Genomic DNA, 51,640 nt, shown 5'->3' on the forward strand with positions numbered 1-51,640 from the left:
AAACGACGAGGTAATAACGAGCGCGAACGCACCCTTCAACGCAATACGAAATGCCATTGTGTCTCCCCCACTTGTGCATCTATGTGTCTGATTGTTGCGACGATCATCCCAATTGGCAATGCACCGCTGACGCCCTGGGAGCTCGCGATATAGTGACTGATTTACGTAAGAAAGTGAGCTACATGCTCCATTACGGTTCGCGTTAGTTATTTTTTTCTTCTTCAAAAACATTTTATGCCCCACATAGATTAATATTCTCTACTGAAACAATTCTGTTACAATCCGACAACAGTTTCGCTTTTCGAGAAAGCTATCAATTTAGGGGTAATTGTTTTCGCCTGCGCGAAGCTGGCGATGGGCGAGATCAGCTGTTTTGATGATTCCATCGAATCGATGGCGCAATAAAAAAGGGCACGCGACCTTTGTCCGCATGCCCTTTTTATTTGGATTATCTGCGACCTCAGCCGGCTTCGCTGACCCTGGCAAGAGCGACCTTCAGGCTGGCGAGCTGCCCCTGGAGTTCGTCCAGACGCTCGCGCTCGGCGGCAACCACATCCGGATTGGCATTGGCGACGAACTTCTCGTTCGACAGCTTGCCGACGATGCGGGCCATTTCCTGCTCGTTCTTGGCGATCCCCTTCTCCAGACGTGCTTTCTCGACGGAAAGGTCGATGAGGCTGCCGAGCGGCAGGCAGGCGGTCGCTTCACCGACGACGATCTGCGCCGCGCCCTTTGGAGCGGTATCCGAAAGTGAAATCGCCTCGACACGCGCCAGCCGCTTGATCGCCGCATCGTGGCGGAAGAGACGTTCGCGGGTCAGGCTGTTGGCACCAACGATTACCAGCGGGGCGGTGGCAGCCGGCGGTACGTTCATTTCCGAGCGTACGGAGCGCAGACCGGAGACAAGATCGATCAGCCAGTTGATCTCGTCGGCCGCGACATCGTCGGCATAGGAGGGAACCGGCCACTCGGCGTGGCAGATCAGGCCGTCACGCTCCTTGCCCTCGCCCGCCGTATGCGCCCAGAGCTCTTCGGTCATGAAGGGCATGAAGGGGTGCAGCAGCTTGTAGGTCTCTTCAAGAACATAGGCCGCGCAGGATTGCGCCTCCGCCTTGGCGTTCTCATCATCGCCGCTGAAGACGGGCTTCAGGAGTTCGAGATACCAGTCGCAGAACTGGTTCCAGATGAAGCGATAAAGCGTGCCGGCGGCATCGTTAAAGCGATAGGCTTCGATCGCCTCGGTGACGTCGCGCTCGGTGCGGGCAAGCTCGGTCAGGATCCAGCGATTGATGGTGAGCTCGGCTGCTTCCGGCACGAAATGCGGGTCGCTCTTGGCGCCGTTCATCTCGGCGAAGCGCGTGGCGTTCCACAGCTTGGTACCGAAATTGCGGTAGCCGGCGATGCGGGACGGATCGAGCTTCACGTCGCGGCCCTGTGCGGCCATGATCGCCAGCGTGAAACGCAGGGAATCGGCGCCGTACTGGTCGATCAGCTCGAGCGGATCGATGACGTTGCCCTTGGACTTCGACATCTTCTGCCCGTTCTTGTCGCGCACTAGAGCGTGAACATAGACCGTGTTGAAGGGCTCGACCGGATCGCCGTTCTTATCCTTCATGAAATGCAGGCCCATCATCATCATGCGGGCAACCCAGAAGAAGATGATGTCGAAGCCGGTGACGAGCACGTTGGTCGGATAGTAGCGCGCCAGTTCCGGCGTCTCATCCGGCCAGCCAAGTGTCGAGAACGGCCAGAGAGCGGACGAGAACCAGGTGTCGAGCACGTCTTCGTCGCGCGTCAGGATTTCGCCCGGCTTGAAGTTTTCCAGCAAGTCCTCGACATAGGCCTTCATCGGCCCTTCATGCGAGAGATAGTGCTGGATCGCCGCCTGCAGCGCTTCTTCCTCGGTCTTTTCGACGAAGACCTGACCGTCCGGGCCATACCAGGCGGGGATCTGATGACCCCACCAGAGCTGACGGGAAACGCACCAGGGTTGGATGTTTTCCATCCAGTCGTAATAGGTCTTGTCCCAGCTCTTCGGAACGAGCTTAGTGCGGCCTTCGCGGACGGAGGCGATCGCCGGTTCGGCGAGCGTCTTGGCGTCTACATACCACTGCTCGGTCAGGCGCGGCTCGATCGGAACGCCGCCACGGTCGCCATGCGGGACCATATGCTTATGCGGCTCGATCTTGTCGAGCAGGCCAGCCTCTTCGAAGATGCGGACGATGATCTTGCGCGCTTCGAAACGGTCCGTGCCTTCCAGCTCATCCCAGGCGCCATGCAAAGCGGCTGGATGATCCAGACCTTCGAGGAAGTCCTCGTTGTCTTTGATGGTGATGGAAGCTTCCGGCGTCAGAATGTTGACGACGCGCAGACCACGGCGCTTGCCGACATCGAAGTCGTTGAAATCATGCGCGGGCGTCATCTTGACGGCACCGGTGCCCGCGGTCGGATCCGGATATTCGTCGGCGACGATCGGGATGCGGCGGCCGACGATCGGCAGGACGACATGCTTGCCGACGATTGCTTTGTAGCGTTCGTCCTCCGGATTGACGGCAATGCCGGTGTCGCCGAGCATGGTTTCCGGACGGGTGGTGGCGACGACGAGATAGTCGCGCGTTTCCCATTCCGTCGCCTTGCCTTCCTCGTCGAAGGCAATCGGATGCTGATAGGTGACGCCTTCTTCCAGCGGGTAGCGCAGGTGCCAGAGATGGCCGTTGATCTCATGCTGCTCGACTTCGATATCCGAAATCGCCGTCAGCATTTTCGGATCCCAGTTGACCAGCCGCTTGTCGCGATAGATCAGGCCTTCCTTGTAGAGCGTGACGAAGACTTCGAGAACGGCCTTCGACAGACCCTCGTCCATGGTGAAGCGTTCGCGCGACCAATCGCAGGATGCGCCGAGGCGCTTAAGCTGATTGAAGATCAGCCCGCCGGACTCTTCTTTCCATTCCCAGACCTTGTCGATAAAGGCTTCGCGACCCATGACATGACGACTAGGCTGCTGTCTTTCGGCAAGACGCCGCTCAACGACCATCTGCGTGGCGATGCCGGCATGGTCCATGCCCGGCTGCCAGAGTACATCCTTGCCGCGCATGCGCTCGAAGCGCACCATGATGTCCTGCAGCGTATTGTTCAGCGCATGGCCCATGTGCAACGAACCGGTGACGTTCGGCGGCGGGATGACGATCGTGAAGGTTTCGGCGCCAGGCTTGGCGTTCACACCGGCGCGAAAGGCGTCGGCCTCTTCCCATTTCTGGGCGATCTTCGGTTCGACGGCGGCGGAATCATAGGTTTTGTCGAGCATTTTGGGACCGGATCTAGAGGGTTCGGTGATGCGGGTTGTAAATAGGATGGTCGCAGGCAAGTCAATAAAAAAGCCGCCCCGGAAGCCGGAGCGGCGGATCGTCTACCCGAAGCTCAGGCTGTCAGCGGCGCGGGCCGCGTGCCACTCGTTCGATTTCTTCACGCACGAGACGCTCGACCAGCGTCGGCAGGTTGTCGTCGAGCCAATCCTGCAGCATCGGCCGCAGCATCTCCTCTGCGATCTGATCCAGCGACCGGCGCTCGCTGCCATCGATCGCAGCGGCGAGTTCTCCGAAGGACCGTGCAACCTGCGCGCCGGCCGCTTCCGACATCAACGAAGACGAGAGTTCGGCCTGTACCTGCGGCAGGAAACGATCGGCGGTGGCCACTGCCGGCTGTTGTGGCGGCGGATTGAAAACGGGGGCTTCGGCCGGTGCGGCTGCGGCCGGACGCTCTTCCACCTGTTTCGGTTCGGCGTCGGCCTGCGCCTCGACCTTGGCCGCATGCAGCGCAGCCTCGGCGAGAAGTGCGGCCGTCGGCGCGGTTGCGGCCGATGCGGGTGCTTCAGTAACGGTATTGCGCAGCGGCACACCAGCGAGCGGCTCGACGCGGGCCTCGGCAAGGCGCGCGACCATGGCTGGCGGCAACTCGCGCAGCTGCGGTGCTTCGCGGGCCGGGTTCAGTTGCGCGGCATTGCGCTCGGAAGCGGCACGAACGCGCGCGGCGACATCGGCAAGCGACAGGGTGCGAGCGGGCGCTTCCGGCTCACGCATCGGCATCTGCGAATTGGCGGCGACGAAACGCGGTTCGGAGTCGGCGGCTGTAACCGACGATGCATTCGCCAGGTCCGCGGCGGCGAATTCCTCATCGACCGTCAGGTGGATATCGTCATCGCGCTCATCGTCGGCGGTGGTGTAGACAGCTGGCAGGGACGGCGAAATGGAATGGGCGGCGCCGGGCTCGTTGCTCTCGATGATCCGGCGGATGGACGCCAGGATCTCCTCCATGGACGGTTCACGCACGACACTTGGCTGAGCCATATTCATCCCCGTTTTCCCAGATACAACGACCGGAATCCCGTCAAAGGAGCGCCCGAATCAGCGCCACCCTAGAATACTACCCTTGGGAAAAAAATCACCGCGAAAGCACTAAGCCCGCTGATGCACAGTTTTGTTACGGTCGGCGCGAATCGCGTGCGATTGCCGATTTCATTACTGGAGAGCCCAACGAAAAACGGGCGCCTGAAGCGCCCGTCTCAAAAGGATCATTCGGCCATACTGCCGATCAGAACACGAATTCCTTGGCCTTGGCAAAGCCCGGCAGTGGCTTGATCGACGCATTGAAGAAGACGTTTTCCGAAAGAGCTCCGCGCTCGCGCATGAAGACGGTGGCGCGGGCGGCATGGCCATAGCCCAGCACCACGATCAAACGACCGCCTTCGCCGAGCTGATCGAGCAGTGCCTGCGGCACTTCCTGAACCGAACCATCGACAAAAATGACATCGTAGGCGCCGCTGGCGGCATAGCCCTTTTCCAGCTCGCCGGTAACGACCGTGACGTTGTCATGGCCGAGCGCTGCGAGATTGGTCTTGGCCGTAGCGGCCAGCGCCTCGTCGGATTCGAGCGCGACGACCTTGCCGGCCAGGATCGACAGGAGCGCCGAGACGTAACCCGTGCCGCAACCGACATCGAGAACCTTGTCTTCCTTGGTGATCGCGCCGAGCTGCAAGAGCTTTGCCAGCGGCGACGCTTCCATCAGGAAGCGCGCCGGCGTGCCTGCAGCCGCCGGACAGACCTCGATATCATTGTCGACATAGGCCAGGAGCTTCGACTTCTCCGGCACGAAATTTTCGCGCGGCACCGTCAGAAACGCATTCAACACGGAATGGGAGGTAACATCCGTCGTGCGGATCTGGTTCTCGACCATCTTCACGCGTGCTGCTTCGAAATCCATCATATCCTCTCGCGCCCGAAGGCTAAGCCGGTTTTGCTTCTATGCTTAGCGTGTCTTAATCGCGTGCGGCTACGCTTTCAAGGCGTTGCTGCGGCAGACGCAGAGATTCATGATGATGCGTCGCGCCGTAACAACAGCGGCCTTGGTGATGCACGGATCAGACCGCTCTCTTTTTATTGATCGCAGCAGGTTCCGACGCAACGGGCTCGCGTCTACCGAGGCTACGGCCGAACTCGTGAAACGGCTTCTCTATATAGAGATAGGAGATCCTCGAGACGATCAGCGATCCGACAAGCGTCACCACCAGCAGGTAACCGGCCTGCGCCCAGGGCGACGAAATCCCGAGCCTTGGCAGCGTGGCAAGTGCCAGAAGCAAAACCAGCATGTGCGAGAGATAGAGCGAATAGGCCATACTGCCCAGCCATTGCAGCGGTCGGCTGCAGGCAATGGCAGACATCCGTTCAAAGACGGCACCCCTGCCCTCACGCGCCGAAATGATAACCAGGATCGCCGTCAGCCAGATGGCGAGCGGCAGATAGTCGACGGAACGCTGGAATATGCACAGGCCGACTCCGATCAGCCAAAGCTGGGGCAACGGCAAGGATTTCACGAAGGGGTCGTCGAGGGCGCGGCGTTTCATGAAATAGAAGCTGGCGATGCCGACACCGAAATCGACCAGCCATTTGCTCAGAAAGCTTTCGGGCAGCGCCGGTGAGACCACGGCAACCGCGAAGGCCAAAACAATGAGAACGGCGATTCGCGACCACGACACCGGTCTCGCGAGCAATCCGATCAAGAGCGGCGCCATCAGATAAAACTGCCATTCGAGCGAGATGCTCCAGGCCTGGCCGAGAAAGGCATAATCGGTGAACGGCAGAAAGCGCGGGGGCACCAGCCCATGCAGGCCCGTGACATGCACCAAAAGGTGCCAGGGCCAATAGGCGAGCGTATCATTGGCAATGCCGACCCGTGCCGCTTTCATCGAGCCGTCGGGTGAAGCCGCCCATATCTGAACCGCAACGCCTGCGACCGCGACGGAGATCGCCAGATAAAACAGATAGGCCGGGAAAATCCTCAGCGCGCGCCGGGCGATATACAGATGATAAGGTTCCGGCCGTTTGTCGATCAACGCGGTTATGGCGAAACCGCTGAGGATGATGAAAACATCCACCGCATGTTCGTTATAGAACCGCTCCTGAAACAATCGTCCATGAATGGCGACGGCGGAAGCGACATGGCCGACAAGAACCCAGATCGCAAGCATGCCCCTAAGGGCCTCGAATTCCCTGACATATTTCATAAACTGCTCCACCAGCTTATCCGAATGTTCGGTCGGAAATAGAGGAGCAATCTATTTTTGCAATGCAGCAACATTTCCGCAAATGCGTTGTCGCGGCGTTCGACCCCTGAAACACACCCGACCGGCGCCAATCGACAAGTTATTTGATCATCGACCGCGATAGGTCTTGCACTCTCCTGAGATTCGTTCTAAACGCCCGCCATCACTCGCCTTTACTAAATCGGATGGCCTCGTGGCGGAGTGGTTACGCAGAGGACTGCAAATCCTTGCATCCCGGTTCGATTCCGGGCGAGGCCTCCATTTATTTTCTTAATGAAATCAGTTAGATACGCGATAATCAGGCTGGAAATTTCTGGCTTCATGTTGTGCGTTGTTCCCCTTGGTTTCCAGGCGTTTCCAACAGGGCACGGCAAAGCACCATACCGACCGGGCTGTGATGTCATCGAAGCGTGTCGGCGCGTCAGTCTGGATGATGGACATTGATTCCGTTTTGTCTTGTCATCCCACCGGCCCCGAAACATTCCAGCGAGCGTCGATCCCAGACGAAACTGCCTCGCCAGGAGAAATGAATCGGCCTATGAGACAGGCTATAAGCATCCACAAATTTGAGAGTTTCCGATGACGGAGAGAAAATGGAGCAAGGCGGTCACGATCGCTCTTGAGAAACCCGAAGAGTGGGTAATCATCGATACGACCCAAGCAGCCTCCTGGGCGCTGATCGAGGATTGGCCTATCGAGGAAGCCCCCGCGTTGGACCGGGCGTTGTCCATCTGTGCCGATGTGATCAGCGGCAAGCGCACTCCCGAGGATGCACGGCAGGCGTTCATCGCCGCAGTGAAAGAGGCCAAGATACCGATGAAGGAGGGGTGAGATCCTCATTCTCCGCAGACCGCTCCCGGCGCTGCCGAGCTTTCTGACTGTCGGCGGATTGTAGCGTCAACCTTATCTAGCGGATGTGGTGTGGCAACCAAATTCGGAACAATCAAGCTGACGACGACGTTGGGATACTGCCCATATGAAGAGGAGTATTTCTTATGCGTCACGTTATTGGTTTTACGAAAAAGGTCACGGAACAACCGTTCCACCTCGTTGAGACTGACAGTCAGGCACCGCAGTTCACCATTGGCCAGGCCGTGAAAATCGAACCCTCCGCTAACTGGCTTCAGATTTACCAGATCGGAACACGGGTCTATCCAGACCAGCTGTGCACGACGGTCATCGTCGGCGACTTGTCGCCCGCCGGAGCTCTCAGTGATGGAGAAAATTGGTCCGGTGCTCCTGACTGGGATAAAGAGCAGTAACCTTCTACCGCCATCAACCTCATGCGGCGTCCATCTTAAGCTTTACCCGCGCTGGCAGGCCTCACTTTTGCGATGGATGTCGCTCACAACGAAAGCCATGGACAGTCAAAGTCCTGCGTTCGCCCATCCGGCCGAGGTCTCCAAAATCTTCCCAATCGTTTCTCGATCGCAGCTAGTTTCGCCGATACGGCGGGTTACGATTGCGCGATTCCATGGCATTCCCCTTCCCTTACCCTCCCTCAGGTTACAGACGCACCCTGTTCGCAACCCCTGGAAAGCCTGCAATATAAGGCGAACCAGCGATTTGCGTCATTTTTGCAACAAAGATTTTTTTCGAGTAGCGTACATATAGTTCGCCAATCTTAGTAACTTGCCAAATCAGCGAAGCGGGTTCACCAAATAGTTCGTGAAGCTTACTACTTCGCACCTACTGATAGGGAACATGAACGGGATGGGTTGGGCACGTCATTATTTGGCGCGATATCTCATGCCCAATCGGGAACAGATTGGAGTTATTATGAACATCAAGAGCCTTCTTCTTGGCTCCGCTGCCGCGCTCGCAGCAGCAACCGGTGCTCACGCGGCTGACGCTATCGTCGCCGCCGAGCCGGAGCCGCTCGAATACGTTCGCATCTGCGACGCCTACGGTCCTGGGTATTTCTTCATCCCGGGCACGGAAACCTGCCTCAAAGTCGGCGGCAAGCTTCGTACCGAAGGTGAATGGTACAACGCATATAATCGCGCCAGCAGCCAAGGCACTCTCTGGCATACCCGCGCCGAGTTGAACGTCGACACCGCGACCGACACCGAATACGGCCCGCTGAAGACCGAAACCATCGTTCGCTGGGACTGGAACGACGGCGGCTCGACCAGCACGAACCTGCTGTGGTCGTATATCAGCCTCGGCGGCTTCACCGTTGGTAAGAAAGACTCGGCCTATAACCTTTATATCGGTTACGCCGGCGACGTCATCAACGACGACGTGATCTATGACGGCCCGTACGAACTCAACCAGTTGACCTACAACTACGACGCCGGCAACGGCTTCACGGCTGTGATCTCGCTCGAAGACAGCAACTCCGGCGGCTCGAGCAACTCCTATGGCGCAAGCTGGTGGGTTGATCAGAGCACGGACCACTACGCTCCTGACGTTGTTGCCGGTGCAGGCTACAAGGCTGGCGCATGGTCCTTCAAGGTTGTCGGCGGTTATGACTCCATCGTCGAAGAAGGCGCTATCAAGGCTCGCGTCGATGCCGACTTCGGCGGCTTCACGGCCTTCTTGATGGGCGGCTACAATACGGATGGCGACAAGCTCAACAAGTATGCTGGCACCAACCAGGATATTTCCGCTTGCACGGCGCCGAACGGCACCGTCAACGAATCCAAGTGCGGCTGGGGTGACTGGGCCGTTTGGGGTGGCGTTGGCGTTCCGGTCAACGAAAAGCTGAAGTGGAACCTGCAGCTCGCCTACACCGACTCGAAGATCTTCGAAGCTACGTCGAACCTGAAGTTCAACCCGGTCAAGGACCTGCTCATCGAGCCGGAACTGACCTACGTTCACTACGACTATGCCAAGGACGACACCGTTTCCGGTATCCTCCGCTTCGAACGCAACTTCTGACCTGATCTGACTTGACCTCCGATCAGAGAAGAGAGGGGCCTGGCTTTCCCTGCCAGGCCCCTTTTTATGCTGATCCGGCCCCCGCAAGCCGCTGCGGCCGATTGCATCACCCTCCGCCTCCGCAAATCAGCGCATCGCAATCGTATTGCGTGTTGCCGGCGAAACCATATCAACCTTAAAGTGGAACATTACCGCGCTCGCGGCGTTTACTCACCGAAAAGGGATATGGTTCAAATAAAGGAGTCGGTGCTTTGAGAAAATTTGCTGCGATTGCCCTGGCAGCTTCGCTGACCATGGGAACAATGCTGGCCGCCGCAGTTCCGGCAAGGGCGGTGCCGGTGACCAATTCACCCTCGACCAGCGTTTCCGACATCGTTCTGGTTCAGGAACGCGGATCTCGCCGTAACCAGGATTTCGATCGTGGACGGCGGGATTGGCGCGAGCGTCACCATGATCGCCGCCATTGGCGCGAGAGCCGCGACCGTCGCTGGGATCGCCGTTCGGACCGTCGCCGCTATTGGGGTGACGACCGGCGCTATTATGACCGGCGCGACTACCGTCCGCGCCGCGGCGGCATCATCTTTGAAATCCGTCCGTGATCCAGGATGGTAGGCGCGATGAATTTCGCTAGCGATTGATCGATCAAACAACGATCATCGATCCGGCCTGCTTGCATACCCCACAAAACATTCCGGCCGCTGTCGAAAGAACTCGACAGCGGCCGGTCTAGTTTGCCGCCGGCAAGCGCCACCGGCGTAAACACTGACGCCGAATTAACGGCAGACGCGTTCCTTGCGAATGACCCAGTGGCCATGAACCTTGTGCTTCACGGTCTTCACGAAGCAATCATGATGATGGCGATGGAACGGAGCAGCCTGCGACGGCGCGCTAACGGCGACGACGGATACCAGGGCAACGGCGGAAGCGAGAATCAGGTTTTTCATGTCGAACCTCTAAAGCATTGGGGGATTATGCTGCGCGATTGCGCCCGCTGTTGATGCGCTGATTCACCTTAACGTTACATGAATGCATCCTCACGTTTTCGAGAGCGGTGATGCCGTGCGATCGAATCTGTTGGAATGATGAAGACCGCGGCCGGCGGCGGAAATGCCGGCAGCTTTCTTTGCGCCCATCTGACCTCCATCTGGAGATCTCTGAAATATGGAAATCTACTTCCGGCGGCGATCCCGTAATGCATCGATCAATCGGTGCACCTTCTCGGTCGCGTAAACAATATCTTCCCTGGGCAGATGCACGGTGATTTCGATCTCCTGCCATCGCCCGCCGTTATCTTTTGCATAGCGGACGGCAGCTTTGAGGGAATTGAATTCAACTGCAGGAGCGTCAGCAATCCAGAACTGTACGGTGCATGTCGCTTCACCATAGTCTGAAAGGGCTTTGAGTGGGTCTAGGGCCATGCCGCGAGCTTTACACTGTTGGCAGTTCGTTGGCTACCGTGGACAAAACCGCTGGCTTCCTCTTGTTATGGTAGGGCGATGGGCCGCCACCGATCTAGCCGAGCGTCAGTTATGCACAGGCTAAAAGGAAGTATAAAAGCGGGGAGAAAAAGAGGAGAAATAAGTGCCTGCTACCGAAAATATCAAGATAACAGGCACCTAAGTCTGAAAATGGCTCCCCGGGCCGGATTCGAACCGGCGACCTGTCGATTAACAGTCGAATGCTCTACCGCTGAGCTACCAGGGAATACCGCTTGGCGCGGTGTGAGTGGGCTAATACAAATGCTTTCCCGATTTGCCAAGCGATTTTTTCAAAAAAGTTCATTTCCCTTGTATTATTTTGTCGCTTTACCATCTCCTGTGGATGACCAATCCAGGCAGAACCACAGAAAATAGCGGTCGCAAAGCGGGCGAAAAGGCCCGTCGTTTCGGCATAGACCCCAGCACGCGCGAGCTTGTCATAGGCTCCATCCGCATTCCACTCCCGAGATCGCGGCTCGCTCGCGTCGGCCTCGGCGTCGCGTTGATTTTCGGCGGCCTGCTCGGCTTCCTGCCCATCCTCGGCTTCTGGATGCTGCCGCTCGGCTTCGTCGTGCTGTCGCATGACCTGCCGCTGGTGCGGCGCTGGCGCCGTCGTTTTGCCGTGTGGTGGACAAAACGGCGTCGCCCGGCGAACTGATTCCTCGCTTCTTTACTTTGAAGGCAGAGCCCTGGCCGGGTTTCCAACCACGGCCACGCCCGCTTGCACGCTTTTCGTGACCACTGCCCCGGCTCCGACGATCGCGCCGTCGCCGATCGTCACACCGCCGAGGATGATGGCACCGCCGCCGATCCAGACAGCCTTGCCGATCTCGACCGGCCGCGCGATTTCCTGCCCAGCGCAACGTAGTACCGGATCTCTGTGATGTTCCGGGCAATAGATCTGGACGCCCGGTCCTAGCATGCTGCCTTCGCCGATCCGCACAGGGGCGCTATCGAGAATGGTGCAGCCGGCATTCAAATAGACCTTGGGACCAAGCCAGATATTGATGCCGTAGGAGCAGTGAAATGGTGCCTCGATGAACACACCCTCGCCGGCGCCGGCAAAAAGCGTCGACAGCGCCGGGCCGAAATTGCCGCGCTGGAGGGGCGGCATAATGTTGTGCTGATGCACGGCATTGCGGGCCGCCACACGCAGGGCATCCAACTCGGGATCGAGGCAGCAATACCATTCGCCCGCCGCCATCTTCTGCCGTTCGCTCTGCGCCATGGATTCGCTCCTCAATGCTTCCGTCGTTATATCTGCGTGATCATGCATCAAGGCGCAGGCCCACGGCAAGGAAAGCCCGTCGGCGCCATCGACATTCCCCCAGCCATAAACATCAGCGGACCGCGCCTGATCAGGGCAAGTATAATGATGATCAGTGACAGCTCCTTCATCATATAGCGCACCATCCCGACAAGACACGGGATCGACGACGCATGTGCATCCTTCCTGAAATTACCAATATTAGACAAGCATCAAGTTACGCTTGCCGTGGCAACTGCCCTGTCCTTCCGGTTCATCCGCAACAGGTCTTTGAAAGCGCCTGTAGAGACGAAAAACCACCCTTGAACGCGAGATTCGTACCCACAACAAACTGTCACACAGCATCTCTATAACGCCGCTACCGCGGGCTTGCCCAAGACCACCGGTTCCGAGCTTTCAAGAGGGAAATAGGGATTATGTCGACACTTAAAAACTGCATTTCGGCCGCCGCCGCCGGCGTCATGAGCTTAGCGCTGGCCCTGCCTGCTGCTGCCGCTCCGACCAAGTTCGATTTCTGGTTCGGCCTGTCGGGCGATCTGGAGCGCGTCGTTCAGACGATGTGCAAGAATTTCAACGAGTCGCAGAAGGACTATGAAGTCGTCTGCACCAGCCAGGGCAATTACGACGCGACCCTGCAGAACACCATTGCCGCCTTCCGCGCCGGCAAGCAGCCGGCAGTCGTCCAAGTCTACGACGCCGGAACCGCGACCATGATGCTCTCCGGCGCCTATTATCCGGCCGGCAAGCTGATGTCCGAAAATGGCTACAAGATCGACTGGAACGACTATTTCCCCGGCATTGCGCGCTATTACGCAACGTCGAAGGGCGAGCTGCTCTCCTTCCCGTTCAACTCCTCGACCGCCCTGCTCTACTGGAACAAGGACGCCTTCGCGAAGATCGGCAAAACCGCCGCTCCGAAGACCTGGGAAGAAGCCGCCGACGACATGAAGGCGCTCAAGGGTGCCGGCTATGATTGCCCAATGGCCATCAACATCTCCGGCAACGAAAGCTGGCAGCTGATGGAGCAGTTCTCCGCGCTCCACAACCAGCCGATCGCCACCAAGAACAATGGTTATGACGGTCTCGACGCCCGTCTCGAGGTCAACAAGACCAAGTTCGTCAAGTACGTGACCGACCTCAAGAGCTGGTACGATCAGGGCCTCATCAAGATCAAGTCGAAGGAACTCGGCCAGGATATGGTTCAGGCCTTCGCATCGGGCGATTGCCAGATGATCATGACCTCCGTCGGCGACCACGGCACGGTCGGCAAGACGCAGAAAGCCGGCATGAACTGGGATGTTGCCGAGCTTCCGGTATACGCCGGTACCGAGCGCAAGAACTCTCTGGTCGGCGGCGCTTCGCTCTGGGTTCTCTCCGGCAAGTCCGCCGATGAATACAAGGGCGCCGCCGCGTTCCTGAACTTCATCCACGACCCCAAGACCGCTCTCTTCTGGTCGACCAACACCGGCTACATCCCCGTCACGAATTCCGGCTTTGAATTCATGAAGTCCTCCGGCTTCTACGACAAGGCTCCCTACAAGGGCCGCGAAGTCGCCATCGCCAGCCTGACCGCCTCCGAGCCGACCCCGATCACCCGCGGCATCCGTCTCGGCAACTTCACGCAGATCCGCGCTGAATTCGGCAACCAGATGCAGGCGATCTTCGCCAACAAGGTCAGCGTCCAGGAAGGCATCGACAATCTCGCCAAGAACAGCAATGCCGTTCTCGAGCGCTTCGAAGCCACCTACAAGGGCAAGCAGCTCCCGTAAGCTGCAAGCTAAGCCAGACAGCGTCCGCCGGGATTTTCCCGGCGGACGTTTGTCATGACCGAGAATGGCATCAGACCAAAGCCGGAAGAAGCAATGGAAAAGCGTACGACTTTCAGCAAGTGGAGTGTCGGCATCCTGTTCGCAGTGCCGCAGCTCCTCCTCATATTCACCTTCTTCTATTGGCCGGCCGGCCAGGCGATCTACTGGTCGCTGACGCTGCAGCAGCCCTGGGGCGGCGGCAATATCTGGGTCGGGCTCGACAACTTCAAAGCCATTCTCGCCAGTGCCGATTACTGGAATTCGGTGACGATCAGCATCATCTTCGCTGCCATCAGCACTGCCATCTCCATGGGCGTTGCGCTGATCCTCGCAGCCCTGACCGACCGGCAGCTTCGCGGTTCGAAATTCTACAGCGTCGTGCTGATCTGGCCCTACGGCGTCGCAGCCCCCGCATCGGCGATGGCCTTTCGTTTCATCCTGGCGCCGGAAGCCGGTTTCATGTCGGTCGTCAATCACTATTGGCCGGGGTTTTGGGACCCGGGCCTCAACGGCAATGCCGCGATGGCTTCCATCATTGCCGCCTACTCGTGGAAGTATATCGGCTACAGCTTCATCTTCTTCCTTGCCGCCTTCCAGGCCATTCCGCGCTCGCTGATCGAAGCTGCCGCGATGGACGGCTCCAGCGTGCTCCGGCGCCTCTGGGATATCCAGTTCCCGCTGATCACGCCGACGATCTTCTTCCTGCTGGTGATCAACATCACCGAGAGCTTTCAGGATTCCTACGGCATCGTCGACATCATGACATCAGGAGGACCGCACAACGCGACCAACCTCATGGTCTACAAGATCGTTTTCGACGGCTTCAGAGGTCTCGATTATTCCGGCGCGGCGGCGCAGAGCATCATCCTTATGCTACTGATCATCGTGCTCACCATCTTCCAGTTCCGCTTCATCGAGCGGCGCGTGCATTACCGTTGAGGCTGACATGGTCGAGCGCACCCCAATTCTGAATTTCTTCACGCATGTAATCCTGTTCCTCGGCTTCGTCGCGGCGATGGCGCCGCTGGCCATCGTTGCCATCGCCGCATCCCACAATATGACTGATGTCAATCAGGTACCGATGTCGTTGATCCCCGGCACCGATTTCTGGGTCAACATAAAGACGGCCTGGACGACCGCCGATCTTGGTCCGAAGCTGCTGAACAGCCTGATCTTCGCCGGCGGTGTGGCAGCCGGCAAGGTGATCCTTTCGGCCCTCACCGCCTTTTCGCTGGTGTATTTCCGCTATCCGGGCCGCCACTTTATCTTCTGGCTGATCTTCATAACACTGATGCTACCGCTCGAAGTGCGTGTCGTGCCGACCTATGCGGTTGTCGCCAATGTGCTGTCGCCCTACCAGGCGATCCTCGATGTCACCGGCATCAGCTGGCTCATCGAAAAGGTTTCGGGCATTCACGTCGAGCTGAACCTGGGACTGCTTAATTCCTATCCCGGCCTGATCCTGCCGCTCGTCGCCACGGCGACCGGTACGTTCCTCTACCGTCAGTTCTTCCTGACAATACCGGACGAGCTGACCGAGGCAGCGCGCATGGACGGCGCCGGATCGCTGCGCTTCTTCATCGATATCCTGATGCCGCTGTCACGCACCAATATGGCAGCGCTCGGCACCATCATGTTCCTCTGGGCCTGGAACCAGTATCTGTGGCCGCTGCTGATCACCACCGATCCGTCGCACGCAACCGCGGTAACCGAACTCAAGCAGCTCATCCCGAACGTCGGCGGCCTGCCCGAGTGGCATATCGCCATGGCCGGCACGCTGATCGTCATGCTGCCGCCGCTCCTCGTCGTGGCGCTGATGCAGCGCTGGTTCGTTCGCGGCCTCATCTCCACCGAGAAGTGATCGAAGCCTGTCGCGCCTCATTGGTAGGCGCGGCAGCTGCCGACGCAGGCGGTGTTGACAGAATCAAATCCACCGCATGATCGACATCAGCGCTTTCGTCGCCAGCTCGCTGCATGTCCCGGCCCTATCCATCGTTTGTGAAGCGCCTCAAATGGAGGCACCGGCTTCAGGGCGATTTCATTTCGCCGGGAAGCTGGTGGCGAGTTCCCCTGCCGATGTTCGATTAATACAATTATTTGCTTGAAAAATGCATTGTGACGTTCCTCCGTTGCCTGCATTTTTCCCTAGCTTAATCGGTTGGAGGGACTGATTACGGGAGTCGTCAAGCGTCCGCCTGCTGCATGTTTTTCGCCGTGATCTCGCCATACCCCATGGGTGCAGCGAGTTTACGCGATGAAACGATGCGGCATGCGCGAAATTTCCGGAGCGAATACCGGAATTCGCCGGGGCGACAAATCCAACAGTGCGAGCCCATCGAAATTGCAAGGAGGAGGATGCAATGAGACTTTGGCAATTGATCACGGCGAATGCAGTGCTTTTCTTGAGCGTAGGTGTCGCTGCTGCCCAGCAAATGCCGACACCTGAAGAAGCGCATTGCATGGCTCTGCGGGGAATGTTGATCTCTCGCGACAAGATCGGCGCGCCGGCTCGTCGCGCCGTCGTCTATTCCGCCGACCTTGTCAAAGGCGACCAAGCTGCCGGCGGCGGCTTCTGCAAGGTGCTCGGCGGGATCGAACCCGTTGATCCCAAGGCGCCGAACATCAATTTCCAAATCAATCTGCCGCTGACCTGGAACGACAGGATTATCCAGTACGGCGGCGGAGGCTATGACGGAACCCTGATCGAAGCGGTCAAGAATGTTTCCTTCGGATCTGACGCGGTTCAAACACCCCTACAGCGCGGCTATGTTACCTTCGGCAGCGACAGCGGCCACCAGTCGCCATCAGTGCTCGACGGCAAATTCCTCTTGAACGATGAGGCCCTGGCCAACTTCGGCGGCCTGCAAATCAAGAAGACCCACGATGTCACAACGGTAGTGGTTGCCGACTATTACGGCAGGAAGCCGCAAAAGACCTATATCCAAGGCAATTCGCAAGGCGGACACGAATCCCTGATTGCGATCCAGCGCTGGCCAGCCGATTACGATGGCGCCATCGTTACCCATCCAGCCAACCCCTTTTCGGCATTACAGCTTTCCGGCAACTATCTCGCAAAGGCTTTCTACCGCAAGGGGGCCTATCTGAACCCCGCGAAAGTCGAGCTGCTCAACGCGGCCGTTGCGAGAGCTTGCGACAAGCTCGACGGTGTCGAAGACGGTCTCATTTCGAATACGGAAGCGTGCGACGCGACCTTCAAGGTCGAAGACCTTCGCTGCGGAAACGGAAAGGATGAAGGCGATACATGCCTTTCAGACACCCAAATCGAGGTTCTGAAGACAATCAATACGCCCTACAAGTCTCCGGTCAGGCTGGAGGACGGTGTCGATGGCTTCGCGCGCTGGCCGATTTTTCAAGGTGGGGATCTCTATGGCCTGTGGGGTTTCGGCTCATCGCCAGACCTGACAGACCCGCCGACCCCTGTTGCCAATTTCGGCCTTGCCGTCCTTGCCGATCCATTGATCCGCTACGCCATCGTGCGCGATCCGAAATTCAACACGATAACGTTCGACCCGGCAAAATATGCCAAGCGGATTGCACAGGTTTCCAGGCTGACCGATGCAAACAATGCCGACTTATCCGCCTTCGAGAAACACGGTGGCAAAATGCTGCAGATGCACGGCACCACCGATTTCGCAATCTCGCCCTACAATACGGTTTCCTATTATGAGCGCGTGGTCAAAACGATGGGGATGGAGAATGTCCATGGCTTCATGCGCTTCTACCTCATACCGGGTTTCGGTCATGGCAGCGGCAAGTTCATCGCCGCCTGGGATCCCCTGACGGCTTTGGAGAACTGGGTCGAAAAGGGAAAAGCGCCGGAGAATCTGACCGTCAGCGATGCCGGCAAGGATGGTGCCGGCCGCACGCGGCCAATGTGCGAATATCCGTCCTATCCGAGATACAAGCCGGGAGCGACGGATATGAACAAGGCGGAGAATTTCGAATGCACGAAATGATCTGCGGGCAGGTTTAGAGTCCGGATCGCGGCCGCAGTCGATGACAGCTCAGCATTATAGAAAAAGCCCGGAAATCGGTGAGGATTTCCGGGCGCACTTGCTGAAAATTGATATCTGAAATCAGTGCGCCATCACCTTGAGAGGCGTGACGGTGGCGATGGCGTCAAGTCTCAGACCAGTGTCCTGGGCGAAGAGATGGATGTTGTCTCGCGGCAGCTCCAGCGCCACGGCCTGACCCGTTTCACCGGATGTATGGTTGGCGACAGCAACGGCGAAGCTGGAGCCGTTGATATCGCAATGGATGACACGGCCGGCGCCAAGCTCCTCGACGAAATCGACTGTTGCCGGAACAGCGCCGGGCGTACCCACCGGCACCAGACGCGCATGTTCAGGGCGGATGCCGAGGGCGACGGGCTGGCCGGCATGGCGCTTGCCGATATTGGCGTCGATGGAGAACGGCAATCCGTCGAAAATGAACTGCTCGCCATTCGCCGAGAAAGAGCCTTCGAGGAAATTCATGGCCGGCGAGCCGATGAAGGAGCCGACGAAACGGGTGCGCGGCGTGTTGTAGACTTCCAGCGGCGTGCCGACCTGCTCGACATTGCCCTTGTACATGACCACCAGCTTGTCGGCGAGCGTCATGGCCTCGACCTGATCGTGGGTGACGAAGACGGACGTGGCCGACAGGCGCTTATGCAGGCGACGGATCTCGACGCGCATCTGCACGCGCAGCTTGGCGTCGAGGTTGGAGAGTGGCTCGTCGAAGAGGAAGACCTTCGGTTCGCGAATGATGGCGCGGCCCATGGCGACGCGTTGGCGCTGGCCGCCGGAAAGCTCGGCCGGCTTGCGGTCGAGGAAATCCTCCAGGCCGACGATGCGAGCGGTTTCCTTGATGCGGCGGTCACGCTCCTCGCGCGGCACGCCCGCCACCTTCAGGGCATAGCCCATATTGGCGGCGACATTCATGTGCGGGTAGAGCGCGTAGTTCTGGAAGACCATGGCGCAGCCGCGTTCACGCGGCTCGAGCTGGTTGACGACCTTGTCGTCGATGACGATCTCGCCCGAAGTGATATCCTCAAGTCCAGCGATCATGCGCAACAGGGTGGACTTGCCGCAGCCGGAAGGGCCGAGAATAACCACGAATTCACCGGAACGGAAATTCAGGTCGACGCCATGCACGACCGGATTGCGTCCATAAGCCTTGCGAACCTGCTCGATCCGGATTTCTGCCATCTTATTTTCCCTGCCTGTCAATTCTGGGCATGCCAGTCGGCTGGACTGCTAGCGAACTTGCATTACAGAACGGTGACAGGATCAGGCGAATTGGCTTGAGCGCAGGCTTTTCAGCGTATCCGGCGCATCAAGGCTACTCCGCGGGGTGTGGAGTCGGATGATGGCCCGAGGCCTGTCGTGGACGACGGTCGCCCGTAATGCGTCTGACGACACGGAAATACAGGCTGTAGGGCAGGAATCTCATGAGTTTCATCTTGTAGGTGAAGCTCTTCGGGAAAGTGATTTCGAATGACGGTGATTTGAGCCCGGCGGCTATCGCCGTGGCCGCGTCGTTCATCGACATCAGCCCCGGCATTGGAAATTTGTTCTTCGCCGTCAGCGGCGTTTCGACGAAACCCGGCGTAACCAGCTGAATGCGGATGCCGACGCGATCCAGGTCGAAATTCAGGCTTTCGGCCATGTTGATGAGTGCCGCCTTGGTGGCGCCGTAAGCAGCGCCTCCCGGCAGGCCGCCATAGCCTGCCGCCGAGGAGACGATCGCGATCTGGCCGTGCCCTCTCGCCCGCATATGACGCACCGCCGGCACCAGACAGTTGACGACGCCGTGTAGATTGACGGCGAAGCTGTGGTCGAACACATCATGGTTCAAATCCTCGGCGCGCGCCGGCAGATAGATCCCGGCATTCAGAACGACCAGGGCCAGCGGGCCATGTTGATATTCGATCGCCGCAACGGTGTGCTCCATGTCCTCGGCACTGGTGACGTCGCCATCGAGCACGACGATGCTGCCGGACAGCTTGCTCGCTTCCGCCTGCAGCTCAAGCAGCTTGTCGTGACGACGTGCGGTGACGGCAACCTTGTAGCCCTCGCCGGCAAGCCTCAGCGCCAGCGCACGGCCGATCCCGGAGCTCGCGCCGGTGATCCAGGCCACTCCATGTTCGGGACGGGCGATGAATGGGCTCATGGCTTTTCTCCTCGGCTGGTGACCTGCCCGGATGCCGCATTCAGGCGGTCTTCCTCAGCATTTTAGGACTAGCGCATCATTGTGGCCTCTTTCGGCCAACATAGGGTACGCATGGGAGAAATCCGTGCCGGCCTGACGGAGGAGCGGACTTTCCGATGGCAACCCGCCAAGTCTTTTGTCGTCCAAGTGGAATTTTGCGGCCCGGACGGGGAGCGTGGAACAGAATTTCTTGCCTAGACTGCCTTGTGAAGGGAAAAGACCGTTCTTACAGTAGTGCTGAACAGAAGGCAGAGATTCCATGACCGTCCATCCCTCCGTCCTAGAAGCAATCGGCAACACGCCATTGATCAAGCTCAAGGGAGCCTCCGAGGCGACGGGCTCGACCATTCTCGGCAAGGCGGAGTTTTTGAACCCCGGCCAGTCGGTCAAGGATCGCGCTGCGCTCTACATCATCCGCGATGCGGAGAAGAAGGGCTTGCTGAAGCCCGGCGGCGTCATCGTCGAGGGTACAGCCGGCAATACCGGTATCGGCCTGACCCTCGTCGCCAAGGCGCTCGGCTACCGCACCGTCATCGTCATTCCGGAAACGCAGAGCCAGGAAAAGAAGGACGCGCTGAAGCTGCTCGGTGCCGAACTCGTCGAAGTGCCGGCGGTTCCCTACAAGAACCCCAACAATTACGTGAAACTCTCCGGCCGGCTTGCCGCGCAATTGGCAAAGACCGAGCCGAACGGTGCGATCTGGGCCAACCAGTTCGACAACGTCGCCAACCGGCAGGCGCATATCGAGACGACCGCCAAGGAAATCTGGGCCGACACCGACGGCAAGATCGACGGCTTCATCTGCTCGGTCGGCTCCGGCGGCACGCTGGCAGGCGTCGCCATGGGCCTGCACGCCTTCAACAAGGACATCAAGATCGGCATCGCCGATCCGGAAGGCGCCGCGCTCTATGAATTCTACAAGAATGGCGAGCTGAAATCCTCCGGCTCCTCGATCACCGAGGGTATCGGTCAGGGCCGCGTGACGGCAAACCTGGAGGGGTTCACGCCCGATTACGTCTATCAGGTCACCGATGCCGAAGCCCTGCCCTATGTCTTCGATCTCGTCGAATATGAAGGTCTTTGCCTCGGCGGTTCGACGGCCATCAACATTGCCGGCGCGGTGCGCCTCGCTAGGGATCTCGGCCCCGGCCACACGATCGTGACGATCCTCTGCGACTACGGCAACCGCTATCAGTCCAAGCTTTTCAACCCGGACTTTTTGAAATCGAAGGGTCTGCCGTTGCCGTCATACCTTGCGAAGAGCTCCGATATTCCGATCCCTTACGAAAACCAAGCGTGACGTCATGCCCGTGAATGCCCTTTATCGTGACGACTTTTATCTTTCGACCGCCGAAGCCGTCGTCACTGCGATTCACGAGGATGGGGGCATTGAGCTCGACCAGACCTGCTTCTACGCCACCTCGGGCGGACAGCCGGGCGACACAGGTTTCCTCGAGCGCGCCGACGGTTCGAAGATCATGCTGGGACAGACGAGGCATGGGCCGATTAAGGACATAATCATCCATGTGCCGCTCGAGAGCGAGGCGCAGCCTATCCTCGGCGAGAAGCTGGTGCTGCATGTCGACTGGCCGCGTCGCTACAAATTGATGCGTATGCACACGGCCTGTCACCTGCTCTCGGTCGTCTGCCAGTTTCCAATTACTGGTGCAGCCGTCGGCGAGGATGAAAGCCGTGTCGATTTTGACATGAGCGAGACGATCGACAAGGACGAGGTGACGGCGAAGATGATGGCGCTCGTCAACGAAAACCATCCCGTCTTCGTCCAATGGATCACGGATGAGGAGCTGGCGGCCAATCCGGGCATCGTCAAATCCAAGAATGTGCGCCCGCCCGTCGGCCTCGGCCGCGTCAGCCTTGTCTGCATCGGCGAGAATTCCGCCGTTGACAGCCAGCCCTGCGGCGGCACACATGTGTCGGAGACACAGGAAGTCGGGGCAATCCATATCGCCAAGATCGAGAAGAAGGGCAAGGAGAACCGTCGCTTCCGCATTCGTTTCGGCACGCCCACGGACGACGCGTAAAGCCGGCCAAGTCCCACATCCTGACACACCCCCCAGAATCAAAAATAGGCAGGGAGAGATCATCATGACAGCGGAGAAAAGCCGTTTCGTCGTATCCGCGGATTGGCTGCAGAACGAATTGGGCGCCAAGGATCTGCGCATCCTCGACGCGTCCTTCTATCTGCCGGCGCAGAAGCGTGACGCCGATGCCGAATATGCCAGCGGCCATATTCCCGGCGCCATCCGCTTCAATCAGGACAAGATAGCCGATCACTCCACTGGTCTGCCGCATACAGTTCCCTCGCCGGAGTTCTTCGCGGCCGAGGTCGGCAAGCTCGGCATCAGCGAAAACGATCGCATCGTCGTCTATGACGGCCCCGGCCTCTTTGCCTCACCCCGCGTCTGGTGGCTGTTCCGCGCCGTGATGGGCGCAAAGAACGTCTTCGTGCTGGACGGCGGCCTGGATGGCTGGAAGGCCGAAGGACGGCCGCTGGAAACCGCCCTGCCCGCATTCGCGCCCGTCACCTTCCAGCCGAACTTCAATGCCGCCCGCGTCGTCTCCTTCGACGAGATGCGCGGCATTGTCGACAGCGGCTCCCTGCAGATCGCCGATGCCCGCAGCGCCGGCCGTTTCGCCGCTGCCGAGCCGGAACCGCGCGAAGGTATGCGTTCCGGCCATATGCCGGGCGCCAAGAACCTGCCATCCGGCGTCTTTGCCGTGAACGGCAAGTTCAAGTCGTTGCCCGAACTGCGTGAGACGATCGAGAAGGCTGGCATCGATCTGGAAAAACCCGTCGTTACCACCTGCGGCTCCGGGATCACCGCCGCCATCATTACGCTGGCGCTGGAATCGCTCGGCCACGACGCCAACCGGCTCTATGACGGCTCCTGGTCGGAATGGGGCAGCCGTCCGGATACGCCCATCGTCACCGGAAAGGATTGAGCGTTGCGGCCCGTGAAGACGCCCTCGTCGCTCAAGGTTCATATCACCCGTCTGGAAATGACCGCGCCACCCAAGGCGAGCTTGGCGGTGCCCGTCAACATCCAGACAGCGATCATGCGTTCGCCTGGCATTCCGCTGCCCTTCTACCGCTATCTCTATCGCCAGGTAGGCGCGCGCTGGCACTGGGTCGACCGGCTTCGCATGTCCGACGAAGAGCTGACGGCTGTCCTGCACAATGAACGCAACGATATCAGCGTCCTCTACGTCAACGGCGCCCCGGCAGGATTCTTCGAATATTTCCGCCAGGATGACGAGACGATCGAGCTCAGCCATTTCGGCCTGATCGAGCACGCGCTCGGCCTCGGCATCGGCAAATGGTTCCTGCTGCAGTCGCTCTACGCCATATGGACGCTGAACCCGCAGCGCGTCACCACGACCACCAACAATCTCGATCATCCGCGCGCACTGCAGCTCTACCAGATGTTCGGCTTCTCGCCGGTCTCGACAGGCGAAGGAATCGTGCGGCCACTGAGCGACAAGGAATTGCTGGAGCTGGCGAAAAAGGCCTGACGGCAGGAATCGGGTGGCTTCCGCCTTCCTTGCAGCGCATCACATGACGAACCTCAACAAGGAGATTTGTCATGTCCACCATCGCTTTTGCCGCCATGCCCACGTCCGATGCAGAAAACCTCTGGAACGGCGGCGCTGATGCTTACGGTCACCGACCGGAGACAATGATCTCCGGCGGCCCCGGCCATCCCTGCCGTCATTGCCTGCGCAATATCGATGCTGGCCAAGAATTTCTTGTCTTCGCCTATCGGCCGTTTCCTGAATTGCAGCCCTATGCCGAAACCGGGCCGGTCTTCCTGCATAAGGTGCCTTGCGAGCGCTATGCAGCCGAGGAAGTGCTGCCGCCGATGCTGACAACCAGCCCCGATTTCATCGTACGCGGCTATGGCGAGAATAACCGCATTGTCTACGGCACCGGCGCCGTGACGCCGATCGGAGATATCCCCAGCTATGCAGCAGAACTGCTGAACCGCGATGGCATCGCCTATGTGCATGTCCGCTCGGCACGCAACAATTGCTATCAATGCCGGATCGATAAAAAAGAAGCTCCGGCATATGAGAATGCCGGCGCCTCCATCTGACGTCGCGCGATGGGCTTTACGCTACGTTCAAGACGCTTTCCGGCGCGAAGGCTTCGTAGCCCAGCGCCTCCGCCACCGGCTTGTTGGTGACGCGGCCCTTGTGGACGTTGAGGCCATTGCGCAGATGCTTGTCCTCGGCGATCGCCCGCAGGCCGCGATCGGCCAGCGCCAGGCCGTGATAGATGGTGGCGTTGTTCAGCGCATGCGCCGAGGTGACGGGAACGGCGCCCGGCATGTTGGCGACGCAGTAATGTACGACGCCGTCGACCTCGTAAGTCGGCTCGGAATGGGTGGTGGCATGCGAGGTTTCGAAGCAGCCGCCCTGGTCGATGGCGACGTCGACGATGACCGAGCCCTTCTTCATACCCGATAGCATTTCCCGCGTGACCAACTTCGGCGCGGCGGCGCCGGGGATCAGCACGGCGCCGATGACGAGATCGGCGGAAAAGACCTCTTCTTCCAGCGCCTGGATGCTGGAATAGCGTGTATGGACACGGCCGTTGAAAATGTCGTCCAACTGGCGCAGGCGCGGCAGCGAGCGATCGAGGATGCTGACATCGGCGCCGAGGCCGGCCGCCATCTTGGCGGCATGCAGGCCGACGACACCGCCGCCGATGATCGCCACCTTGGCCGGCAGCACGCCAGGCACGCCGCCCAGGAGGATGCCGAGGCCACCATTCGCCTTTTGCAAAGCTGTAGCACCCGCCTGGATCGACAGGCGGCCGGCGACCTCCGACATCGGCGCCAGCAGCGGCAAGCCACCGCGCTCGTCGGTGACGGTTTCATAGGCGATGGCGGTGACGCCGGAGGCAATGAGGCCCTTGGTCTGCTCCGGATCGGGTGCCAGATGCAGGTAGGTGTAGAGAAGCTGGCCGTCGCGCAATTGCGCCCATTCGGAAGGCTGCGGCTCCTTGACTTTCACGATCATGTCGCACTTTTCGAAGATGTCCTTAGCGCTGGCGGCGATCTTCGCACCGGCGGCAATATAGGCGTGGTCATCGGCGCCGATGCCGGCACCGGCCTTGGTCTCCACCCAGACCTCGTGGCCGTGGGCCACATATTCGCGGACCGACGCGGGCGTCAGGCCGACGCGGTATTCGTGGTTCTTGATCTCTTTCGGGCAACCGACACGCATATCATTCCTCCCTGAATGCTTGCTCCGAATGAGACCACCTCCGCTTTGAAATGTCCTTGCAAAGAGAATTTGCCCGGCAGTCATTTTTCGTGGATTATTGCGCAGAAGGAAAATTCTTCGAAGGATCTTCGAATGTCAGACCTAGACGCCATGGATCGTTCGATCCTGCGGGTGCTGCAGCAGAACGCCAGGATCACCAATGCCGAGCTTGCCGAAAAGGTCGGCCTGTCGCCGTCCGCCTGTTCGCGCCGGCTCGATATTCTGGAGAAGGACGGCGTCATCGGTGGCTATCATGCGCGGCTGTCGCACAAAGCGCTGGACTACAAGATGATCGCCATGGTGCATATCTCGCTGTCCGGCCAGTTCGCCAAGACACTTTCGGAATTCGAGGCGGCGGTGAAACTTTGCCCGAACGTGCTCGGCTGCTACCTGATGTCCGGCGAATACGACTATATCCTGCGCATTGCGGCACGCGATCTCGAGGACTACGAGCGCATCCACCGCGACTGGCTCTCCGCCCTGCCGCATGTGGTGAAGATCAATTCCAGCTTTGCCCTGCGCGAGGTCATCGACCGGCCGAATGTCGGTCTTTGAGCTGGACTACCGCAGATCCAGAAGCAAGGCGCGATGATCGGAGACTTCCGGCTCGGCGACGGCGTCGAATGCGACCACCTCGACCATGGGCGTCACCAGCATGTAGTCGGCGAAGCGCGGCTCCTTGCGGTAATGGGAGGTGCGCGTGTCGCGATGTCCCCGCGAGGTGATGAGATCGGAAAGTCCCAGAGCTGCCAGAGCCTCGAAGGTCACGCTTCCCGGCAGAACGTTGAAATCGCCGCAAACGACCAGCCGCTCCTCTCCAGGCCACACCTGACGGATCAGATCGACCAGCGCCCTCGCCTGGTGCTGACGCGCCGGCGTATCCCCCTTGCCCTCGGGATCGCGCAGGCCGTGCATCTGGGCGATGGTAATCGGATAGCCGGCTTCATAGTCGAACAGACGAATGCAATGGGCGTTGCGCGACCGGGGATGTGGACCCCAGCCATCTGAAGAGAACGCCCCATGCACGAAGCCCAGGGCCTGGCCGATGACCGGATAGGATTTGCGGACGAAGGTCGCCAGGCCGAATTCGGAGAAGAGCCGACGATCGCCATCGAAAAGCTCGCCCCGCGCCACAGGGCAGAAGAAGGCGTCATGCGACGGGAGAGCCGCCTTGATCTCCTCGAAAAGATTGGCCCGCTGTGGGAGTTCGACGCCATGATCGCGATAGACCAGCCAGTCAGCTTCAGCGTCCGGCGTCCGCACGACTTCCTGCAGGCAGAGAACATCCGCATCGATATCGACCAGATACCGCATCAGCGGTTCATGTAGCCGGCCACCCCATACATTCAAAGAAACGATGCGCAATGCCATTTCCTCTTCTCGCCAAATGCTCATTCAAGGGCGACGAGTTTTGCAATTCGCCCGATCTGCAACTGAATAGCCCGCTTCTATCGCAATGCCACAAGCCTTGCGCCGAAGCGTTGAGACAAACCGCTCCGAATCGATACGGATGACTGCAATTTTACCGATCTCGCTAAACACCTTTCAATGGATACCCGCTATCCGTGAAAGGAGTGAGACGCACGCGTCGAGGTGAGATCATGCAGTCATCTTCAAAACCGCCGGCCCAATATAATCTGAAGATCAAGGCGAGGCGCTCACCGCGCCGCCGTGTCCGGTTGATGGGTCAGGTATGGTATCTCGCAAAGGCGGTGACCGGCCGCGTGGTCGACCTCTCCGCCAGCGGCATCGCGCTCGACTTGCAAGCCCCTATCCATGCAGCCGCCGGCAGCAAGGTTCGCGTCGAGTGCACCGACATCGGCATGCTTGATGGTATCGTGCGCTGGGTTCATAGCGGCCGAATCGGTATCGAATTCGATCCATCCTCCAATGCCTCGGCTCTGGTCGCATCCTATTTCCGCTTTTTCCACAAGGACATACAGCCGGTTCTTCGGCGCTGACGGCCTGTTTGTCCGCTCGGTGCGGGAACCACAATAAGCCTGTCATATTACAGGTGCACACCTTCAAAAATCGTCCTAATCTCCCTCACCCCCAGAGGTGATCGAGAACCATAATAATCGTTGAAGGAGTGTTTCATGTCTTCCATTCTGGAATTGCCCAGCATGTCGCGCCGTTCCCTGCTGCAGGGCCTGAGCGCCACCGCCGCGCTGATCGTGCTGCATCCCTTCGCTGCCCGCGCGGCTGGCAACCAGGCGCATCTGCGCCTCATGGAAACGACGGACATCCACGTCAACGTCTTCCCCTACGACTACTATGCCGACAAGCCGAACGACACGATGGGCCTGTCGCGCACCGCGACGATCATCGACACCATTCGCGCCGAAGCGACCAACTCGCTGCTGATCGACAATGGCGACGTGCTGCAGGGCAATCCGATGGGCGATTACATGGCCTATCAGCATGGCATGAAGGAGGGCGACGTCCATCCAGTGATCAAGGCGATGAACACGCTCGGCTATGAGGTCGGCACGCTCGGGAACCATGAGTTCAACTACGGCCTCGACTTCATGTTCAAGGTCTTGGGCGGCGCGAACTTCCCCTTCGTCTGCGCCAACCTGACCAAGGGCCAGCTCGCTTCCGACCCGAAGAAGGACGACCTGTTCTTCAAGCCCTATCTGATCCTCGAAAAGAAGATCAAGGACGGCGCCGGCAATGAGAGCCCGATCAAGATCGGCTTCATCGGCTTCGTGCCGCCGCAGATCATGCTCTGGGACATCAAGAACCTCGAAGGCAAGGCGCAGACGCGTGATATCGTCGAGGCCGCCAAGGCCTGGGTGCCGGTCATGAAGGAAGAAGGCGCCGATATCATCATCGCCCTTTCGCACTCCGGCATCGACGGTAGCGCCCCCTCCGACAAGATGGAAAATGCCTCGCTCTACGTCGCCGCCGTTCCCGGCATCGATGCCGTCTTCACCGGCCACCAGCATCTTGTTTTCCCCGGCCCGAAGACCTGGGACGGCATTAAGGACGCCGATCCGGTCAAGGGCACGCTGCATGGCAAGCCGACGGTCATGGCCGGCTTCTGGGGCTCGCATCTCGGCCTGATTGACCTGCTCTTGGAAAAGGACGGCAATAGCTGGAAGATCGTCGACTTCACCTCGGAAGCACGGCCGATCTATCACCGCGACGACAAGAAGAAGGTCATCGCCGATGTCGCCGACAAGAAGGAAGTGGTCGAAGTCGCCAAGGCTGAGCACGAAGCGACGCTCGCCTATGTCCGCACGCCCGTGGGCAAGACCTCGGCACCGCTCTACTCCTATTTCGCGCTCGTCGCCGACGATCCCTCAGTGCAGATCGTCAGCCAGGCGCAGATCTGGTACATCAAGGACATGCTGAAGGAGACGCAGTACAAAGATCTGTCGGTGCTTTCGGCAGCCGCGCCCTTCAAATGCGGTGGACGTAACGGCGTCGACTACTATACCGACGTCCCCGCCGGCAATATCGCCATCAAGAACGTCGCCGATCTCTATCTCTATCCGAACACTGTGCAGGCCGTCGTCATCAACGGCGCGCAGGTGAAGAACTGGCTGGAAATGTCGGCGGCGATGTTCAATCAGGTGCAGCCGGGCGCCAAGGATGTCGCTCTGCTCAACGACAGCTTCCCGTCCTACAATTTCGACGTTATCGACGGCGTCACCTATCAGATCGACGTGTCGCAGCCGCGCCGCTTCAGCGATGACGGCAAGCTCCTGAATGCCGATGCAAACCGCATCCAGAACCTGCAATTCGATGGCAAGTCGATCGATCCCACCCAGAAATTCGTCGTGGTGAGCAACAACTACCGCGCCGGCGGCGGCGGCAACTTCCCGGAAATCGCAGCAGACAAGGTCATCTACAAGGCCCCGGACACCAATCGCGACGTCATCGTCCGCTATGTTCACGAACAGGGCACGATCAACCCGACAGCCGACGGCAACTGGACCTTCAAGCCGCTTCCGGGCACCACCGTCCTGTTCCCAAGCTCGCCCAAGGCCAAGGACTTCCTTGCCGAGGTAAAGAGCGTGAAGATCGAGGACGCCGGCGAAGGTACTGATGGCTTCAATAACTTCCGGCTCGTTCTGTAGTCGGCTACACAACTCCAGACATGAAATGGGCGCCCTTCGGGGCGCCCATCTTCATTCCGCCGCCAGCGGGTTCTCGGCGGGATGGTACACTTCCATGGCCGCCTTGAAATCAACCCGGTCCGGGCATTGCGACAGACGATCACGGAAGGCCTCGATCATCCAGGCCGCCGCCGGCCCCGGGGGATTGGAGAGCTTGCGCACGGCATAGATCGGATATTCGCCCTGCTCATAGGCATCGAGATCAAGATGCACGAGCCGGCCCTTTTGCAGGTCTTCATAGATCAGCGAAGCCGGCAGCCCACCCCAGCCGAGGCCGCCGCGGATCAGCTGATGCTTGGTTGCGATATCGCTGAGGTGCCAAATCTTGTAGGACAGGACATTGAAATCCCGGCCCTTGGTGAGGTTTGAAGCGTCGGTGACGACCAGTTGCACCTCTTCGCGCACGTCGGCGAGGGTCAGCGGCCGCTTGATCTGGGCAAGCGGATGGAGTGGTGAGGCGACCGGCATCATGAACGAATGTCCGAGGCGCTCGATCACCATGGAATCGTCCTGCTTTATGACTGCGCCGCCTATTCCGATCGTCGATTTGCCGCTGGCCACCAGCTCCATCATCGTGCCGAGCTCGCCGGCATCAAGCCGCAGCGAGACGGACGGGAAGCGGTCACGGAACTCTCTCAGGACGTCGACCGTGGCATTGGTCGGCACCATGACGCTGATGGCGACGGCGACCTCCGCCTCGAGCCCGGTCTTCAAGCCCTTGACCCTGGCGCGCATCACCTGGAGATCGGAGAGAATGCGGCGCGCATCCTCCAGCATTACCCTGCCCGCATCCGTGAGCTTCGGCTGGCGCGAACCCGAACGCTCGAACAGCGGCATTTCAAGCTGTGCCTCGAGATTGGCGATCGTATAGCTGATCACCGACTGCGCGCGGTTGAGCACGCGCGAAGCCGCAGAGAAACTGCCGGATTCGGCAACGGTCAGAAAAACCTGCAATTGGTCAAGCGTGGGGTTGGGAAGCATGGGCTATCCATTTTATCGATCATTCCAATCCATATTATCACAGTTTTTCTCGATAGCACTGAAGACTTATCTATGGATGCGAAACGTGGCCGAACTCCCATCCGGCTATCGCAACCCATTGATAAGGAACATAGCATGTCCTCCATTCTACTTCTGACATCCAGCCCGCGTGCCGATTCCCTCTCCACCAAGATCGCGACCGAACTCGCCGACAAGATCAAGGCACAGAACCCGGGCAAGACGATCGTTCACCGCGATCTGTCGTCCGCTCCCCTGCCGCATATCGATGAGCTTTTCACCGGCGCCATCCGCACGCCGGCCGACGCCCGCACGGCTGAACAGGCCGAAGCCGTCAAGGTTTCCGATGCGCTGGTCGACGAGCTGCTGGCCGCCGACACGCTGGTCATCGGCACCGGTCTCATCAACTTCAACATCTATTCGTCGCTGAAGACCTGGATCGACAATATCGCCCGCGCCGGCCGCACCTTCACCTACACCGAGACCGGCCCGAAGGGCCTGGCCACCGGCAAGAAGGCCTATATCGTGCTCGCATCCGGCGGCGTCTATTCCGAAGGCCCGGCCGCTCCGCTGAACCACGCCGTTCCCTACCTGAAGTCGGTTCTCGGCTTCATCGGCATCACTGATGTGGAAACGGTCTATATCGAAGGCATCGCCTTCGGTCCGGAAGCCGCTGAAAAGGCAATCGGCGCCGCCCAGGCCCGCGCCGCCGAACTGGCGCTTGCCGCCTAATTTGCAAGTACGACTAAAAGTCATGGCGGCCGGTTTTCACCGGCCGTCTTTTTATGTCCCGTTGCCGTTCGCCAGCTCTTTCATGAAGCTCCGAGCTGCTTCCAGAAGCTCGTCGGAAAGCGCCTCGTCATTCGCAGCGCGCGCAAGGCCAACCGCACCGGCCATCAGGCAGGTGGCGATAAGGGCATTGCGCCGCGCCTCGGCGGCATCCGCTTGCGGCATCCGCGCCGTCATCGTCTCGATATTCTTCCGCATTCCTTCCGTGGCGATCGTCCGGACTGTTTCGCCGCTGCGTGCAATATCGGCGGTTAGAGCCGCATAGGCGCAGCCGTCGCCGCAATGATCGCGATGAAAAGCGCCGAGATAGTTCTCGGCATAATCCGTCAACGAGACATCGGCCGGATCGATCCCCCTCTCCTGCATCTGCCGTCGTTGCCCCTCCACTGCCGCCTGGACGGCCTCGGCCACCAGCTCGTCCCTTGAGGCGAAATGCTTGTAGAAGCCACCGACCGTCAGCCCCGCTTCCTTCATAAGATCGGCAACGCCGATGCCCTCCAGCCCCTCCTCGCGTAGGCGCTTGGCCGCTAGCGTGACGATCCGCTCGTGCGTCTTCTGTTTTTCCAGCTGCGAATGGCCCATCGAAGAATCCTCTTAAGCCGCCTTGACGAATGTGGATTATCATCATAATCCTTATGGAGAACAATCATAATCCAGATCGCGATTGAAGCCAATAGGAGTTACCAACATGCGCCTCAAGAACAAGGTTGCCATCATCACCGGCGGCAACAGCGGCATCGGCCTTGCCACCGCCCGGGTCTTCCTCGCCGAGGGCGCCAAGGTCGCCATCACCGGCCGCAACCCACAGACCCTTGCCGCCGCCGTCGAAGAGCTCGGCGGTGATGTCCTGGCGTTGCAGGTTGATGTCACCGACGTTGCAGCGACTGAGAAAGCCTTTGCGGAAGTGGCTGAAAAGCTTGGCAATATCGATATTCTCTTTGCCAATGCCGGGATTGCCGGCGAAACCGCAGTTGGAAAGACCATGCTCGAACAGTTCGAGACGGTGGTACGCACGAATTTCACCGCCGTCTTCTTCACCGTGCAGGCGGCGCTGCCGCATCTCAATGACGGTGCGTCGGTGATCCTGAACGGTTCCGTGCACGCTGTTCTCGGCATCCCGGGCTACTCTGCCTATGCCGGCACCAAGGGCGCCGTCCGCGCCATGACCCGCAACCTGGCCTCCGAACTCGCGCCGCGCGGCATCCGCGTCAACCAGGTGACGCCAGGCGCCACCAAGACGCCGATCTGGAATACCCGGGCGATGACCGAAGACGCCAAAGATGCTCTGGAAGCACGCTTCGGCAGCCTTAGCCCGCTCGGCCGCATGAGCGAAGCGGAAGAGATCGCCAAGGCGGCCCTCTATTTCGCATCTGACGACTCGAGCAACGTCACCGCCATCGAAATCACCGTCGACGGCGGCGCCACCAGTGCTCCGTCGGGCGCCAAGCTGTTCCGGGGGGCCTGAACGCCGCTTCCCACATGATGACAAAGGTCGCTTGATGCACGATGCTGATGGCGGCCTTTTCCATATCGGGGATATCACCGGCCGGGGCTGCCGGACCTTGACGGTCGAACAAGACCGGACTGTCATTTATCACGAAAGTGGTTTTAGCCTTCGGATGATCCCTTGCGATATATGCATCCCCCGGGCAGAGACATTCCAAATGCAATCGGAGGATTCCAGTGAGCGACAAGAAGCACAGCTATCACGTCAACGTCGTCTGGACCGGCAATGACGGTACGGGAACGTCGAGCTATCGCAGCTACAGACGGGATCATGAGATACGTGCCGAGGGTAAACCGACGATCCCCGGCTCTTCCGATCCGAGCTTTCGCGGCGACCCCACTCGCTGGAACCCCGAGGACCTGCTGGTCGCATCGCTGTCGGCCTGCCACAAGCTTTGGTATCTCGGCCTTTGCGCCCAAGCCGGCGTTATCGTCCTGTCCTATGAGGACGCAGCGGAGGGAACCATGCTGGAAGAGAGTGGCGGCGCCGGGCAATTCACCTCGGTCGTGCTGCGCCCCAGGATTGTCATCGATGCCACATCGGACGCAAGGACGGCGCTTGAGCTGCATCACAAGGCGCATGAGATGTGCTTCATCGCGCGCTCGGTGAATTTTCCTGTTACCAACGAGCCACAGATCTCGACGTCGGCATAGCGATAGCAAGCCATTGAAAGAACATTCAGTTCCTTCAATGGTGATCGCCGTTCACGGCTCATCACCAACCAGCTTTGGAAATCAGACCTGGCGAACCTTTTCGCCATCGCCGAACAGCGACGGACCGTTCTGGTCGATGATCTGCCGCGCCTTGCGGAAAGTCGATTCGAGCGCATCGTCGGCCGAGGTGAAGACATCGGCGCGGATGAAGTTGCGCACCAGCGTTTCGCCGTTCACATCCTTCTCGATCCGGCCCATCAGGCGGAACTGATTGCCCTCGCGCTGCGGCGTTGCATGGATCGTGCAATCCCCATGGGCCTGCGGCTCGGCGCTGAGGGTGGAACCACCGGTCTTCTCGGCGCTCGTCGTCGAAGCGCCGCCGCCGGTGAAGATCGAGAGAATATTGGACAAGATCGAAGCCATGAATCGCCTTTAGCATGAAGGACGTGAGGTCGCAAAGTTAAATGATCAGGTTCGCAAGGATCTCATTCTCGGTGATATCCTCATAGCCCATGCCGGCGCGCTCGAACTTTTCGACCAGCTGCTTGAAATTATCGGAATCCTTGGTCTCGATGCCGATCAGGATGGAGCCGAAATTGCGCGCGCTCTTCTTCAGATATTCGAAGCGGGCGATGTCGTCGTCCGGCCCAAGCAGATTGAGGAAGTCGCGCAGCGCACCTGGACGCTGGGCAAGGCGCAGGATGAAGTATTTCTTCAGCCCCGCGTAGCGCATGGCGCGCTCCTTGACATCAGGCAGGCGCTCGAAATCGAAATTGCCGCCGGAGACGACTGTGACGATCGTCTTGCCGCGGATGGCATCGGGATCCATGGTCTCCAGTGCGGTGATCGCCAGCGCGCCGGCGGGCTCCAGCACGACGCCTTCGACATTCAGCATATCCGCGATCGTCACGCAGATGGCGTTTTCCTCGATCAGCCTGACCTGCTCGGCGGCAAAGCCCTTTAGCGCAGCGAAATTAAGGTCACCGATACGGCCGACCGCAGCACCGTCGACGAAATTGTCGACCTTCGTCAGCGTCACCACCTGCCCCGCCTCGATGCTGCGCCTGAGGCTCGGCGCTCCCGCCGGCTCTGCGAAGACGAATGTCTCCTTGGCAAGGCGATCGGCAAAATAGCCGGTGATGCCGGCCGCCAATCCGCCGCCGCCGACCGGCAGGATGATGTGGTCCGGCAAAACGCCGTCCGGCAATTGCGCGGCGATTTCGTCGGCGACTGTCGCCTGCCCCTCGATGATATCGGCGTGATCGAAAGGCGGCACCATGACGCCGTCGATATGCTGCACATGTTCACGCGCCGCCTGATAGCACTGGTCGAAGAAGTCGCCGAAGAGCTTGATGGTGATGAATTCACCACCGAACATGCGGGTCTTGTCGATCTTCTGCTGCGGCGTCGTTACCGGCATGAAGACCACGCCCGGCACGCCGAAATGGCGGCAGACGAAGGCAAAGCCCTGAGCGTGATTGCCGGCAGACGCGCAGACGAATGTCTTGCCTGTGCCGCCCGCGGCGATCACCTTGCGGAAGAAATTGAAGGCGCCGCGGATCTTGTAGGAGCGCACCGGCGTCAAATCCTCGCGCTTCAGCCAGATATCGGCGCCATAACGAGCCGAAAGATGCTCGTTCAGCTGCAGCGGCGTTGCGGAAAAGAGGCCACGCATGGCCTCGGTGGCGTCGAGAACATCCTGCTTGTCCACGGGCTTCGTCCATCCTTGTTCAATTCGCCTTCGCTATGACACAGGAAAGATGAGTAACGAAAGCCTGTTTATGGCAGTTTCCGACCTGTCCGAGTGAGATTGCCACGCTTGCCGGAGCAAGGCTGCGACCATCAAACGCGCAACTGCCATGATTTTCGCCAGCGGTTCCCTCAGGTCGCAACCCCAAAATCTGCGAATTGACAGGACGAAACCGTCCGTCTCCAATACGGCCAGCCATCATGATGATGGTTAGAGGCCCGCTTCAATCCGGCTTATCCGGTGCCGGCGGGCTTCGCTTTGCGGCGCGTTCAGGCCCACACATCATTCTTAACCTTAAATTGCACGAACTCATTGAGAAGCTCGCCTGCTGCGGATATCTCTATCCTGTTTTCTCAGGAGCCCCCAAAATGAAATTCATTCGCTATATCGGCGCGACCATAGTGCTCGCGATGCTCGCCTCCTGCTCGCCAGCGCTGCCTTCTCAAGAAAAATATGACGTCATGAAGACACTGCTGCAAGGCAGTCCGGCGCTGAAGGCCAAGATGATCGAATTCTGCGCTGCGAATAAGGGCTCGCAGCAGGAAATACTCGGCATGTCGTTGATCGCCAATGTCCCGACCTCGCAAGCCAAGAAAGTCACATGCCAGAGACTTGCAAACGGCATCGCCTCGGGACGAGTGACCTACAACGATTTTCAGACCTCGTTCCGCACCCGCCTACCGACGCCAGCGCTCATTCGTGTGTTGCAGGGCCGCTGAGTTTGGCTATCACAATGTCGGAGCAATTTCGCTTATCCTGTCGGGAGAGCACTGGAAAAATGACACTTGGGTTCTCCGGCAGTTTAAGCATACGTCTTATTTCAATGGTGGTCATCTTGGCCCCTTTGCTGGCAGCATGCGAAACACAAGGTCAAAGATCAACAAGAACGGTCATCGTGACACCGAAACAGGCGAGAGCATTATTGGTGGACGCCGAAAAGACCTGTTCATATCTGGGCAGCGACAAGAACCCTCTCAAGAACTATTGCCTGCAAACGTATCTTAACAATCGCCTGAGGTATTTCCCCACCGAAGGAGCTGTCGCCAAACCCACCCTCTCTAAATCCACGAGCAAGCACATATAAGCGAACAACCGCTTGACTGAATCGCTCAAGTGCTTGAAGGGAAAGGCACGCGGACGTGGCGAAACTGGTAGACGCAAGGGACTTAAAATCCCTCGGAGTGATCCGTACGGGTTCGACCCCCGTCGTCCGCACCACTTGCACGAACAAATGCGGAAAGCCGGCTTTGAAACCTGACAATCGGATTGCGCCGTCGATCTTAGCCTGCAATCTGGCACGCCTTGCGGAAGAATGCAGTGCAGCTATTCGCGCCGGCGGCGATTTGATTCATTTCGATGTCATGGACAATCGCTTTGTCCCGAACCTATCCTTCGGGGCGCCACTTCTGAAATCGCTGCGTGAAGACGGCTTTGACGGCTATGTCGATGTGCATTTGATGACGTATGAAGCCGATGGTTTGATAGAGAGCTTCGTCGAGGCTGGTGCCAACAGCATCACCATTCATTATGAAGCGACACCACATGTACATCGCTCATTGAACCGTATCCGAGAGCTTGGATGCGATGTCGGCCTCGCCGTGAACATATCCACTCCGCTTGATTTCCTTCCCTATCTGAAGGATCGGCTGGATATGTTGCTGGTCATGACAATCAACCCCGGCTTCGGTGGCCAAGCGCTCATCCCCGCAGCCTTGCCGAAGATTGAAATGGCTCGAAGCCTGTTCGAGGCGGATCGGTTATCAACTCACATCCAGGTCGATGGTGGCGTGAAACTGTCGAATATCAGGACAATTGCGGATGCGGGCGCCGACACGTTCGTCGTTGGCAGCGACTTCTTTTCCGCTGACGATTATGCCGAGCGGGTTGCCCAGTTCCGGGCACAACTCGCCTGATCGGCCTCCACCCAACAAGAAAGGCGACCCGCTGGGCCGCCTTTTTTTCGTCTGCTCTAGCGTTGGACGCTTAGCGAATCTGGATTCTGAAAGCAGCACCCGGATACCACCAGCCATCGCTGTGGCGGCGGTAGCCCGGGCGGGGACGCTGGTAGCCGTGATAGCCATTCCACGAACCGGGACGATAGTGCGGCTGACGACGGTTCGGGCGATGCCTTCTGTCGTCCCAACGCCGGCGGTCGCCTTCACGGTATTGCACCTGTTCGACGGCAGTGCTCGCTGCCGGCTTGGCCGTATTGAGCGGCGCGGCGACCGAAGGCGTAAAGGATGCGAGTCCCATGATCAGCGTCAACGCGCCTGCGCCGACGATATTGAAAATTTTGCTCATGACGTCTCCATTCAAAGTTTACAGCCCATCATTGAACCCTAATTGATGAACGCTTCATGAATGCCACCAGAAATAGCGATCACATCAAAGGCATGACCTCCATCGCACTCTGCAGTGGTTTTTTTGCTGACGAGACCGGTTGTTCGCACTGACTCCTGCCGGCTCCCAGGCGCAAAAAAGCGCAGCTTTCGCTGCGCCTTTTAATGGATTGGCAAAGTGCGAATCAGGCGACGAGCTTGGCCGCGATCTTGGCGACGTGGGCGCCCTGATATTTGGCGGCTTCCAGTTCGATCTCCGAAGGCTGGCGCGAGCCATCGCCATTGGTGATCGTGGAAGCGCCATAGGGCGAGCCGCCCTTGACTTCTTCCGTGCCCATCTGGCCGGCGAAGGCATAGGGAAGGCCGACGACGGCCATGCCGTGGTGAAGGAGGGTCGGGATGAAGCCGAGAATGGTCGACTCCTGGCCGCCATGCTGGGTCGCGGACGACGTAAAGACCGAGCCGACCTTGCCGACCAGCTTGCCTGAGAACCAGAGGCCGCCGGTCTGATCCCAGAAATTGCGCATCTGCGACGCGACCGTGCCGAAACGGGTGCCGGCGCCGACGATGATGGCATCGTATTCGGCCAGCTCATCCGGCGTTGCGATCGGCGCTTCCTGGTCGAGCTTGAAGTAGGAAGCCTTGGCGACCTCTTCCGGCACGAGCTCTGGAACACGCTTGACGGTTACCTCGGCGCCAGCCGACTTGGCACCTTCGGAAACGGCATAGGCCATCTTCTCGATGTGACCATAGGCGGAATAGTAAAGTACCAGAACCTTAGCCATGAATATCTCCCGTTCGTTGGACGCGTTGATTGTCGGCCCAAGTTGTATCAGCGACGGGACAAGGACGCAGCCCCCGCAACGGGAACGGACTGTTCACCTGACGAAGACGAAAATTCATTTGCGGTCGCTTTCGTTCACTGCCGTGGACATGAAAACGGCAGTTTTCATTCGCTGCAAACGGCGCTACCTATCTCAAACGCTTTTTCGAACGCGCGCCTGCGCAATTCCACGGATACTTCCATGACCAATGAAACCATTGTCACAGCCGCCATGCTGGCCATCGGAGACGAACTGCTCTCCGGCCGGACGAAAGACAAGAATATCGGCCATCTCGCCGATGTCATGCTGCTGTCCGGCATCGACCTGAAGGAAGTCCGTATCGTTGCCGACGACGAAGACGCCATCGTTGCGGCGCTGAACGCGCTGCGTGGCCAATATGACTATATCTTCACCTCCGGCGGCATCGGCCCGACGCATGACGACATCACGGCTGACGCGATCGCCAAGGCATTCGGCGTGGCCTGCGAGCATGATGCGGAGGCGATGCGGATCATGGCAGAGATGTATGCCAAGCGCGAGATGGAGTTCACCGAGGCGCGCCAGCGCATGGCGCGCATGCCGGTCGGATCGAAGCACATCGCCAATCCGGTCTCGACCGCCCCGGGGTTCAACATCGGCAACGTGTATGTCATGGCCGGCGTGCCGCAAGTTTTCCAGGCGATGCTCGACAATGTCGTGCCGACGCTGCGCTCCGGCACCCGCATGTTGTCGACGGCGATTTCCTGCCCTTACGGCGAAGGAGAGATCGGCACGCCGCTCGGCGCCATCCAGAAAGCACACCCGGATACCAGCATCGGCTCCTATCCGCGCTATGTCGGCCAATCCTTCTCGACCGAGATCGTCGTGCGCGCCCGTTCCGCCGAGCTGGTTGAAAGTGTCGCAGCCGAGGTGCGGGCGATGATCGAAACCATCAGACAGTCGAAAGCCAAGGAAAATCAGTCAGCTGAGGCATGACGCTCAACGAGGTCTTTTTCGTCCGGAAGGGAACCGGAATGATATCGGCGCATTAATATCATGCGGAATGATGGTATAATGAACCGATCCGATCCCTTCCGCACGGGAGATCTCGTCATGTCCTACAAAACCATTTTGGTTATTCTCGACACGCCCGACAACGCAAAGGTCGCGGTCGATTTTGGCGCCGCTTTCGCCAAGGAGCACGGCGCTCACATTGTCGGCCTGCATGCTGAAATCGTCTCGACCGTACCGCTGGTCGCGCCGATGGAGATCCCTGATCCGGTCGCCGTGCAAGCCCTGCAGGACATGGCTCACAGCCAGGCTGTCGAAGTCGAGCAGCTGTTCCGTGCGAAAATGGAGCGTGAGGGTCTCGACTATGAGTGGCGCAGCTTCACCAGCACCGTCGGCTATGGCTCCGAACCCCTGATCGAAAGCGCCCGTAGCGCCGATCTGCTGGTTGCCGTACAGCCAGACCCGTCCAGATCGTCCGACTCGAATGTCGACGTCGAAAGCTTCCTGTTCGAAAGCGGGCGGCCCGTGCTGATGATCCCGTATATACTGACCCAGCCCAAACCGATCCGCCGCGTCCTGATCGCCTGGAACGGCTCGAAGGAAGCAGCCCGCGCGACGTTCGACGCCATGCCGCTCCTGAAGGCTGCCGACACCGTGGAGATTTTCTCGGTCGACACATCCGAGAGCTCCAAGCATTCACCAACGGAGACTAGCCGCGAGATCGGAGCGACGCTTGCGCGTCACGGTGTTCGCGCCACGCTGACGACGGAAAGCTGCGGCGGCAAGACGCCGTCGCAGGTCATCGAGAACCGTCTTGCCGACAACTCGATCGACCTGCTTGTCATGGGCGCCTATACGCATTCCTGGCTCTGGCAGCTGATCTTCGGCGGTACGACCCGGACGCTGTTGAAGTCGATGACAGCGATGACGCTGCTGGCGAGGTAAGCGCGCCTATGATGGACTGAAGGGCACATGATTGCCCGGCATCAAAGCCGCTGCCTCAGCTTTTGCACACCCTGCCGGATGGGCTGCATAGCCGCGGCTCTTGCCTTTTGGCCGTAAATCCAGCAGAAAACAGCGACCGATGACAGAATTCCCGCCAGGGAACCATTCGCGCGGTCCAGGGAACATGCCCCAAACTGCCCAGACGCTTCTGGGTGAGATCATGTTCCGGCAGACGGCGAGCGAATTGCGTTTCAGGATTTGGTCCATGGTCCGCGCCCGTCGCGGGGTCTGCTCAGGGTCGCCGGTAGCGCCGGTGTGTCGTTATTTTTGCTCCCGGAGCTCCTGAGCCATGTCCCTGCCCGATAAAGCCTTTCCCGTATCCTGGGATCAGTTCCATCGCGATGCCCGCGCCCTTGCCTGGCGGCTTGCCGGCCTCAACAAGAACTTCAGGGCGATGGTCTGTATCACCCGTGGCGGCCTCGTTCCCGCGGCCATCATTTCGCGCGAACTCAACATCCGCATGATCGAGACCGTCTGCGTCGCCTCCTACCATGATTATTCGAGCCAGGGCGAAATGAACCTGCTCAAGGGAATCACCGCGGAACTCCTCACCGACGGCGGCGAAGGCGTGCTGGTTGTCGACGACCTGACCGATACCGGCAAAACCGCCCTCGAAGTGCGCGCCATGCTGCCGAAAGCGCATTTCGCCTGCGTCTATGCCAAGCCGACCGGCGTACCGACCATCGACACCTTCGTCACCGAGGTCAGCCAGGACACCTGGATCTACTTCCCCTGGGACATGGGCTTCACCTATCAGGAGCCGATCGCCAAGGGCCACAAGGGCTGAAATGGACTCGGAGCTCGCCCGAATCAGCGGTGATTCTCTGTGACGCATGCGATCCATCTAATATATCAGCAGTAGAGGTGGGCGCTTCGGCGCCCACTATATTTAGTAGCCTTCGCCCGCAAGAACATGCGGGATTCAAGGCCTTCCACGCGAATCATAAGACGCCACAGCATGGTTTTGCGCCAAAACCAATGGTTTCGGGGCCACGTTCACAATATTGTCGCGCTGGCCTCCTTTGTTGATGGTATTTACCCCGAAAGCGGTCGTGCGAAGGGCGAGCATTTTCCGCCAAGCACTTGAATCTTCTGACATCCCAGCGTTTCCCCAGTTTCCACAGGTAAGCCCACAAGATATTGTGGTTAAAAATCTGTCGCAAACCACCCCTTGACGGAATCGGGTCTTTCAAACTTAATAAGAACCGTTGCGGCGGCGACTGGGCCAGGCGGAATAATGAGGGGCTGGTCCTCAACTCGAAATCGGATTTGAATTCAGGGCGATGCACCAATGATGGTCGCGCCGTGAGGCTTTTTGTGCCGATGTCGAAGCTGCCAAAAAAACACATGCGGGGACTGGCGGCAATAAGCTGTTAATACTATATTTAGTGTTTGCAGCCACCATCGCCACAAGATACAGGAAAGTCATCTCCGAATGACATCCCCTGTCAGATAGCGGAATGAGCAATGGCTGCGCGTTGAAGTCGCGAGGCCAGACGAGAACTTTTGCGCCCTGTTTACGAGGCAGGTGTGCTCCAACGAATGAGGTTATGGGACCATGCGCATCGAGCGTCGCTTTACGAAGGCAGGCCAGTCACCCTATGCGGAGATCGAATTCCGCAAGGCTACCAGCGAGATCAAGAATCCCGATGGCTCGATCGTTTTCCGCCTCGAAAACATCGACGTGCCGGCGCAGTTCTCGCAGGTCGCCGCCGATATTCTGGCGCAGAAGTACTTCCGCAAGGCCGGCGTTCCGACCAAGCTGAAGAAGGTCGAGGAAAACGACGTCCCTTCCTTCCTGTGGCGCTCCGTTCCCGATGAAGCTGCCCTGAAGGATCTGCCGAAGGAAAGCCAGACCGGTTCCGAAATCGATGCGCGTCAGGTCTTCGACCGTCTGGCCGGCACCTGGACCTACTGGGGCTGGAAGGGCGGCTATTTCTCGTCCGAGGAAGACGCCTCCGCTTTCCAGGACGAGCTTGCCTATATGCTCGCCACCCAGCGCGTCGCGCCGAATTCGCCGCAGTGGTTCAACACCGGCATGCACTGGGCCTACGGCATCGATGGCCCCGGCCAGGGCCATTATTATGTCGATCCCTTCACCGGCAAGCTCACCAAGTCCAAGTCGGCCTATGAGCATCCGCAGCCGCATGCCTGCTTCATTCAGTCGGTCGAGGACGATCTCGTCAACGAAGGCGGCATCATGGACCTCTGGGTCCGCGAAGCCCGTCTCTTCAAATATGGTTCCGGCACCGGCTCGAACTTCTCGCTGCTGCGCGGCGAAGGCGAAAAGCTGTCCGGCGGCGGCCGTTCTTCCGGCCTGATGAGCTTCCTGAAGATCGGCGACCGGGCTGCCGGCGCCATCAAGTCGGGCGGCACGACGCGCCGCGCCGCCAAGATGGTCGTCGTCGACATCGATCATCCGGATATCGAGGAATACATCAACTGGAAGGTCAAGGAAGAGCAGAAGGTTGCTGCCCTCGTCACCGGTTCGAAGATCGTCGCCAAGCACCTGAAGGCGATCATGAAGGCGACCGTCAATTGCGAAGGCGACAATGACGATTGCTTCGACCCGGCCAAGAACCCTGCCCTGAAGCGCGAAATCCGCGCTGCCAAGAAGGACCAGGTTCCGGAGAACTACGTTCAGCGCGTCATCCAGTTCGCCCGCCAGGGCTACAAGGATCTTGAGTTCAAGACCTACGACACCGACTGGGACTCGGAAGCCTATCTGACCGTTTCCGGCCAGAACTCGAACAACTCCGTCTCGATCAAGGACGAGTTCCTGCGCGCCGTCGAGAACGATGCCGACTGGCACCTGACCGCCCGCAAGGACGGCAAGATCATGAAGACCCTGAAGGCGCGTGATCTCTGGGAATCGATCTCCTACGCCGCCTGGGCATCGGCCGATCCGGGCCTGCACTTCAACACGACGATGAACGACTGGCACACCAGCCCGGCTGCCGGCCCGATCCGCGCATCCAATCCGTGCTCGGAATATATGTTCCTCGACGACACCGCCTGCAACCTTGCCTCGCTGAACCTGATGACGTTCAAGGATGCAGCGACGAAGCGCATCAACATCGCCGATTACGAGCATGCCGTCCGCCTCTGGACCGTCGTTCTCGAAGTCTCGGTGATGATGGCGCAGTTCCCGTCGCGCCGCATTGCCGAACTCTCCTATGAATACCGCACGCTTGGCCTCGGCTACGCCAATATCGGCGGCCTGCTGATGTCCTCCGGCATTCCCTATGACTCCGACGAAGCCCGCGCCATCGCCGGCTCGCTGACCGCGATCATGACCGGCATCTCCTATGCGACCTCGGCGGAAATGGCCTCGGAGCTCGGGACGTTCCCGATGTTCAAGCCGAACCGCGAGAACATGCTGCGCGTCATTCGCAATCACCGCCGTGCCGCCTATGGCGAGACTTCCGGCTATGAAGGCCTGGCGGTTAATCCGGTGGCGCTGATCCATTCCGAAAATCCGGACCAGGATCTCGTTGCCCATGCCAAGGCTGCCTGGGACAAGGCGCTGGCACTCGGCGAAAAGCATGGCTACCGCAATGCCCAGGCAACCGTCATCGCGCCGACCGGCACGATCGGCCTCGTCATGGATTGCGACACGACCGGCATCGAGCCTGACTTCGCCCTCGTGAAGTTCAAGAAGCTCGCCGGCGGCGGCTACTTCAAGATCATCAACCGCGCCGTTCCGGAAGCACTGCGGGCGCTCGGCTATAGCGAAAGCCAGCTTGCAGAGATCGAAGCCTACGCCGTCGGCCATGGCAATCTGAACCAGGCGCCGGCCATCAACCCCTCGACGCTGAAGGCCAAGGGCTTCACCGACGAGAAGGTGGAAGCCGTCAACGCCGCGCTGAAGAGCGCCTTCGACATCAAGTTCGTCTTCAACCAATGGACCCTCGGCGCCGACTTCCTGAAGGGCACGCTGAAAGTTTCCGACGAGCAGATGGCAGACATCAGCTTCAACCTGCTCGACCATCTCGGCTTCTCCAAGAAGGACATCGAGGCCGCCAACATCCATGTTTGCGGTGCGATGACGCTGGAAGGCGCGCCATTCCTGAAGAACGAGCACCTCGCCGTCTTCGATTGCGCCAATCCCTGCGGCAAGATCGGCAAGCGTTACCTTTCGGTCGAAAGCCACATCCGCATGATGGCGGCTGCCCAGCCCTTCATCTCGGGTGCGATTTCCAAGACGATCAACATGGCCAACGAAGCAACCGTCGAGGATTGCAAGAACGCCTACATGCTCTCCTGGAAGCTCGGCCTGAAGGCGAACGCGCTCTATCGCGACGGCTCCAAGCTCAGCCAGCCGCTCAACTCCTCACTGATCGAAGACGAGGATGATGAGGATGCGCTGGAGGAATTCCTGCAGGCTCCGGCTGCCGCCCAGGCCGTCACCATCACCGAGAAGATCGTCGAACGCGTCATCGAAAAGGTCGTCCGCAGCCAGGAGAAACTCCCCGGCCGCCGCAAGGGCTATACCCAGAAGGCCAAGATCGGCGGACACACCATCTTCCTGCGCACCGGCGAATATGACGACGGCCGCCTCGGCGAAATCTTCCTTGATATGAACAAGGAAGGCTCGGCGCTGCGCGCCTTCATCAACAACTTCGCCATCTCCGTCTCGCTCGGCCTGCAATATGGCGTGCCGCTCGAGGAATATGTCGACGCCTTCACCTTCACCAAGTTCGAGCCGGCCGGCATCGTCACCGGCAACGACGCGATCAAGAACGCCACGTCGATCCTCGACTACGTGTTCCGTGAATTGGCCATCTCCTATCTCGGCCGCCATGATCTCGCGCATGTCGACACTTCGGACTTCAACGCCACGGCGCTCGGCCGCGGCATTTCGGAAGGCAAGGCCGATGTGTTCTCCAAGGGCCTGACCCGCGGCTACAAGCCGACGCTGGTGCCGACTTCGGGCGAGCGCGCGGCAGCCGAGGTCAAGGGTTCGGCCACTGCCGCCCCTGCCCGCGCCTCCTCGGTTTCGACGATCTCCGCTTTCTCCGGCAATGCCGTGCGCAAGCTGGAACCGACGAGCGCCATCTCCACCTCGGAAGTCGTCGCCTTCAAGCGCGATTATGAGGAACGCGCCAAGGAATTGGCCGAAGAGATTGCCGAGGAAGTGGTGGAAGAAACCGGCCTCTTCACCGACAAGGCGGCAGACGACGCGGCAGCGGCCAAGGCCGACGCCAAGAAGTTGGAATCCGAACGCCGCGCCCGCTCCATTATGCAGGGCTATACCGGCAACATGTGCACCGAATGCCAGAACTTCACCATGGTCCGGAATGGCACCTGCGAGAAGTGCGACACATGCGGCAGCACGAGTGGGTGCAGCTGATCAAAGGTGGGCGGGCTTGCTATAGACAGCCAATGATTTTGACGGGCAGCCACTAAAATGACGCAGTAAAATCCCGCTCTACGCGTAGCGTCAGAGCGGGATGAAAGACACAGAAAGTATATATCGCCGCCTTTATTGGAGAAGCTCAGAACAAGAGAGACATTGAACTTGAAATTAAAAATGTAACCGCATGTTACGGTGTCGTAACGATCAGGTCGAGGCCGATCTGCATTATGCCTGGGCATAGATCAACAAATGCCCACGTAAACATAGTGGATTTACACTTATAATTACAGGCGAATTAAACTTCTAAACTCGAAAATGGCTAAAGGGACTGAAAGGAAGGTGAAGGACAGCAAAGGATAACTTGAGGAGGGCAAGCGCAGCCGTCGCCGAGATCATAGGGATCCGGCGACTATGGAATCAGGGGTTTACTTCGTGCGGGCATTTTATGCTCGAAATGTACTGAGGGGAACAAACCAAGTCCAAAACCCGCTATGCGGTTTGCTTTTGAAAAGGATTATTCGATGCCTGCCTTCATGACATTCTACCCTATCGGCAATGCCGACACGACGCTCATCCGTCTCTCTAACAACGATCTGGTTCTTTTCGATTTCGCCAATATGCGAAACGCGAACGATCCTTATGACAAACGGATCGATCTTCCCAAGGCGGTGAAGGATGACATGGCCGATGCCGAGCGCGATTCGTTCCGCGCGGTCGCCTTCACCCATCTCGACGACGACCACATTTGTGGTGCCCGTGACTTCTTCTGGTGGGATCATGCGGCCCTACTTCAGGGTGACGGTCGCCCGAAGATCGATGAGATGTGGGTACCTGCCGACGCGATTACCGAATCTAATGTCGAGGGCGACGCGTGGACGATCCGTGCTGAGGCGCGCCATCGACTAAAAGAAGGTTACGGCATCAAGGTTTTCTCGCGTCCAGGAAAGCTGGCGGAATATCTTGCCGAATGGGACCTGACGGTCGACGATCGTCGGGATTGCATCGTTGACGCAGGCGAACTTGTTCCAAGCTTCGACAAGGCCGTCGATGGGGTCGAGTTCTTCGTCCATTCGCCATTCGCGTGGCGAACCGACGATGGGCTTGAGGACCGCAACGAAGGCTCGATTGTGGTGCAAGCGACCTTCATTGAATCAGGCAGCGAGAGCTACGCCCTCCTCGGCTCTGACATCAACTATGAAACTTTGTCGTTGATGATCAAGACCACGAAGAAGCATAACAACACCCACCGTCTGGAGTGGGACATCCTGAAGCTCTTCCATCACTGCTCCTACAAAAGCCTGTCCCCTGAGAAGGGACAAGATAAAACCGAGCCCGTCGATGAGGTGAAGTGGCTCTTCGAGGAACTGGCCCACAAGAAGGAAAAGATCATCTCGCCTAGCTGGCCGATCCCGCTGAAGGGATCTGACGAGGACAAGGATCCTCAACCTCCTCATCGTCAGGCAGCGAACTACTATAAGGAAATCATCAAAGACTCCGACGGCGAGTTTCTGGTCACGATGGAGACGCCGCGCCAGTCGGCCCCGAAGCCGATCAAGCTCAAGATTTCCTGGACCGGCGTTGCGGTCATGATGGCAGCAGCGATGCCGACGGTTGCCGCGGCTGCATCTTCGACCACGACGCGGGCCGGCTGATCCATGTGGCAGCCGGACGGAAGCGAGGTCATCGACCAGCCGGCTGTCGCCATTCCGCTGGCGGCAGCGACCGTTCGATACTTGAGAGAATCGTGTGAGGACTTCGCCGAAGTTCTGGAGTGTCGCCGTTTGCCGAGCGGTAGGATGGAGATCGTCACTTTCGAACTGAGGGTCGAAGTCCCGCAGCGTCCAGTCTACGACGTCCGTTCTAGGGAAACGGTTTCCGTCTGCTTCGTGGCAGGACGCGAAAGCGCGCCGGGCATTGTCGTCACGCGCGAAGACTTTCCAGACACTCCGCACCAGAACATTGTCCCAGAAGGGTTCCCGTCTATGCTTTGCATCGACGACCGCCCTTGGCAGGACGTCCGGAGCGGCTACACCGCTTCGGAACTGGTTACCCGCATTTCGCATTGGTTCGCAAAGGCTGGGCAGGGAGAGCTTCACGGAGACGACCAGCCATTCGATCCGTTCTTCGGTTACAGCAGCCCACACCAGGTCATACTGACTTCGGATGGTATGGCGGCGATGGACGCCGGCCAGAAGCTCAACGTTTGGACGACTGACGAGAACCGCCGGTTTTTGTTGGTGACGTCGTTCGAGGCCGACGGGTTCCCTAGACAGGTGACAAATATCCACGTCGTGCAGGTCGATGTCGAACCCCAGCAGATGAAGCGCATCCGACGTGCACCACGCAATTTGCCGGGCCTCGTCAACATGCTCATGGATCGCGACCAGACGTTTGTCGACAGATTGAAGAAATCGGTGGAAGACTGGTTCGAGGGTGGAAAACGGGACGACGACGCAAAATGGATTTTCTGCGTGCTTGCACGCTTTCCTCAAATACACCCCCGCACCGGGGTGGTTGGCGCGACCAAACCGATGGCATTCCTTGCGGAGGCCAGTCCCGGCCAGATCGGTGTCGCGCTTGGAGTGCTCGACCACAACGACAGCTCTCACGGTACTGACCTCAAATATGTCCGGAGACTATTTCCCAGAACCGACATCGGTAGTCTTTCTAAGTTTGAGGTTCAGGTCGCCCAGGTTCACATGGAAATGGACGCGGATGCAGCGGCTCGGATCACCGGTCACGAAGCCGCTGACAGACGGCGTGCCGTGCTTGTTGGGGCAGGATCTCTCGGCTCCACGATGGCGGAGCTACTGACGCGCGAAGGATTTTTCGAGTGGACGATTGTCGACGACGATGCGCTACTTCCACACAATCTGTCGAGGCATACTCTTAATCGAAGCCATTTCGGGCGGCTCAAGGCCCCTTCTCTTGCCGAACGCCTGCTCTCGATCCGGTCGGATGTCGCACCGAAGGCTGTCGTGGAGAACTTACTCGACGAGCCGATCTCCGAAGGACTGGCAAGCGCCATCGATGGCGCCGAGCTGATCCTCGACGCGTCTGCGTCCGTCCCGGTTTCGAGGTTCTTGTCTGACCGGGATTGCCGCGCGCGGCGCGTATGCGCATTCTTCGCGCCCGACGGAGGATCGGCCGTTCTCATGATCGAAGCAGCCGACCGGACAACAACCCTCCGAGATGTCGAAGCGGTCTATCTGCGAGAGGTCCTGATCAACCCGTCACTGGAAACCCATTTCGAAGCCGGCCAACAGATGCGCTACACCGGTGCTTGCCGGGCATTGACGAGCAAGATTCCAACATCGCGTGTCGGCGTTCTTACCGCCCTCATCGCTTCAGGAATCTCGAAGGAAATCAGCTTGCCCCAACCGTCATTGAGGATCTGGTCTGTAGACGGCGAGGACGCAGTTGAGGCCATTCGCTTGCTGCCGGCGGTAACGGCGCGCAGCATAGGCGAGTGGAAAGTGCTCATTCCAGAAGGGCTCAGGGCTGAGCTTGCAGGCCGACGGGCGGCAGCATTGCCGAACGAGACCGGAGGCCCCCTCCTCGGCCTTGTCGACTTTGAAGCGAAGATCATCACGGCCGTTCACGCTCCGACGCCGCCTTCGGACAGCGTCGGCAAGCCCACCAGCTTCGTGCGAGGAACAATCGGCCTGCGCAAGATCATCGAAACCGCGGAAAAGCGCTCCGGGGGGCAAGTTCGCTATCTCGGCGAATGGCATTCCCATCCACGCGGCGCATCGTCCGCACCGAGCGTGGTCGACGTAAGTCAAATCTACGACCTCTCACTGATTTCTGATATCGACGGGCTTCCGGCGATCTCGCTGATCGTTTCTGAAATAGAGATCGGGATATTGGTGGGAAGCGTTCAATGAGGGACACGAGCGAGCACAAACTTCGCATTGGCCTTGCGCTGTCGGGGGGAGGTATCCGCGCGGCGGTATTTCATCTGGGGGTCCTCCGCCGCCTGGCCGAGGCCAGAGTGCTTGAACAGGTCGCCCAGATCTCGACAGTCTCCGGCGGCAGTCTCGTCACCGGCGCGATCTTTTCTGAAGCTGACGGACAGTGGCCTTCCTCGGAACGGTTCCTTGTGGAAATCTATCCGCGTCTGCGAACGCTCCTCAGCCAAGGCGACCTCTTCAGCTTCAAGGCGCTCGGCTTCGCGGGCGCCCTGAAAAAGAACGTGCGGATATTCAATCGACGCGCACACATTCTTTCCGAGCTTCTTCGAACGAGATGGCGAATCAACCTGAAGCTTGCGGATCTCCCCTCCTCGCCGGTCTGGCACATAAATACGACGTGCTACGACACAGGAAAGAATTGGCGTTTTACACACGAGTCCATGGGCGACTGGCAATTCGGCCGGCATTATAGTCCTGACGTCGACGTCGCTGACGCGATTGCGGCTTCGGCGGCGGTACCCTACGCGATCGGAGCACTTCGACTCAAACTTCCGACGGACGGTTGGTGGGAGACCGACCCCGAAACCAAGCAACCGCTGCGAAAGAAAAGCCCTCCACTTTCGATGGTCCGCCTATGGGACGGCGGCGCATACGAAAACATGGCGCTCGAGCAGTTGTACAAGCCCGCGAGCGGTCTCGACGGATGTGACGTGCTCATTTGTAGCGATGCGTCGGGCCCCTTGGGAAAGCCGAAGAGCCTTTGCCGCGCCCTCCGGGAAGGCAGCTTGGCGGCGCCCCGTCTCTTTGATATCGCCAGCGACCAGATCCGATCGCTCCGGTCGCGAATGCTTTTGAAGTCCATTCGCGACAAGCAGGTTGACGGTTTCCTCTTCAGAATCGGGACCTCGGCCCGGCAGTTTACGCCGATTGCGGGCAGGCTAACCGGCTTGACGGACGAGCAGTGCTCGGCCTGTCTGAACTACCCGACCGATCTGCTGAAAATCGAACTCCCAAATTTCGATTTGCTGGCTGATCATGGCGCCGAAGTGGCGCATCTCACGCTCGCGGAATATTCAGGCGGAAGGTTTGCACCTCGCATGAAAGACGAATCGTCGGTTCACGACCCGAGAGTCCCTATTGGGCGGGCGTCGCTCCCGGCACGCTAGATGGTTGTAGGCGGCGCGCGACTTCCCGAAGACTCTCAGTTCTCCTGCTGAAAGTCGTCCCCCGACCTCAACCGCCTCAGTCTCGGTCATCCTCCGTGTAGCTATCAGATGAACTCTCATACCAGCGCTCCACTTCTAGTGCCGCGCTGCCGTTCTCCATGTAGTCTTCGACTTCAAGAAATGCTCGTCCGAGCGAGTTCACCTTTACCTCAAGAATGTGACCTTCAACCGTAAGCGCTGTTTTCCTCGCACCTTTACCATGCACGCATTGCCGCTTCGAATAATACCGCCGTGCCAATGGGGCACCAATACGCCAGGAGCGGACATTGGTCGTTTACGGAACGGGATGATAACTTGCCATATTATGTCGAGCGCAACTTTAGCAGCGTAACGGAGAGGTTCAGTCATGATCCAAGTCTACCGCTATAAAGCTTATAATTCTTGTTTTTGTGCAGCCCCGAGTGAGGCAATAATAGCTACCTTCGGCAGCATCGATCAATTTGAAACCTTCTTTGGCGGAGGAGCGAAATTCGGCCCACCTTCCAATCCCGAGTATCTGGCGGTGTGGGGTAGCCGTAATTCATCGCGGCTTCGTCGCCTTCTTCGGGAGACGCTGGGACCTATCGAAATCGTTGACTCAGAACCACCTGCGAGAATGACTACCTCTGGCGTAAACGGTCACAGGCTA

General features: G+C 59.0%; 47 protein-coding genes and 3 tRNA genes. 32 read left to right on the forward strand and 18 right to left on the reverse strand.

Annotated features, from left to right (window positions below):
* Window positions 1-460 precede the first annotated feature (460 nt).
* The 4 genes from RRH01S_RS31880 to RRH01S_RS31895 form a co-directional block, all read right to left on the reverse strand.
* Complete coding sequence (locus RRH01S_RS31880) at window positions 461-3,304, reverse strand: valine--tRNA ligase (RefSeq protein WP_012651301.1); 2,844 nt, start codon at window positions 3,302-3,304, stop codon at window positions 461-463.
* A 121-nt stretch (window positions 3,305-3,425) separates the two neighbouring features.
* Entirely contained in the window at window positions 3,426-4,343 is a 918-nt protein-coding gene (locus RRH01S_RS31885) for a PopZ family protein (protein WP_012651300.1), read from the reverse strand.
* Between the two features lie 244 nt (window positions 4,344-4,587).
* Window positions 4,588-5,259 carry a protein-L-isoaspartate O-methyltransferase family protein gene (locus tag RRH01S_RS31890; protein WP_012651299.1) on the reverse strand — a complete coding sequence of 224 codons (672 nt, stop codon included), beginning with the start codon at window positions 5,257-5,259 and terminating at the stop codon, window positions 4,588-4,590.
* A 154-nt stretch (window positions 5,260-5,413) separates the two neighbouring features.
* Complete coding sequence (locus tag RRH01S_RS31895) at window positions 5,414-6,556, reverse strand: acyltransferase family protein (protein ID WP_012651298.1); 1,143 nt, start codon at window positions 6,554-6,556, stop codon at window positions 5,414-5,416.
* A 226-nt stretch (window positions 6,557-6,782) separates the two neighbouring features.
* On the opposite strand from RRH01S_RS31895, the gene RRH01S_RS31900 reads away from it, so the two are divergent.
* From RRH01S_RS31900 to RRH01S_RS31920, 5 genes are all read left to right on the forward strand, one after another.
* Window positions 6,783-6,856 (forward strand) — tRNA-Cys (locus RRH01S_RS31900).
* 318 nt (window positions 6,857-7,174) lie between these two features.
* Window positions 7,175-7,426 carry a DUF982 domain-containing protein gene (locus RRH01S_RS31905; protein WP_007690922.1) on the forward strand — a complete coding sequence of 84 codons (252 nt, stop codon included), beginning with the start codon at window positions 7,175-7,177 and terminating at the stop codon, window positions 7,424-7,426.
* A 164-nt stretch (window positions 7,427-7,590) separates the two neighbouring features.
* Window positions 7,591-7,857 carry a hypothetical protein gene (locus tag RRH01S_RS31910; protein ID WP_041722490.1) on the forward strand — a complete coding sequence of 89 codons (267 nt, stop codon included), beginning with the start codon at window positions 7,591-7,593 and terminating at the stop codon, window positions 7,855-7,857.
* A gap of 517 nt (window positions 7,858-8,374) precedes the next feature.
* Window positions 8,375-9,478 carry a porin gene (locus RRH01S_RS31915; protein ID WP_007690918.1) on the forward strand — a complete coding sequence of 368 codons (1,104 nt, stop codon included), beginning with the start codon at window positions 8,375-8,377 and terminating at the stop codon, window positions 9,476-9,478.
* A 251-nt stretch (window positions 9,479-9,729) separates the two neighbouring features.
* A complete protein-coding gene (locus RRH01S_RS31920; RefSeq protein WP_012651296.1) occupies window positions 9,730-10,077 on the forward strand; it encodes a hypothetical protein in 348 nt (115 codons plus the stop codon).
* A 174-nt stretch (window positions 10,078-10,251) separates the two neighbouring features.
* Here RRH01S_RS31920 and RRH01S_RS34600 read toward each other — a convergent pair whose 3' ends face one another.
* The 3 genes from RRH01S_RS34600 to RRH01S_RS31930 all read right to left on the reverse strand — a co-directional run bounded on the left by RRH01S_RS34600 (window position 10,252) and on the right by RRH01S_RS31930 (window position 11,182).
* The gene (locus tag RRH01S_RS34600; protein ID WP_007690915.1) at window positions 10,252-10,422 is read right to left on the reverse strand and encodes a hypothetical protein; all 171 of its coding nucleotides are present in this window, start codon (window positions 10,420-10,422) and stop codon (window positions 10,252-10,254) included.
* A 225-nt stretch (window positions 10,423-10,647) separates the two neighbouring features.
* On the reverse strand, window positions 10,648-10,896 hold the full coding sequence (locus RRH01S_RS31925; protein ID WP_034518371.1) for a hypothetical protein: 249 nt from the start codon (window positions 10,894-10,896) through the stop codon (window positions 10,648-10,650).
* A 211-nt stretch (window positions 10,897-11,107) separates the two neighbouring features.
* Window positions 11,108-11,182: transfer RNA gene (locus RRH01S_RS31930), tRNA-Asn, on the reverse strand.
* Between the two features lie 117 nt (window positions 11,183-11,299).
* Between RRH01S_RS31930 and RRH01S_RS31935 the strand changes: the two genes are divergently transcribed.
* Entirely contained in the window at window positions 11,300-11,614 is a 315-nt protein-coding gene (locus RRH01S_RS31935; RefSeq protein ID WP_007690914.1) for a hypothetical protein, read from the forward strand.
* Between the two features lie 12 nt (window positions 11,615-11,626).
* Here RRH01S_RS31935 and RRH01S_RS31940 read toward each other — a convergent pair whose 3' ends face one another.
* Window positions 11,627-12,184 carry a sugar O-acetyltransferase gene (locus RRH01S_RS31940; protein WP_007690913.1) on the reverse strand — a complete coding sequence of 186 codons (558 nt, stop codon included), beginning with the start codon at window positions 12,182-12,184 and terminating at the stop codon, window positions 11,627-11,629.
* A 455-nt stretch (window positions 12,185-12,639) separates the two neighbouring features.
* On the opposite strand from RRH01S_RS31940, the gene RRH01S_RS31945 reads away from it, so the two are divergent.
* The 4 genes from RRH01S_RS31945 to RRH01S_RS31960 all read left to right on the forward strand — a co-directional run bounded on the left by RRH01S_RS31945 (window position 12,640) and on the right by RRH01S_RS31960 (window position 18,008).
* Window positions 12,640-13,992: an extracellular solute-binding protein gene (locus RRH01S_RS31945; RefSeq protein WP_007690912.1), complete on the forward strand. Its 1,353-nt coding sequence runs from the start codon at window positions 12,640-12,642 to the stop codon at window positions 13,990-13,992.
* 93 nt (window positions 13,993-14,085) lie between these two features.
* A complete protein-coding gene (locus tag RRH01S_RS31950) occupies window positions 14,086-14,970 on the forward strand; it encodes a carbohydrate ABC transporter permease (protein WP_012651293.1) in 885 nt (294 codons plus the stop codon).
* A gap of 7 nt (window positions 14,971-14,977) precedes the next feature.
* Window positions 14,978-15,892, forward strand: coding sequence for an ABC transporter permease subunit (locus tag RRH01S_RS31955; protein WP_007690909.1), 915 nt, complete (start codon window positions 14,978-14,980; stop codon window positions 15,890-15,892).
* 499 nt (window positions 15,893-16,391) lie between these two features.
* Entirely contained in the window at window positions 16,392-18,008 is a 1,617-nt protein-coding gene (locus tag RRH01S_RS31960) for a tannase/feruloyl esterase family alpha/beta hydrolase (RefSeq protein WP_042477373.1), read from the forward strand.
* Between the two features lie 120 nt (window positions 18,009-18,128).
* Here the strand turns inward: RRH01S_RS31960 and RRH01S_RS31965 are convergent, their stop codons facing one another.
* Both RRH01S_RS31965 and RRH01S_RS31970 read right to left on the reverse strand, forming a co-directional pair.
* The gene (locus RRH01S_RS31965) at window positions 18,129-19,241 is read right to left on the reverse strand and encodes a sn-glycerol-3-phosphate import ATP-binding protein UgpC (RefSeq protein WP_007690906.1); all 1,113 of its coding nucleotides are present in this window, start codon (window positions 19,239-19,241) and stop codon (window positions 18,129-18,131) included.
* A 133-nt stretch (window positions 19,242-19,374) separates the two neighbouring features.
* Entirely contained in the window at window positions 19,375-20,205 is an 831-nt protein-coding gene (locus RRH01S_RS31970) for an SDR family NAD(P)-dependent oxidoreductase (RefSeq protein ID WP_012651290.1), read from the reverse strand.
* 298 nt (window positions 20,206-20,503) lie between these two features.
* On the opposite strand from RRH01S_RS31970, the gene RRH01S_RS31975 reads away from it, so the two are divergent.
* The 5 genes from RRH01S_RS31975 (at window position 20,504) to RRH01S_RS31995 (ending at window position 24,359) form a co-directional block, all read left to right on the forward strand.
* Window positions 20,504-21,544, forward strand: a complete 1,041-nt coding sequence (locus RRH01S_RS31975; RefSeq protein WP_007690901.1) for a cysteine synthase A — start codon at window positions 20,504-20,506, stop codon at window positions 21,542-21,544.
* Window positions 21,545-21,548: 4 nt separating this feature from the next.
* Window positions 21,549-22,286: an alanyl-tRNA editing protein gene (locus RRH01S_RS31980; RefSeq protein ID WP_012651289.1), complete on the forward strand. Its 738-nt coding sequence runs from the start codon at window positions 21,549-21,551 to the stop codon at window positions 22,284-22,286.
* Between the two features lie 64 nt (window positions 22,287-22,350).
* Window positions 22,351-23,208, forward strand: coding sequence for a 3-mercaptopyruvate sulfurtransferase (gene sseA / locus RRH01S_RS31985; protein WP_012651288.1), 858 nt, complete (start codon window positions 22,351-22,353; stop codon window positions 23,206-23,208).
* A 57-nt stretch (window positions 23,209-23,265) separates the two neighbouring features.
* The gene (locus RRH01S_RS31990; protein WP_042477387.1) at window positions 23,266-23,778 is read left to right on the forward strand and encodes a GNAT family N-acetyltransferase; all 513 of its coding nucleotides are present in this window, start codon (window positions 23,266-23,268) and stop codon (window positions 23,776-23,778) included.
* A 71-nt stretch (window positions 23,779-23,849) separates the two neighbouring features.
* A complete protein-coding gene (locus RRH01S_RS31995; protein ID WP_012651287.1) occupies window positions 23,850-24,359 on the forward strand; it encodes a DUF1203 domain-containing protein in 510 nt (169 codons plus the stop codon).
* Between the two features lie 16 nt (window positions 24,360-24,375).
* Here RRH01S_RS31995 and ald read toward each other — a convergent pair whose 3' ends face one another.
* Window positions 24,376-25,494 (reverse strand): alanine dehydrogenase, encoded by a 1,119-nt coding sequence (gene ald / locus RRH01S_RS32000; protein ID WP_007690891.1) that lies wholly within the window; start codon window positions 25,492-25,494, stop codon window positions 24,376-24,378.
* 132 nt (window positions 25,495-25,626) lie between these two features.
* Between ald and RRH01S_RS32005 the strand changes: the two genes are divergently transcribed.
* Window positions 25,627-26,088 (forward strand): Lrp/AsnC family transcriptional regulator, encoded by a 462-nt coding sequence (locus RRH01S_RS32005; RefSeq protein WP_012651286.1) that lies wholly within the window; start codon window positions 25,627-25,629, stop codon window positions 26,086-26,088.
* Between the two features lie 6 nt (window positions 26,089-26,094).
* On the opposite strand, the gene RRH01S_RS32010 is transcribed toward RRH01S_RS32005, so the two are convergent.
* The gene (locus tag RRH01S_RS32010; protein ID WP_174005807.1) at window positions 26,095-26,904 is read right to left on the reverse strand and encodes an endonuclease/exonuclease/phosphatase family protein; all 810 of its coding nucleotides are present in this window, start codon (window positions 26,902-26,904) and stop codon (window positions 26,095-26,097) included.
* A 230-nt stretch (window positions 26,905-27,134) separates the two neighbouring features.
* On the opposite strand from RRH01S_RS32010, the gene RRH01S_RS32015 reads away from it, so the two are divergent.
* On the forward strand, window positions 27,135-27,494 hold the full coding sequence (locus tag RRH01S_RS32015) for a PilZ domain-containing protein (RefSeq protein ID WP_007690885.1): 360 nt from the start codon (window positions 27,135-27,137) through the stop codon (window positions 27,492-27,494).
* A 135-nt stretch (window positions 27,495-27,629) separates the two neighbouring features.
* Entirely contained in the window at window positions 27,630-29,618 is a 1,989-nt protein-coding gene (locus tag RRH01S_RS32020) for a bifunctional 2',3'-cyclic-nucleotide 2'-phosphodiesterase/3'-nucleotidase (protein ID WP_012651284.1), read from the forward strand.
* A 51-nt stretch (window positions 29,619-29,669) separates the two neighbouring features.
* Here the strand turns inward: RRH01S_RS32020 and RRH01S_RS32025 are convergent, their stop codons facing one another.
* Entirely contained in the window at window positions 29,670-30,638 is a 969-nt protein-coding gene (locus tag RRH01S_RS32025) for a LysR family transcriptional regulator (protein ID WP_007690881.1), read from the reverse strand.
* Window positions 30,639-30,773: 135 nt separating this feature from the next.
* Between RRH01S_RS32025 and RRH01S_RS32030 the strand changes: the two genes are divergently transcribed.
* A complete protein-coding gene (locus RRH01S_RS32030) occupies window positions 30,774-31,388 on the forward strand; it encodes an FMN-dependent NADH-azoreductase (protein ID WP_007690880.1) in 615 nt (204 codons plus the stop codon).
* A 51-nt stretch (window positions 31,389-31,439) separates the two neighbouring features.
* On the opposite strand, the gene RRH01S_RS32035 is transcribed toward RRH01S_RS32030, so the two are convergent.
* Entirely contained in the window at window positions 31,440-32,027 is a 588-nt protein-coding gene (locus RRH01S_RS32035) for a TetR/AcrR family transcriptional regulator (protein WP_007690878.1), read from the reverse strand.
* A gap of 106 nt (window positions 32,028-32,133) precedes the next feature.
* Between RRH01S_RS32035 and RRH01S_RS32040 the strand changes: the two genes are divergently transcribed.
* Window positions 32,134-32,910, forward strand: coding sequence for an SDR family NAD(P)-dependent oxidoreductase (locus tag RRH01S_RS32040; RefSeq protein ID WP_007690876.1), 777 nt, complete (start codon window positions 32,134-32,136; stop codon window positions 32,908-32,910).
* 218 nt (window positions 32,911-33,128) lie between these two features.
* Window positions 33,129-33,605: an OsmC family protein gene (locus RRH01S_RS32045; protein ID WP_007690874.1), complete on the forward strand. Its 477-nt coding sequence runs from the start codon at window positions 33,129-33,131 to the stop codon at window positions 33,603-33,605.
* 81 nt (window positions 33,606-33,686) lie between these two features.
* Here the strand turns inward: RRH01S_RS32045 and RRH01S_RS32050 are convergent, their stop codons facing one another.
* Window positions 33,687-34,028, reverse strand: coding sequence for an HlyU family transcriptional regulator (locus RRH01S_RS32050; protein WP_007690872.1), 342 nt, complete (start codon window positions 34,026-34,028; stop codon window positions 33,687-33,689).
* A 37-nt stretch (window positions 34,029-34,065) separates the two neighbouring features.
* Complete coding sequence (ilvA, locus tag RRH01S_RS32055; RefSeq protein ID WP_007690869.1) at window positions 34,066-35,316, reverse strand: threonine ammonia-lyase; 1,251 nt, start codon at window positions 35,314-35,316, stop codon at window positions 34,066-34,068.
* A gap of 407 nt (window positions 35,317-35,723) precedes the next feature.
* On the opposite strand from ilvA, the gene RRH01S_RS32060 reads away from it, so the two are divergent.
* The 3 genes from RRH01S_RS32060 (at window position 35,724) to rpe (ending at window position 37,268) form a co-directional block, all read left to right on the forward strand.
* Entirely contained in the window at window positions 35,724-36,074 is a 351-nt protein-coding gene (locus RRH01S_RS32060) for a hypothetical protein (RefSeq protein ID WP_007690867.1), read from the forward strand.
* Between the two features lie 414 nt (window positions 36,075-36,488).
* Window positions 36,489-36,573, forward strand: a tRNA-Leu gene (locus RRH01S_RS32065).
* Between the two features lie 29 nt (window positions 36,574-36,602).
* Window positions 36,603-37,268, forward strand: a complete 666-nt coding sequence (rpe, locus tag RRH01S_RS32070; RefSeq protein WP_007690862.1) for a ribulose-phosphate 3-epimerase — start codon at window positions 36,603-36,605, stop codon at window positions 37,266-37,268.
* A gap of 70 nt (window positions 37,269-37,338) precedes the next feature.
* On the opposite strand, the gene RRH01S_RS32075 is transcribed toward rpe, so the two are convergent.
* Window positions 37,339-37,656, reverse strand: a complete 318-nt coding sequence (locus RRH01S_RS32075; RefSeq protein WP_007690861.1) for a hypothetical protein — start codon at window positions 37,654-37,656, stop codon at window positions 37,339-37,341.
* A 223-nt stretch (window positions 37,657-37,879) separates the two neighbouring features.
* Window positions 37,880-38,479 carry an NAD(P)H:quinone oxidoreductase type IV gene (gene wrbA / locus RRH01S_RS32080; RefSeq protein ID WP_042477378.1) on the reverse strand — a complete coding sequence of 200 codons (600 nt, stop codon included), beginning with the start codon at window positions 38,477-38,479 and terminating at the stop codon, window positions 37,880-37,882.
* A 240-nt stretch (window positions 38,480-38,719) separates the two neighbouring features.
* Between wrbA and RRH01S_RS32085 the strand changes: the two genes are divergently transcribed.
* The 8 genes from RRH01S_RS32085 to RRH01S_RS34710 form a co-directional block, all read left to right on the forward strand.
* Complete coding sequence (locus tag RRH01S_RS32085; RefSeq protein ID WP_007690859.1) at window positions 38,720-39,493, forward strand: competence/damage-inducible protein A; 774 nt, start codon at window positions 38,720-38,722, stop codon at window positions 39,491-39,493.
* Between the two features lie 117 nt (window positions 39,494-39,610).
* Entirely contained in the window at window positions 39,611-40,453 is an 843-nt protein-coding gene (locus tag RRH01S_RS32090) for a universal stress protein (protein WP_007690858.1), read from the forward strand.
* 349 nt (window positions 40,454-40,802) lie between these two features.
* Window positions 40,803-41,300: a xanthine phosphoribosyltransferase gene (gene gpt / locus RRH01S_RS32095; RefSeq protein ID WP_007690857.1), complete on the forward strand. Its 498-nt coding sequence runs from the start codon at window positions 40,803-40,805 to the stop codon at window positions 41,298-41,300.
* Window positions 41,301-42,071: 771 nt separating this feature from the next.
* Complete coding sequence (locus RRH01S_RS32100) at window positions 42,072-45,866, forward strand: vitamin B12-dependent ribonucleotide reductase (protein WP_012651281.1); 3,795 nt, start codon at window positions 42,072-42,074, stop codon at window positions 45,864-45,866.
* Window positions 45,867-46,405: 539 nt separating this feature from the next.
* Complete coding sequence (mblB, locus tag RRH01S_RS32105) at window positions 46,406-47,524, forward strand: anti-phage 6A-MBL system MBL-fold protein (protein ID WP_502579498.1); 1,119 nt, start codon at window positions 46,406-46,408, stop codon at window positions 47,522-47,524.
* Window positions 47,525-47,527: 3 nt separating this feature from the next.
* Window positions 47,528-49,759, forward strand: coding sequence for an anti-phage 6A-MBL system cap2_3 protein (gene cap2-3 / locus RRH01S_RS32110; protein ID WP_042477381.1), 2,232 nt, complete (start codon window positions 47,528-47,530; stop codon window positions 49,757-49,759).
* A complete protein-coding gene (locus RRH01S_RS32115; RefSeq protein WP_042477383.1) occupies window positions 49,756-50,952 on the forward strand; it encodes a patatin-like phospholipase family protein in 1,197 nt (398 codons plus the stop codon). The genes cap2-3 and RRH01S_RS32115 overlap by 4 nt, the downstream gene beginning before the upstream one ends.
* Window positions 50,953-51,358: 406 nt before the next feature.
* Window positions 51,359-51,640 (forward strand): hypothetical protein (locus tag RRH01S_RS34710; RefSeq protein WP_210165236.1); only part of this gene is annotated, 282 nt, incomplete at its 3' end.

Origin of the sequence: Rhizobium rhizogenes NBRC 13257, assembly GCF_000696095.1 — a bacterium.
Lineage (GTDB): Bacteria > Pseudomonadota > Alphaproteobacteria > Rhizobiales > Rhizobiaceae > Rhizobium > Rhizobium rhizogenes.

Bases quoted from the DNA above. Each gene is read 5' to 3' on its own strand.
- RRH01S_RS32010 (WP_174005807.1), bottom strand. From the start codon at position 26,904: ATGGCATTGCGCATCGTTTCTTTGAATGTATGGGGTGGCCGGCTACAT.
- RRH01S_RS32075 (WP_007690861.1), bottom strand. From the start codon at position 37,656: ATGAGCAAAATTTTCAATATCGTCGGCGCAGGCGCGTTGACGCTGATC.
- RRH01S_RS31950 (WP_012651293.1), top strand. From the start codon at position 14,086: ATGGAAAAGCGTACGACTTTCAGCAAGTGGAGTGTCGGCATCCTGTTC.
- RRH01S_RS31960 (WP_042477373.1), top strand. From the start codon at position 16,392: ATGAGACTTTGGCAATTGATCACGGCGAATGCAGTGCTTTTCTTGAGC.
- RRH01S_RS32005 (WP_012651286.1), top strand. From the start codon at position 25,627: ATGTCAGACCTAGACGCCATGGATCGTTCGATCCTGCGGGTGCTGCAG.
- mblB (WP_502579498.1), top strand. From the start codon at position 46,406: ATGACATTCTACCCTATCGGCAATGCCGACACGACGCTCATCCGTCTC.
- RRH01S_RS32050 (WP_007690872.1), bottom strand. From the start codon at position 34,028: ATGGCTTCGATCTTGTCCAATATTCTCTCGATCTTCACCGGCGGCGGC.
- RRH01S_RS31905 (WP_007690922.1), top strand. From the start codon at position 7,175: ATGACGGAGAGAAAATGGAGCAAGGCGGTCACGATCGCTCTTGAGAAA.
- RRH01S_RS32060 (WP_007690867.1), top strand. From the start codon at position 35,724: ATGAAATTCATTCGCTATATCGGCGCGACCATAGTGCTCGCGATGCTC.
- RRH01S_RS32085 (WP_007690859.1), top strand. From the start codon at position 38,720: ATGACCAATGAAACCATTGTCACAGCCGCCATGCTGGCCATCGGAGAC.
- RRH01S_RS31890 (WP_012651299.1), bottom strand. From the start codon at position 5,259: ATGATGGATTTCGAAGCAGCACGCGTGAAGATGGTCGAGAACCAGATC.
- RRH01S_RS31975 (WP_007690901.1), top strand. From the start codon at position 20,504: ATGACCGTCCATCCCTCCGTCCTAGAAGCAATCGGCAACACGCCATTG.
- RRH01S_RS31970 (WP_012651290.1), bottom strand. From the start codon at position 20,205: ATGAGCCCATTCATCGCCCGTCCCGAACATGGAGTGGCCTGGATCACC.
- RRH01S_RS32090 (WP_007690858.1), top strand. From the start codon at position 39,611: ATGTCCTACAAAACCATTTTGGTTATTCTCGACACGCCCGACAACGCA.
- RRH01S_RS31895 (WP_012651298.1), bottom strand. From the start codon at position 6,556: ATGAAATATGTCAGGGAATTCGAGGCCCTTAGGGGCATGCTTGCGATC.
- RRH01S_RS31940 (WP_007690913.1), bottom strand. From the start codon at position 12,184: ATGGCGCAGAGCGAACGGCAGAAGATGGCGGCGGGCGAATGGTATTGC.
- gpt (WP_007690857.1), top strand. From the start codon at position 40,803: ATGTCCCTGCCCGATAAAGCCTTTCCCGTATCCTGGGATCAGTTCCAT.
- RRH01S_RS31910 (WP_041722490.1), top strand. From the start codon at position 7,591: ATGCGTCACGTTATTGGTTTTACGAAAAAGGTCACGGAACAACCGTTC.
- RRH01S_RS31965 (WP_007690906.1), bottom strand. From the start codon at position 19,241: ATGGCAGAAATCCGGATCGAGCAGGTTCGCAAGGCTTATGGACGCAAT.
- RRH01S_RS32020 (WP_012651284.1), top strand. From the start codon at position 27,630: ATGTCTTCCATTCTGGAATTGCCCAGCATGTCGCGCCGTTCCCTGCTG.
- wrbA (WP_042477378.1), bottom strand. From the start codon at position 38,479: ATGGCTAAGGTTCTGGTACTTTACTATTCCGCCTATGGTCACATCGAG.
- RRH01S_RS31935 (WP_007690914.1), top strand. From the start codon at position 11,300: ATGACCAATCCAGGCAGAACCACAGAAAATAGCGGTCGCAAAGCGGGC.
- RRH01S_RS31885 (WP_012651300.1), bottom strand. From the start codon at position 4,343: ATGGCTCAGCCAAGTGTCGTGCGTGAACCGTCCATGGAGGAGATCCTG.
- RRH01S_RS31980 (WP_012651289.1), top strand. From the start codon at position 21,549: ATGCCCGTGAATGCCCTTTATCGTGACGACTTTTATCTTTCGACCGCC.
- RRH01S_RS31990 (WP_042477387.1), top strand. From the start codon at position 23,266: ATGACCGCGCCACCCAAGGCGAGCTTGGCGGTGCCCGTCAACATCCAG.
- RRH01S_RS32025 (WP_007690881.1), bottom strand. From the start codon at position 30,638: ATGCTTCCCAACCCCACGCTTGACCAATTGCAGGTTTTTCTGACCGTT.
- RRH01S_RS31955 (WP_007690909.1), top strand. From the start codon at position 14,978: ATGGTCGAGCGCACCCCAATTCTGAATTTCTTCACGCATGTAATCCTG.
- RRH01S_RS32115 (WP_042477383.1), top strand. From the start codon at position 49,756: ATGAGGGACACGAGCGAGCACAAACTTCGCATTGGCCTTGCGCTGTCG.
- RRH01S_RS32040 (WP_007690876.1), top strand. From the start codon at position 32,134: ATGCGCCTCAAGAACAAGGTTGCCATCATCACCGGCGGCAACAGCGGC.
- RRH01S_RS31915 (WP_007690918.1), top strand. From the start codon at position 8,375: ATGAACATCAAGAGCCTTCTTCTTGGCTCCGCTGCCGCGCTCGCAGCA.
- RRH01S_RS32015 (WP_007690885.1), top strand. From the start codon at position 27,135: ATGCAGTCATCTTCAAAACCGCCGGCCCAATATAATCTGAAGATCAAG.
- cap2-3 (WP_042477381.1), top strand. From the start codon at position 47,528: ATGTGGCAGCCGGACGGAAGCGAGGTCATCGACCAGCCGGCTGTCGCC.
- ald (WP_007690891.1), bottom strand. From the start codon at position 25,494: ATGCGTGTCGGTTGCCCGAAAGAGATCAAGAACCACGAATACCGCGTC.
- RRH01S_RS34600 (WP_007690915.1), bottom strand. From the start codon at position 10,422: ATGAAAAACCTGATTCTCGCTTCCGCCGTTGCCCTGGTATCCGTCGTC.
- RRH01S_RS31925 (WP_034518371.1), bottom strand. From the start codon at position 10,896: ATGGCCCTAGACCCACTCAAAGCCCTTTCAGACTATGGTGAAGCGACA.
- RRH01S_RS32035 (WP_007690878.1), bottom strand. From the start codon at position 32,027: ATGGGCCATTCGCAGCTGGAAAAACAGAAGACGCACGAGCGGATCGTC.
- RRH01S_RS31995 (WP_012651287.1), top strand. From the start codon at position 23,850: ATGTCCACCATCGCTTTTGCCGCCATGCCCACGTCCGATGCAGAAAAC.
- RRH01S_RS31945 (WP_007690912.1), top strand. From the start codon at position 12,640: ATGTCGACACTTAAAAACTGCATTTCGGCCGCCGCCGCCGGCGTCATG.
- RRH01S_RS32100 (WP_012651281.1), top strand. From the start codon at position 42,072: ATGCGCATCGAGCGTCGCTTTACGAAGGCAGGCCAGTCACCCTATGCG.
- sseA (WP_012651288.1), top strand. From the start codon at position 22,351: ATGACAGCGGAGAAAAGCCGTTTCGTCGTATCCGCGGATTGGCTGCAG.
- RRH01S_RS32030 (WP_007690880.1), top strand. From the start codon at position 30,774: ATGTCCTCCATTCTACTTCTGACATCCAGCCCGCGTGCCGATTCCCTC.
- RRH01S_RS31880 (WP_012651301.1), bottom strand. From the start codon at position 3,304: ATGCTCGACAAAACCTATGATTCCGCCGCCGTCGAACCGAAGATCGCC.